We start from the raw sequence: 55853 nt of genomic DNA on the forward strand, positions 1-55853 counted from the left end.
CCCTCTACAACGACAAGGCGAACCGCCTCGTCCCTCATGCCCTGAGTGATCTGTTTTGCCATGGGTCTACCTCGATGCTCGAAATTGATCCTATCGAGTGTCCAAGTTCATTAGACCACCGCAACCCGTCCATGGGGGCTCGATGGCGCCATCCATGGCGCCAACGGTCCCGCTGGCCCATCCCGCCCCACCTCTGACAGTTGTCCGGTGACGGATCGAAGAGCATTGGGTTGTCGGGACGGAATTTGAAAGAGGGACGCGGCTTCGCCGCGTCCCTCTTTGGTTTTGGTTTTTGGGGTCTTTGTAGAGCCGAGCCCATGCTCGGCTGCTTGTTCCAACAGCAAGCCGAGCGTGGGCTCGGCTCTACAGATGCGCGAGCCAGCGCAGCGCGCGACCCGCTCTTGCCTTTGATTTTCTTCTTTCCATTCCGTGGCGGGCCACGCAGGAATCTGTCAGGCGCCGGGCGGGTGGGCTGCGCGGGGGTGTCCGCGGCATGGATGCCGCGGCCAAGCTTACAAGGACGTACTTGCAGCGTCCCCCGCGCAGCCCACCCGCCCGGCCAAGCCCATGAAGCCGGTCGACTAACAGTCGACCCTACCAAGATGTCGCCACGAGGGGCTCAGCCGTTGGCCGGAACCCCGCGACAAACCACCACACGTGCGCAATCCCAACGAACGTCGGACAATGGAGGCCTTGGCGGCCCGCCACGCCGCCCCTCCCGCTTTCCGCTGCAAGGAACTCCCCCATGGCCGCCCGCAAGTCCACCTCCCCCCTGATCGAAGTCCACGCCCGTCGTGGCCAGCCGCTGGGCATGTCCCCAGCCGTGTTCCTGCGTGACTTCTGGCAGAAACGCCCGCTGTTGATCCGCAACGCGTTCGCCGACTTCGAGACCCCGGTACAGCCGGAAGACCTGGCCGGCCTGGCCTGCGAAGAGGGCGTGCTGGCCCGCCTGATCGAGCACGACAAGGCCCAGGACAGCTGGCGCGTGCGCAGCGGCCCGTTCCAGGAAGACATCTTCCCCGCCCTGCCCGACCACGACTGGACCCTGCTGGTGCAGGACGTGGACAAGTGGGACAAGGACGTGCGCGCCCTGATCGAACACTTCAGCTTCCTGCCGCGCTGGCGCATGGACGATGTGATGATCAGCTTCGCCGCCACCGGTGGCTCGGTCGGCGCCCATGTCGACCAGTACGACGTGTTCCTGCTGCAGGCCCACGGCCACCGCCGCTGGCAGATCGATGCCAGCGAATCGATCAAGGGCAAGCGCCCGCCGCTGGGCTTCCGTCCCGACGTGGAGCTGAAGCTGCTGCAGGTGTTCAAGCCCACCCACGACTGGGTGCTGGCGCCGGGCGACATGCTGTACCTGCCGCCGAACGTGCCGCATCACGGCGTCGCCGAAGACCCCTGCCTGACGTTCTCGTTCGGCATGCGCGCGCCGTCCTCGGCCGAGCTGATCAGTGACTATCTGGACACGTTGATCGCCGATGCCGACGAGAACATCCGCTATGAGGATGCCGATCTGAAGGCACCGGCCGACCCGAACGAGATCGACACCGTGGCGATGGCGCGGGTGATCACCGCGCTCAACGCCATCCGCATGAATGACCCGGACAAGCTGGGTGACTGGTTCGGCCGCTTCATCACCACCTACCGCGCCGCCGGCGAGGTGATGGCCCACCAGGCCGCGCCACCGCAGGAAGAAGTGATCGAAACCCTGCAATCGGGCCTGCTGCTGCAGCGCCACCCGTGGGCGCGCCTAGCCTGGCGCCGGGCCAAGCGTGGCGCCAGCCTGTATGTCAGCGGCCAGGATTTCGCGCTGCCGATCAAGGACGCGCAGCGCCTGGCCGGCGCAGAGCAGCTCGACGCCGCCGCCTACCGCGGCCTGTCCGACAAGGGCCGTGCGGTGGTCCAGCAACTGCTGGTCGGCGGTGTGTTCCAGCTGATCGATCCGAACGAGGTGTATGCCGACGAGGAGGAAGAGGTGCTGGGTGAAGTGATCGAGGGCCGCGAGCAGGTCGAGGTCATCGACGCTGACGCCATGTCCGATGACGTTCATCTGGTGACCGTGCACGACGACGGCATCGAAGTGATCGTCAACTTCGACGACCACGACGAAGACGACAGCACCCCCAGCCGCGGCTGAACCATGAGCCCCCTCCGGGTCCAGCAGGTACGCCATGCCGAGGCCCACGTCGCCATCCACGACGTGCGCCAACGGGTGTTCGTGCAGGAACAGGGCATCGACGCCGCCCTCGAGCGCGATGCCCTCGACCCGGTTTGCGCCCACGTGCTTGCACTGGATGCCGACGGGCAGCCGGTCGGCACCGGGCGGCTGGCGCCGGACGGTCGCATCGGCCGCATGGCGGTGCTGGCTGCGTATCGCGGCCACGGCGTTGGCGAGGCCCTGCTTGAGGCGCTGGTTCATGCCGGGCGCCAGCTCGGCCTGGCCGAGCTGCACCTGCACGCGCAGCTGCCGGCCCGCGACTTCTACGCCCGCCAGGGCTTCCTGCCGGAAGGCCCGGAATTCGAAGAAGCCGGCATCGGCCACCAGCAGATGCGGCGCCGGCTGCAGACCACATCGGCCATCGACAGTCGCGCCGAAGCGGTGGCGATCACCACGGCGATCATCCACCGCGCCCGCCGTCGGCTGTGGCTGCACAGCCGACAGCTGCACCCCGGCCTGCTGGATGCACCACCGGTGCAGGCGGCCCTGCGCCGCTTCGTCACCGCCCGCCACGACAAGCAGTTGCGGGTGATCGTGCATGACGCGGCCGCCATCGCCAGCGCCGGCGCGCCGTTGCTGGCATTGTTCCAGCGCCTTCCCAGCGTGATCCAGTTCCGCGAGGTGGTCGATCCGATCGATCGCGCCCTGGCATCGGCCTGCCTGCTCAACGATGCAGGCGACTTCTACTTTCGTCTCATCGGTCATCGCCTCGACGGCGAATCGGCAATCGCGCTGCCGGCACGTTCGCAGCCGTTCGAGCAGCAATTGCAGCGTGTCTGGGACCGTTCGCGCGAATGCAGCGAATTGCGCGCACTCGGCATCTGACCGCGGCCGGTGCGCTCAACCTGTCTGGGACCGACACCAGGGGACGCCCGATGCCCTCGTCGCTGCCCCTTCGTGTCCGGATGGGGGTACAATTTGGCCGTTTGAACGCGCCCGTGCATGGCTATTCATCTTCGTGCCGGGTCCTTCTGAAGCCATACCCCACAAAGCGAATCAGCACCCTCCATCGTGGACAATCAACTGAAGCAGTTTGCGCAATCTTCGCAACTCGCCGGCGGCAACGCCTCCTATGTCGAGGACCTGTACGAGCAGTACCTGGTCTCCCCGGATAGTGTCGATCCCAAATGGAAAACCTACTTCGACGGCTTCAAGGGCCGCGAAGCGGGCGACATTCCGCACTCGGCCGTCATTTCCCACATCGCGGACGCGGCCAAGGATGCGCTGAAAGCAGGCACCGGCACCGGTGCAGGCGATGAGCGCGAGCGCAATGTCGGTCGCCTGATCACCGCCTACCGTTCGCGTGGTCATCTGGACGCCCGCCTGGACCCGCTGGGCCTGGCAGCTCCGGTCAACACCCCGGACCTCGGCCTGCCCTTCCACAACCTGTCCGATGGTGACCTCAACAGCGAGTTCAGCACCGGCGGCGTGGGTGGCCAGCCGCGCATGAAGCTGCGTGACCTGCTGGCGCGCCTGAAGGCGACCTACACCGGTTCGATCGGTGCGGAGTTCATGCACATCTCCGAGGTCGAGCAGCGCCAGTGGATCTACAAGAAGCTGGAACTGGCCGGTGGCAACTACCAGCTGGACGCTGACACCCAGCGCCGCACGCTGGAGCGCCTGACCGCCGCCGAGGGCCTCGAACGCTACCTGCACACCAAGTACGTCGGCCAGAAGCGCTTCTCGCTGGAAGGCGGCGACTCGCTGATCCCGATGATGGACACCATCATCCGCAGCGCCGGCAAGGATGGCGTCAAGGACGTGGTGGTGGGCATGGCCCACCGTGGCCGCCTGAACGTGCTGGTCAACACCCTCGGCAAGAACCCGCGCAAGCTGTTCGACGAATTCGAAGGCAAGTTCGAGCACGACGAGCACGCCTCGGCCGGCGACGTGAAGTACCACATGGGCTTCTCCGCCGACGTGGCCACCGAAGGTGGCCCGGTCCACCTGGCGCTGGCGTTCAACCCGTCGCACCTGGAAATCGCTGACCCGGTGGTTGCCGGCTCCGTGCGTTCGCGCCAGGAACGCCGCAAGGACACCGCGCGCAAGCAGGTGATGCCGATCCTGATCCACGGCGACGCGGCCTTCTCCGGCCAGGGCGTGGTCATGGAGCTGTTCCAGATGTCGCAGGCCCGCGGCTTCGCCGTTGGCGGCACCGTGCACATCGTGGTCAACAACCAGGTTGGCTTCACCACCTCCAATCCGCTGGATACGCGCTCCACGCGCTATGCCACCGACGTGGCGAAGATGATCGCTGCCCCGGTGCTGCACGTGAACGGCGATGATCCGGAAGCAGTGGTGTTCGCCGCGCAGCTGGCCTTCGAGTTCCGCCAGAAGTTCGCCAAGGACGTGGTCATCGACCTGATGTGCTACCGCCGTTGGGGCCACAACGAGGCCGACGAGCCGGCGATCACCCAGCCGCTGATGTACCAGGTGATCCGCAAGCACGCCACCACTCGCGAGATGTACGCCGAGCAGCTGGAAAAGGCGGGCGTGATCGCCGCCGGCGCCGGCAAGGCGATGGTCGATGCGTACCGCGAGAAGCTCGATGCCGGTGAAGTGACCACCGAGCTGGCCAAGGTCGAGAAGACCCCGCCGACCAGCCCGCTGTTCGTTGATTGGCCCAAGCTGCTGGAAGGCAAGCTGTCCGACCCGGTGTCGACGAAGGTCGACAAGGACAAGCTGGTCGCGCTGGCCAAGCTGATCAACACCGTGCCCGAAGAAGTGCAGCTGCACTCGCGCGTGTCCAAGGTGTACGACGACCGCCGCAAGATGGCTGCCGGCGAGATCCCGGGCGACTGGGGCTTTGCCGAGAACCTGGCTTACGCCACCCTGCTGGACGAAGGCAGTGCCCTGCGCCTGGTCGGCCAGGACGTCGGCCGCGGTACGTTCACCCACCGCCACGCGATCCTGCACGACCAGAAGACCGACAACTACTACCTGCCGCTGCGGCAGCTGGTGGATTCGCCGGAGAAGGCCACCATCATCGATTCGCTGCTCAGCGAAGAAGCCGTGATGGCCTACGAGTACGGTTTCTCGACCACCGATCCGAACACCCTGTGCATCTGGGAAGGCCAGTTCGGCGACTTCGCCAACGGCGCCCAGGTGGTGATCGATCAGTTCATCGCCGCCGGTGAAGCAAAGTGGGGCCGTATTTCCGGCCTGACCCTGCTGCTGCCGCACGGTTATGAAGGTCAGGGTCCGGAACACAGCTCGGCGCGCCTGGAGCGCTTCCTGCAGCTGTGCGCGCTGGAGAACATGCTGGTGGTGGTGCCGTCGACCCCGGCGCAGGCCTTCCACATGCTGCGTCGCCAGCAGCACCTGACCACCCGCAAGCCGCTGGTGGTGATGTCGCCCAAGTCGCTGCTGCGCCACAAGCTGGCCGTGTCGACCCTGGACGAGCTGGCCAATGGCGAGTTCCAGCACCTGATCGGCGATGCCAATGCAGATGCCAAGAAGGTCAAGCGCGTGGTGCTGTGCTCGGGCAAGGTCTACTACGACCTGCTGGAAGACCAGACCAAGCGTGGCCAGGACGACGTGGCGATCATCCGCGTGGAGCAGCTGTACCCGTTCCCGCGTGCGCTGCTGGCTGCCGAACTGAAGAAGTACGGCAAGGCCGCCGACGTGGTGTGGACGCAGGAAGAACCGCAGAACCAGGGCGCGTGGTACCAGATCCGCCACCACCTGCAGTTCTGCCTGGCCGATGGCCAGAGCCTGCACTACGCCGGTCGCGCACGTTCGGCTTCGCCGGCTGCCGGTCACATGGCTGACCACGTCCGCGAACAGCAGCAGCTGGTCGCCGATGCACTGGTCAACCCGTTCAACGACTCGTTCGCTGAATAACTCTCCCCCTATTTAGAAGACAAACCAGGAAGCTCCCGCATGGCCACCGAAGTCAAAGCCCCGGTACTGCCCGAATCCGTCGCCGACGGCACCATCGCCACCTGGCACAAGAAGGTGGGCGACGCCGTCAAGCGCGACGAAAACCTGCTTGACCTGGAAACCGACAAGGTCGTCCTGGAAGTGCCGTCGCCGGTCGATGGCGTGATCAAGGAAATCAAGTTCAAGGAAGGCGACACCGTCACTTCCAGCCAGGTCGTGGCGATCATCGAAGAAGGCGCCGTGGCCGCTGCCCCGGCACCGGCTGCCGAAGAGAAGAAGGCTGAAGCCGCCCCGGCCGCCGCTGCGCCGGCCCCGGCTGCCAAGTCGGCTGCCGACGCACTGCCGCCGGGCGCCCGTTTCAGCGCCATCACCGAAGGCGTGAATCCGGCCGACGTCGATGGCACCGGCCGTCGTGGCGCCGTCACCAAGGAAGACATCGTCAACTTCGCCCGCAACGGCGGCGCCGGCAAGGCCGGTGGCGCACGTCCGGAAGAACGCGTGCCGATGACCCGCATCCGCAAGCGCATCGCCGAGCGCCTGATGGAGTCGAAGAACTCCACCGCCATGCTGACCACCTTCAACGAAGTCGACCTGTCCAAGGTGTCGGCGGCGCGCAAGGAACTGCAGGACGAGTTCGTCAAGGCACACGGCATCAAGCTCGGCTTCATGAGCTTCTTCGTGAAGGCCGCCGCCAACGCACTGCAGCGCTTCCCGCTGGTCAATGCCTCGATCGACGGCGACGACATCATCTACCACGGCTACTCGGACATCTCGATCGCCGTGTCGACCGAGAAGGGCCTGGTCACGCCGGTGCTGCGCAACGTCGAGCGCATGTCGTTCGCCGACATCGAAAAGACCATCGCCGACTACGCCAAGAAGGCCCGTGACGGCAAGCTGAGCCTGGAAGAACTGCAGGGCGGCACCTTCACCGTGACCAACGGCGGCACCTTCGGTTCGCTGCTGTCGACCCCGATCATCAACCCGCCGCAGAGCGCCATCCTCGGCATGCACGCCATCAAGGAGCGCCCGATCGCCCAGAACGGCCAGGTCGTGATCGCGCCGATGATGTACCTGGCGCTGTCCTACGATCACCGCATCATCGACGGCAAGGACTCGGTGCAGTTCCTGGTGGACATCAAGAACCAGCTGGAAAACCCGGGCCGCATGCTGTTCGGCCTGTAAGAGACCTCCCGCCCCTCCGCGCCTGCGCGGAGGGGTTCTGGTAATGCAACAAGGACTATTTCAATGGCTGAACAATTCGACGTCGTCGTCATCGGTGCCGGCCCGGCCGGTTACCACGCTGCCATCCGCGCGGCACAGCTTGGCCTGAAGACCGCCTGCATCGACGCAGCGCTGGGCAAGGACGGCAAGCCGGCCCTGGGTGGCACCTGCCTGCGCGTGGGCTGCATCCCGTCCAAGGCGCTGCTGGATTCCTCGCGCCAGTTCTGGAACATGGGCCACATCTTTGGCGACCACGGCATCAGCTTCAAGGATGCCAAGATGGACGTCGAAGCGATGGTTGGCCGCAAGGACAAGATCGTCAAGCAGTTCACCGGCGGCATCGCCATGCTGTTCAAGGCCAACAAGGTCGCCGCCTATTACGGCTTCGGCGAACTGCAGCCGGGCAACGTGGTCAAGGTCACCCAGCATGACGGTTCGGTCGTCGAGCTGAAGGGCACCAACGTCATCATCGCCGCCGGTTCGGATTCGATCGAACTGCCGTTCGCCAAGTTCGACGGCGAGACCATCGTCGACAACGTCGGCGGCCTGGACTTCACCGAAGTGCCGGCACGCCTGGCCGTGATCGGCGCCGGCGTGATCGGCCTGGAACTGGGCAGCGTGTGGAAGCGCCTGGGTTCGGAAGTGACCATCCTGGAAGCGCTGCCGGACTTCCTGGCGGCGGCCGATACCGAAGTGGCCAAGACCGCCGCCAAGGAATTCAAGAAGCAGGGCCTGGACATCCGCCTGGGTGCCAAGGTCTCCAAGGCCGAAGTGACCGGCAAGGGCAAGAAGAAGGAAGTCGCCCTGACCTACACCGACGCCGAAGGCGAGAAGTCGCTGGTGGTGGACAAGCTGCTGGTGGCCGTCGGCCGTCGCGCCGCCACCAAGGGCCTGCTGGCCGAAGGTACCGGCGTCAAGATCAACGAGCGTGGCCAGATCGAAGTCGACGCGCACTGCCACACCGGCGTCAACGGCGTCTGGGCGGTGGGTGACTGCGTGCGCGGCCCGATGCTGGCACACAAGGGCTTCGAGGAAGGCATCGCGGTTGCCGAGCTGATCGCCGGCCTGCCGGGCCACGTCAACTTCGACACCATTCCGTGGGTCATCTACACCGAGCCGGAGCTGGCCTGGGTCGGCAAGACCGAGCAGCAGCTGAAGGCCGAGGGCATTCCGTACAAGGCCGGCAGCTTCCCGTTCGCCGCCAACGGCCGTGCCGTGGCGATGATCGAGCCGGCAGGCTTCGTGAAGGTTCTGGCCCACGCCGAAACCGATCGCATCCTGGGCATGCACCTGGTCGGCGCTAATGTGTCCGAGCTGGTGCACGAAGGCGTGCTGACCATGGAGTTCAGCGGTTCGGCCGACGACCTGGCGCGCATCTGCCACGCTCACCCGTCGCTGTCGGAAGTGGTGCACGACGCGGCAATGGCCGTGAGCAAGCGCGCGATCCACAAGACGAACTGATCCATCTGATGGTGCCGGCCGCTGGCCGGCATCCCCAGATGCTGAAAACCCCGCCTCGGCGGGGTTTTTTGTTGCACGATGACTGCGGAGCGAGGGCGGAGCCCATTGGCACTCGGCGCGTGGCAGGCAAGCGGTGTCACCCTCGCCCTCACACGGGCCTCGACCTCCAGTGCGGTAGGCTCACCCCTGAGGTCGCGTTGCATCGCCAAGCCACGGATGCGCGACAGGTGGTGCTCCCGCACCTGCTCGTGGGGCTGCTCAGACAGTGGAGATCTCCATGGAAAACGAACGAATCGAGACTCGCGGCGAAGATGGCAGAAGAGTGTTGGTGTTCAAGTTCTGGCCGCAGTTCGACGCAACGATTCTTCCCGGCACAGGCCTGGTCGAAGACGTGCCGAGGTATGCGCTGGCAAACGGCAATTCCGTAACCTTCAACGGCGTGGATTTCGAAATCGCCGCTACCGGCGAAGAGCTGGTCCGGTCGTTGGCCATCGGCCGACCGCCCTCGGGCTGAATCATGCGTCGTCCGGGTCCTGTCGTGTGCCGGGACTGCCTGCACCCATCGCGGGTCGCGCATCAATGCTGCGGCGGTGCAGTTTCCCGGTCCGTAGCGTCCGGCTTCGGCGGATCGTCACAGATACGGTGCTGGGCGATCACCTCACCCACCTTCCACTCCTTCACCACCCGGCAGCTTTCCTTCCCGGCATCCTTGTCGGTCGCCTTGGCTTCCGCTTTGACGGCAGGGTGCTGACGCTCAAGGTAGGCCGATGGCGGTTCCTTGGCCAAGGCCGGCGCCGCCATCAGCAGCGCCAGCGTCGCGATGGCAAGCGACCTCATGCTGTCACCCCGCTGCGGCCACCGCCCAGCAGGCGTGCGGGCAGCATGAACAGCGCGCGCAGGAACGCGAACAGTGCCGAGAAGGTGATGCCGACCAGGCGGAACGGCAGGCTCAGCAGCCATACGAACGGCCAGGCGATCAAGGCGAGGATCGCCAACGGCCAGCACAGCACGAACAGCAGGCACCACACACCGAGCGCGAACAAGGTCTTCATCACAGGCTCCCTCGGCGGCACCCCGCCGCCTGTCGTCACCTTGGCGCCCTGCCCCGGCCCGGGCAAACGGTTTGCGACGAAACCCGGCTGGGGGCGATGAAACCGATCCAGCGCCGTTGTAGCGCCGAGCCCATGCTCGGCTGTCGCGCGCAGCGCGGGTTTTCTGCAATCGCCGCGAAGAGCAGCCGAGCGTGGGCTCGGCTCTACAGTACCGGCACGGCCCCCGGGCGGCCGTGGCTCACCTGGAAGCGGGCGGCCGTGCGAACGTCCGCATCGCGCCGCAGCACGCTGTCGGCGAAGCGCAGTTCCGCGTGCACGGTCTGCCGGTTCAACTGCAGCTTCCACCAGCCACGCCGGTCGCCATCGAAATAACGGATGTGCGGATTCTGCGGAATCGACGGGCCGTAGTACGGGCCATACGGCGTGTCATCGCCACCGCTGCTGATTGCCGGGGCGATGAACTCGGTGGCGATCACCGGCGCGTCAGCGGCATCGAAATCCAGCTTCAGGTCATTGACGAACGTGGAGTGCCAGTCGCCCCCCAGTACGATGGCGTTGCCCTGCCCACCAGCCTGCATCGCCTGCAGCAGGCGCTTGCGGGCGGCCGGGTAGCCATCCCAGGCGTCGTTCCAGAAACGTTCGCGCGGCGTGCCGTGCTCCAACCGCAACTGCGCCATCAGCAGCTGCTGCACCACCACGTTCCAGCGCGTTCCCGCCGCAGCCGCCATCGACTGCGCGAACCAGGCCTCCTGCCCCACCCCGAGCATGCTCATGCGCGGGTCCAGCGCCGCCTCGCAGCGCGGCGACTCGCCGACGCCACAGGGACTGGCCGGACGGAACTGACGGCAATCCAGCAGCGTCAGCTGGGCCAGGTCGCCGTAGCGCAGGCGACGGTGCACGCGCAGGCCACCGTTGCCGGCCGGCGTGCTGCGCATCGGCAGGTGTTCGTAGAACGCGCGATACGCAGCGGCGCGGCGAACGATGAAGTCCTCGGTCGGTACGTCGCTCTTTTCCGGATGGATGCCGGAATAGTCGTTCTGCACTTCATGGTCGTCCCAGATCACCGCGAAGGCGTGTGCGGCGTGTGCGGCCTGCAGGTCCGGGTCGAGCTTGTACAGCGCGTACTGGTCGCGATAACGCTCCAGGCTGAGCGTTTCACCGCTGAAGCGCTGTGCATCCAGGGTGCCGCCACGCGCGTTCTGCAACGGGCTGTATTCGTACAGGTAGTCACCGGCATGCAGCACCAGATCGACATCGCTGCGGGCGATATCCGCCAGTACCGGATAGTAGCCGCTGTTCCAGGCCTGGCAGGTGCACAGCGCCAGCCGCAGCTGCTGCAGCTTCGCATCGGGCAGCGGCGCGGTGCGGAAATGCCCGATCGGACTCTCCTCGCCACCGTCGCAGGCGAATCGATAGTAGTAATCACGCCCCGGACGCAGGCCGGTCACTTCCACGTGCACCGAATGGGCCAGCTCCGGCACGGCCGCCGCCACGCCACGCTGCACCAGCCGACGCATCGCCGGGTCTTCGGCAATGAACCAGCGCACCGGGATCGCCCGCGACGGCATTCCACCGCCGTTGAGGGGGTCCGGTGCAAGCCGCGTCCACAGCACCGCGCCCTGCGGATCCGGATCACCCGCGGCGATGCCGAGGGTGAACGGATCGCGCCCCAGTCGCGGCCGCGGACCGGTGGCGGCTACGCCAGGCATCGCCGCCAGTGCGATCGCCGCTCCGGCCCCCTGCCAGGCCAGGCGCAGCAGACGACGGCGGGTTTCCGGATCGGCGATGTGCTTCATCAGAAGCGCACGGTTGCGGTGGCCATCACCTGCCGCGGCGCACCGACCTGCATGGTCGCCAGGCTGCGGGTGGGATCAGCGGCGTAGGTACCGTTGGTGTTGATGGTTGCCAGATACTGCTTGTCGGCCAGGTTGGTCAGGTTCAGCGCCAGGGTCAGGTTCTGCGCCGGGCCGAGCTTGCCCATGTCATAGGCCACCGACGCATTGATCAGCCAGTAGCTCGGCACGGAGACGTCATTGGTGTAGGTCACGTAGCGCTTGCCGACGTGGTTGGCGGCCAGGCGAAGGTCCCACGGACCCGGCGTCCACGCCAGGGTGCTGGCGAACATCCATTCCGGCGTGTCGACCGTCTTCTTGCCGCGGGTCGGCACCACGCCGTTGTTGACGTAGTCGTTGTCGTAGCTGCTGTCATTCCACGACAGCGCATTGGACCAGACCAGGTCCTGCATCGGCTTCAGCTGCAGGGTCGCCTCGGCACCGCGGCTGGTGACTGAACCCACGTTGGAATACAGCGCCGGGCACCCCAGGATGCCCACGCACTGGGCGATGGCCAGCAGGCGATTGTCGAACTTGACGTCGTAGACCGCGACCGAGGCTTCATAGCCTTGGCCGTAGCCACGCCAGCCCAGTTCGATGGTGCGCGACTGTTCCGGCTTCAGGTCCTTGGCGCTGGCATCGAACGCCACCTGCGGGACATTGAATGGACTGCCCACGCCCAGCGCATAGGCCGCGATGTTCTTCGCATACGAACCGAAGATTTCATTGCGCTCGTCCAGCTTGAAGTTGAAACCGGCCTGCGGCAGCAGCCCCTTCTTCGCGGTCAGGCTGCTGTTGCTGGCATAGCTGCCCAGTGGCGTGCGCACACTGGTGCGGGTGTTGGGCGACTTGGCGCCGACGTCGATGGTGAGGCGGTCATCGAACAGGCGGAAGCGGTCCTGCACGTAGAACTGGCGGGTGATGGTGGTGTAGCGCTGGTGCCACACGCGCTGGTCCGGATTGCGCAGGAAGAAGTCGTCGGTGATCGGCCCATCGATGTAGTAGAAGTTGCGCTGCACGCTGTGGCCGTTGTCTTCGTACCAGAGGCCCGCTTCCAGCTCATGGCCGGCCACATTCCAGGTGAACGCCGAGGTCACGCCGGTGCGGTCGATCGCATATTCGGTGGTGCGGATCGAGATCGGAATCTCGCGGCTGGTGCCCGGGTTGGACGGATTGGACGGGCTGAACCAGTGGCCCTGGCCGCGATTGCTGTGGTTGTAGACGTTGACCTTCAGGCGCATCGTCTCGTTGAGGCCGAAGTCACCGGCGATGCTGGAGACATCATCGTTGCGCAGCCCATGGCCCGAGTAGTACGCATCCCACGGGCTGTTGACGCCGCCGCTGTACTGGCCACGCGCAGCGGCCAGGGCACGGTTCCAGTCCGGTGCATAGTTGTCCCAGTTCCAGCCCAGCCGATCGATCATCTCCAGCGACAGGTCCTGGTAATCGGCTTCAACCCGGCGCGAGGCGTTGAACAGCGCGGTGATGCGGCTGTCGACGCCGAAGTTGTAGGTCGCCTTGCCGTTGAACTGCTTGAGTTCGTGCGAGCCCTTGCCCTTCCACTTGTCGCTCTCCGAGTACGCACCGGACAGGTAGGCGGCGAAGCCCTGGTGTTCGCCGGTTTCCAGGCGGGCATAGCTGCGGCGTGCGCTGTCACTGCCCAGGCTCTGCGCCAGCACGACACCGTATTCGGTGGAGGGATCGATCGAATAGAACTGGAACACGCCACCCAGGTTGCTGGTCGACGGCGTACCGAGCGCGCCGATGCCGGTGGAGACCTCGGCACCGCCCAGGTTCTCGCTGATCACCGCGCGGCTGATGTGCAGGCCGTTGCTGTTGCCATAACTCATGTTGCCCAGCGGGATGCCATCGAGCGTGTAGCCCAGGCGGTTCTGGTTGAAGCCGCGCAGGCTGATGCTGGTGGACCACTCGTAGGCACCGGTGGCATCGGCCGATTCGAAATGCACACCCGGCTTGCTGGCCAGGAGCTTCAGCGGGTTGGCGCCGGGTGGCAGCACCTTCATGTCCTCGGCCGTCACGCGCTGGACCTGGCGTGCCTCGCCGCGGCCGATCACCGAGACCGAATCCAGGGTGGTGGCCGACTGTGCGTCGACGGCAGGAGCGGTTTCAGCGGCGGCCAGCGAAGGCAGTGAGGCACAGACCAGCAGGGCCAGCAGATTGCGGCGAAGCGGAGCATGGCAAGACATGGGGATTCCTTGGGCGCGCTGGACGCCGAAGGGCGGCGTCAAAAGAGCAGCAGCGGCGGAATCGTAGAAGCGTTGCGTTACATGTCATTTACACGCCACGTTCGGATTTTTGGCGATCCGGACGGAGAACATGAGGTCGCGGGCCCGAACGAAAAGAGCCGAGCGTGGGCTTGGCTCTCCAGGGCGCGCCGGAATCGTCGGTTATTCGAACGAACCGACCGAATCGTGGGCCAGGTTGTCGAAACGGGTGTACTCGCCGAAGAACTTCAGCTTGCACGAGCCGGTGGGGCCACCACGGTGCTTGCCGATGATGATCTCGGCCAGCCCCTTGTCCGGCGAATTTTCCTTGTTGTAGTAATCGTCGCGGTAGATGAAGACGATCATGTCCGCATCCTGCTCGATTGCGCCCGATTCGCGAAGGTCGGCCATCACCGGGCGCTTGTCGGTACGCGTTTCCAGCGAGCGGTTGAGCTGGGACAGCGCGATGACCGGCACGTGCAGTTCCTTGGCCAGGCCTTTCAGCGAACGCGAGATCTCGGAGATTTCGGTCGCGCGGTTCTCGCTGTTGCCCGGCACGCTCATCAGCTGCAGGTAGTCGATCACGATCAGGCCCAGGTCGTGCTCGCGCTTGAGGCGGCGGCACTTGGAACGCAGGATCTCCGGCGACACGCCCGGCGTATCGTCGATGAAGATCTTGGTTTCCTTCAGCATCTTGATCGCACCGGTCACCCGGCTCCAGTCCTCGTCCTCCAGCTGGCCGGTACGCAGGCGCTGCGCGTTGATGCGGCCATTGGAGGAGATCAGGCGCATCGCCAGCTGCGATGCAGACATTTCCATCGAGAACACCGCTACGCCCTTCTTCGACTTGATCGCCGCGTACTCGGCGATGTTCAGGGCGAAGGTGGTCTTGCCCATCGCAGGACGTGCGGCAAGGATGATCAGGTCGGTCGGCTGCAGGCCGGCGGTCATCGCATCGAAATCGGTGTAGCCGGTCGGCAGGCCGGTGATGTTGCCGCCATTCTCGAAGCGGTTGCGCAGCTCTTCGAACGCGTCCTTCAACGCGCCGGGCATGGCCACGAAGTCGGTACGGCCGCGCGCGCCCTGTTCGGCAATGGCGAACACGCTCTTTTCCGCAGCGGACAGCAGCTCGCTGCTGTCGCGGCCCTCGGGCTGGAAACCGTCGTTGACGATATCGGTGCCGACCTGGATCAGCTGCCGCAGCACCGCCTTGTCGCGCACGATCTCGGCATAGGCCACGATGTTGGCCGCCGACGGCGTGGTGCTGGCCAGTTCGATCAGATAGGCGCCATCACCCACCAGCTCCATCTTGCCCTGCGATTCGAACCACTCGCCCAAGGTCACTGCATCGAACGGACGCTCGCGCTCGGACAGCTCGCGGATCGCCCGGTAGATCATCTGGTGGTCGCGGCGGTAGAAGTCACCCTCGGTCAGCTGGTCGTTGACCCGGTCGTAGGCGTCCGGTGCCAGCATCAGGCCACCCAGCACCGCCTGTTCGGCTTCCACCGAGTGCGGCGGCACGCGCAACTGGTCGATACGCGATTCATCGCGATCGCGATCGAAGCCATCGCCGCGCTCTCTGCGGTTGGAACGGAAGCCGGAACGGGCGGACATGCTGCGGTGTTTCCTGCAAAAGGGGCCAGACCAGTGTAGGCATGCGCCGACCCCGGCGGCCATGGACAAATCTGTGGATAAGCCGTGGAAGAACGGGGGATATCCGCCTGAGCCTGTCCAGACTGGCGCGGGGGCGTCGCATTGCCTGCGACGGGCGTCGTTGCGACGCCCGCAGCGGAGCATTATCGCAGATCAGTCAGCCAGGGTCGGAGTTCCTGCCTGCCCACTCAGCTGGAAGTGGGGTCAGAGCCCGTCGCTGCGCGCCAGGATCCGACCCCGGGCGTGGCTGGGGTCGGATCCCTCTGCGGGGCAGAGGGCTCTGACCCCGGAGGTCTCAATCGCCCTTGGCATGTACCGCGATCAGCGCCAGGAACCGGTCCACATAGCCCTGCAGGAATTTCTGCGTGCCCTCATTGTGGATCGTGCCGTCGGCATCGATCAGGCCATCCTTGAAGTGGATGAACGCCTCGGGCTGGCCAAGCACGTGCATGTCCAGGAAGGCCAGGCTGTTGCGCAGGTGCTGCTGGGCCACCGCCGTGCCGATCTGGCCGATGGAGGCGCCGATCACCGCCGCTGGCTTGCCCGCGAAGGCACTGTCGCCGTAGGGGCGCGAGCCGATGTCGATCGCATTCTTCAGCACGCCCGGCACGGAACGGTTGTACTCGGGGGTAACGAACAGCACGGCGTCTGCGGCGCGCACCTGGTCTTTCAGGCGCGTGCCCTGCGCCGGGTAGCTGGCGTCGAAGTCCTGGTCATAGAGCGGCAGGTCGCCGATCTGCACGTACTGGAAGCGCGCCTTGTCGCCGGCCAGCTTCTCCAGCGCGTGGGCCAGCTTACGGTTGCACGACTCTTTGCGAAGGCTGCCGACGAAAACGGCAATGGTGGGGACGGACATCAGGACATACTCCTCACGGTGCGGGAGAGCCAGCCTAGCGGCCGCGCCCTTCCCCACCGGTGAAGATCAGCCGCGCTGGACGCCTGCGCGCACCTGCCGCCAATGGTCCTGCCAAGCCTGGAACATCAGCACGTTCCACAGGTGCGTATGCCACTTGCGCTGGCCGCCCAGGAACTGCTGCCACAGCGGCTGCACGGCCGCGGCCGACAGCACGCCCTCGCGTTCCAACCGCGCCGGCTGCAGCAGTTCGTCCGCCCAGGGTTTCAGATCGCCCTTCAGCCAATCACTGACCGGCGCACCGAACCCACGCTTGGGCCGGTGCACCATCGACTGCGGCACATAACGCCCCAACACGCGCTTGAGCAGCACCTTGCTGGTCGATTCACTGCGCTTGAAGCCCAGCGGCAGCGACCAGGCGAATTCGGCCACGCGCCAGTCCAGCAAGGGCGCGCGCGCCTCAAGGCTGACCGCCATCGAGGTGCGGTCGACCTTGCACAGCAGGTCGTCGGGCAGATAGCTGACGAAGTCGGCCAGCATCATCGCGTCGGCCGGCGTGCCGGCACCATGCAGCGGATCGGCCAGATCGTAGAAGCTGCCCGCCTCGCGTGCACCGATCACCGCCGCCGCCGGGTCGCGCCAGCGCGAAATGCGGTTGCGATACACATCGCCGATGCCGCGCGCACCGGTTTCGGCCAGCAACGCGGCCAGCCCGCCGGTGCGCGATGCCTCGCCCTGCTGGTGCGCACGCGCGCCCATCCAGCGCCGCAGCGGCGCGGGCACCCGTCCCAGCATCTGCCAGTTGCGCAGCGCGCGTACATAGCGGGTATAGCCGAAGAACAGTTCATCGCCACCATCACCGGACAGCGCGACGGTCACGCCCTGCCGGGCGAGGCGGGCGACCAGCGCGGTCGGCACCTGCGAGGCATCGGCAAAGGGTTCATCGAACATCGCCGGCAGCTGCGGCACCACCGCCAGCGCATCAGCGCCGCTGACATACAGTTCGGTGTGATCGCAGCCAAGATGGGTGGCAAGTTCCCTGGCCAACGGTGCCTCGTCGTGGTGGGAGCCGCTGAAGCCGATGCTGAAGCTGTGCACCGGCTGCCCGCTCTGCGCCTGCATCAGCGCCGCCACCAGCGACGAATCGGTGCCGCCGGACAGGAACACGCCCACCGGCACGTCGGCGACCATGCGCAGCGCCACCGCATCCCGCAGCAGGTCATCCAGCTGCTCTTCGGCCTCCTCGATGCGGCCCTGGAACGGTGCGGCCAGTGCGGCCTGCATGCGCGCACGCGCATCCCAGTACGGGCGCTGTGCCTGCTCTGGGCGATGTGCGCTGGCCCCTGCCGCCACCGCCGCCGCATCCAGCCGCAGCACGCGGCCGGGCATCAGCTTGTAGCAGCGCTGGTGGATGCTGTGCGGCGCGGGGATGTAGTCCAGCCGCAGCAGCAGGGTCAGCGCATCGCGGTCGATATCGTTGTCGAAATCCGGGTGCTGCCACAGCGCTTTCAGCTCGGAGCCGAACACCAGCGCATCACCGGCCCAGCCGTAGTACAGCGGCTTCTTGCCGACCCGGTCGCGGGCCAGCCACAGGCACTGTTCCTGGCGGTCCCACAGGGCGATGGCGAACATGCCGTTGGCACGCTGCAGGGTGTCCTCGACGCCCCACTGCAGGATCGCGGCCAACAGCACCTCGGTATCGGAATGGCCACGGAATGTATGGCCCAGCGGCTCCAGTTCGGCGCGCAGGGCGGCAAAGTTGTAGACCTCGCCGTTGTAGGCCATCACATAGCGGCCGTCGGCCGAGGCCATCGGCTGGTGGCCGAGCGGTGAAAGATCAAGGATGCTCAGGCGCCGGTGGGCCAGGGCGATGCCCGCTGCGGCATCGACCCAGGTACCGCCGTCATCCGGCCCGCGATGGTGCAGCGCCTGGCCCATGGCCAGCGCCTGCGCCTGCAGGACCTCGGCCGGCGTCTGTGCCGCCGGCAACAACATACCCGCCAATCCACACATGCATCAGGGTTCCTGCGCCAGGTCGAGGGCGGCGCCAATCACCGCATTGTCGCTTGGAAGCCCGAACATTGCTGCCCCCGCCAGCGGCGTATAGGTATCGGCACCGCAGACCCGGCGCACCGGCAGGTGGCCATGGCCGGCCTCGACCAGCGCGGTGATCACGCCTTCGCCGACGCCCCCGCTCTGCCTGCCCTCGTCCAGCACCAGTACCCGTTGCGCGGTGGCGGCCTGGGCGCCGATGAAGGCGGCATTCAACGGCACCAGCCAGCGCAGGTCGACCACGCGCACCTGCCAGCCCAGCTGCTGCTCGATGGCGACCGCTGCGCGCAGCGCCATCGGCACCCCGTTGCCATAGGTGAAGATCACCAGATCGCTGGCGTCCGGCGCGTACACCCTGCCCTCGCCCAGCACCAGCGCCTGCCCGGGTGCGGGGTAGTCGAACAACCACTGGCCATCGCCGGCCGCGTGCAGATCCTTGGTCATGTACAGGGCGATCGGTTCCAGGAACACCGCTACCCGGCCGTCCACGCGGGCCAATGCCGCCAATGTGCGCAGCATCATCACCGCATCATCGCCACGCGACGGGCAACCCACCACCAGCCCCGGGATGTCACGCAGCGCCGTGATCGAATTGTCGTTGTGGAAATGACCGCCGAACCCCTTCTGGTAGCCCAGCCCGGCCACGCGCACCAGCATCGGGTTGCGGAACTGGTCATTGGAGAAGAACTGCAGCGAGCAGGCCTCGCCGCGCAGCTGGTCGATGGCGTTGTGCAGGTAGGCCAGGTACTGGATTTCCGGAATCGGCAACATGCCCATGTTGGCCAGACCCTGGGCCATGCCCAGGATCATGGTCTCGTCCAGCAGCGTGTTGAATACCCGGCGCGGGCCGAAGCGGCGCAGCAGGTCGCGCGTCACCGTGTAGACGCCGCCTTTCTGCGCGACGTCCTCGCCAAACAGCAGCGCCTGCGGATACTTGCCCAGCAGCTCCTGCAGCCCGTGGTTGATCTGGATCGCCAGGTGCCGCGGCGGTTGCCGCTCGGGCAACGCGTCGGCACCGCCGTACAGCGCCTGCCGGGCCTCGACGGGCGCCACGCGCTCGGCCTCGGCCTGTACCGCTGCCGGCGTATGGGGGGCCAACGGCGTGATCACTTCCTGCAATGTCTGCAGCTTCGGCCGCGAATCGGCATCGATGGCCGCGGCCATGCAGCGCGCGCGCAGGGTTTCATAGGCGGCTTCCACGCCCGCCGCATCCATCCAGCCCGATTCCAGCGCGATCTGCGCCGAGCGCAGCAGCGGGTCCTGCGCCTCGGCCGCGCACAGCTCCGCCAGCGCACGCCATTCCACCTCGAAGTCGGTACCGGCATGGCCCATCAACCGCGTGGTCCGCAGGTGCAGGAAGGTAGGCCGACGCATGCGCCGGCAATGTTCGACCGCCGCCTGCACCTGCGCGTGCCCGGCCGCCAGGTCCAGGCCATCGGCGAAGAAGTAGTCCAGGCCCGGTTGCCGGCTGAAACGCTCTGCGATCCATCCTTCAGGCGTTTTCACCGAAATGCCGAGACCGTTGTCCTCGCACACGAACAGGATCGGCACCGGCAGTTTCTGGTAGGCCGACCACATCGCGGTATTGAACGCAGTCTGCGCGGTGGCATGGTTGGCCGAGGCATCGCCGAAGGAGCACATCACGATGCTGTCGGCCGGAATCGGCAGCGGCTGGCTCAGGCGCCTGCCACTCTCGATCGCCAGCGCGGTACCCAATGCCTTGGGCAGGTGCGATGCGATGGTCGAGGTCTGCGGCAGCACCCACAGCGGCTTGCTGCCCCATACTTTGTGACGGCCGCCACTGGCCGGATCGTGGGCACTGGCGGCGAAGGACAGCGCGGCGTCGCGCACGGGGTCCATGCCGGGCACCAGCCGGGCACGTTCGGCCATGAAGGCGCCGGAACGGTAGTGCAGGAACGCGGGATCGGTGTGCCGGCAGGCGCGCGCAAGCAGCGCGTTGCCTTCGTGACCGGACGAGCCGATGGTGTAGAAGACCTTGTTCTGCACGCGCAGTACGCGCGCCATCAGGTCCAGCTGGCGACTGAGCAGCTGCGATTCGAACAGTTCGCCGAAGGCGGCGGCCGTCAGGGTGCTGCCCGGCAGGATCGGCGCATCCGGCGCCGGACGCGGTCGCGGCATGCCACGCCAGGCGCGCACGGCCTCGAGGAAATTGACGTCACAGACTTCGGCACGGTTGAGGCCGCGCATGCGTGCGGGAATGGGATCTGGAACCACAGCAAACATCGAACACCCTCCGTGCCGTTGTTGCGAACCGTGGCGCCAGGCCTGCGCGACCCTTTCCACCGGTCGAGCACGCCCGACGCCGCAGGGGAATCAACCCGGTGCGTTGAACCGCGCGCGCACCTCGGCGGTCACCGCAGGCATGGGCACGAAGCGAGGCTGCGCGCGCACCCGCTGCAACCAAGCCCGCACCTGCGGGAATGCATCCAGCGCGATGCCACCGTCGGCGGCGACATCGGAATAGGCGAACAGGGCGATATCGGCGATACCGTAGTCATCGCCGGTGAACCACTGCGCCTGCCGCAGATGCTGCTCCATCACCGCCAGCGCGCCGGCAGCGCGCTCCTGCAGGCGTGGCAGTTCAGCACGGCGTGGCGAGTCGGCCGGCGTCCAACCGCGGATGAAGCGTGCCACCGCCACGCACGGCTCATGCCTGTACTGCTCGAAGAACATCCAGCTCAATGCCTGCGCACGCTGCCAGCCGTCGGCGGGAAGATACGGCGTGCCCTCGGCCAGCCAGAACAGGATCGCATTGGATTCAGTCAGCACGCGGCCGTCGTCGCGCACGATCAACGGCACCTTGGCATTTGGATTGAGGGCGAGAAATTCCGCGGTATGGGTCTGGCCGTGGGCACTGTCCACCTCCACCCAGCGGTAGCGGCTGCCGAGCTGTTCCAGCAACAGGCGCACCTTGTGGCAATTGCCCGAGACCGACATGCCATGCACCGTCAACGGAATGCGCTCTTCCACCATTGCCTGCTCCAGGGAGGTCCCGGCCTGCAGCCGGCTGCCCGCAGTCTGGCAAGCAGCCCGGCGATTGCCAAGCGCGGGTGCAGCATGGCGGGCGATGCATCGTGTAGATGCCGAGCCCATGCTCGGCTGCTGCTGGCCAAATGCAGCCGGGCATGGGCTCGGCTCTACAACAGCGAACGGCGTTGTTGCCACTGCCCGCGCGATTGCCCCCAGATTTCCAACGGCTTGCCTTCGTACGGCGGTGGCAACTGCCCCATGCGCAGCAGCGTACTGCCGAGCTTGCGCGCCACGGCTTTCGAGTTCTCGTTGTCTTCGGCGATGGTGTGGATGACCTCGTCCCAACCCAGCGTATCGAACGCCCAGTCGATGGCTGCGATCGCCGCCTCCGGTGCGTAGCCCTTGCCCCAGCTGGCACGGCGGATGCTCCAGCCCACTTCGGTACCGGGCCAGTCCTGCGGCTGCCACGGTCCCATGCGACCGATCCATTCACCGCTGGATTTCTCGATCACGCTGAACATCGAGAAGCCGAACAGCTGCCATGCGCCGGCCAGGCTGCAGAAGCCGCGCCATGCCACCGACGGTGACTGCACGCCACCCAGCGTGCGCATCACCTCTTCGTCGGCACAGAACGCCAGATAAGGTGCGTAGTCCTGCCGCTGCGGTGGGCGCAGGATCAGGCGTTCGGTTTCGATGCGCAGGTCGAAGATGCTCATGCGGCCATGGTAGATCCACGCCACGCATGGATGAACCCCATCCCTGCAAAAAAAACAGGCCGGCGAAAGCCGGCCTGTTCGATGCTGCGTGGTAGCTGGGGATTACTGGCGGTTGGCCGTCGAATCCGCAGCGGCGGCGGTCTGGGTGACCAGCTGCCCATCCACCACTGGCAGGCGATCGCTGGCCGGCTTGTTGTCCATGCGCACGGTCTTCTCGGTGCCGTCGTAGCGATAGGTCACGTTGTAGCCCTTGACCACATCGCTGGTGCCCATGGCGATGCGGTTGCCCGGCTTGCTGCCCATGCGCATGGTGCCGGTGGTGCCGTCTTCATTGCGGTAGGTCACGTTGTAGCCGGTGACACGGCTCGACTCGGAAGTCGCCGTTTCGGTGTGGCACTGGCGCTCGGTGCGGTTGACCACGCGGCCACCCACATGGCGCTTGTCGACCTGGTTGCCGATGAAGCCACCGGCCACGGCACCGGCAGCAGTCGCCGCCTTCTTGCCGTTGCCGCCGCCCACCTGGTTGCCCAGCAGGCCGCCGACCACGGCACCAACCACGGTGCCACCGACGTTGCCATCACGCTCGGGCAGGCGTTCCTGCACCACCACGTCCTGACAGACCTCATGCGGGGTCTGCGTGGTCGACGTCTCGCGTACCGGATCGGTGCCGATCACGGTGGCGTAGGCCTTCTGCTTCTCGGTGATCGGATCGACCTTCAGCACATCGGCGTATTCCAGACCACGCGGCGCAGTGGCGTCCACCGCGTCGCCACGTGCGCCATCGTCGCTGGCATTGCCATCGACCAGGCGCGATTCACTCGGGTTTCCGGCGCTCAGCTGCTCAGGCGACTTGTCGCCACTCTTCATGAAGGCGGCGGTTGCGATACCACCGACCAGCAGCGCGCCCGCTGCGACCAGGACAGTTGTAGTTGTGCTTTTCATGACCTGCTCCTTGCGGACCGTCCGCAACGTTCTCAGGCCAGATTGCAGCATGCGGTGCCTGAACGGAATCTCCACATTTCCTGCTCACTGCCGTAACCCATTCAGCATCGGGAAATGCTGGGCCCGTGGTAGCGTTTGCACATTCCCCCAGGAGGACCCCGTGATGGCCAACCCGATGCTGCTGCCGGTCCTGCAATGGGCGCGCCGGCTGCGCTACCCCACCCTGTTCAAGCTGACCGCCGGCCTGTTCGCGCTGACCCTGTTCATCCCCGACCCGATTCCGTTCATCGACGAACTGATGCTGGGCCTGGGCACCCTGCTGCTGGCCAACTGGAAGAGCCGCAGCGCGACCACGCCACCACCGCTGGAGCAGCGTTGAACCTGCTGGCCGACAGCCACTGCCATCTGGATGCCAGCGAATTCGACGGTGACCGCGAGGCGGTCATCGACCGCGCACGCGCTGCCGGCGTGCAGTGGCAGGTGGTTCCAGCCGTCACTGCGGCCAGCTGGCCGAAGCTGCGCGAGGTCTGCCAGCAGGCGACGGGGCTCTACCCCGCCTATGGCCTGCACCCGATGTTCCTGGACCAGCACCGGCCTGAACACCTGCCGCAACTGCGTGCGTGGATCGAGCAGGAGCGACCCTGCGCGATCGGCGAATGCGGGCTGGATTTCTTCGTCGAGGGCCTGGATGCTGAGGCCCAGCAGGCGTATTTCCTCGGCCAGCTGAAGCTGGCGCGCGAGTTCGATCTGCCGGTGATCGTGCATGCCCGCCGTGCAGTGGATGCGGTGATCGCCGCGATCCGCCGCATCGGTGGCCTGCGCGGGGTGGTCCACAGCTTTTCCGGCAGCCCGGAACAGGCCGCGCAGCTGCACAAACTGGGATTCCTGCTCGGCCTGGGCGGACCACTGACCTACGAGCGCGCGCAGCGCCTGCAACGGCTTGTCCGCGAGATGCCAATGGAACAACTGCTCCTGGAGACCGATGCGCCGGACCAGCCCGACGCGGGGATCCGTGGCCAGCGCAACGAGCCGGCGCGGCTGGCGGTCATCGCCCGCCACATCGCCGCGCTGCGCGGAATGGACATTGAAGACGTGGCGCGGGCCACCACGGACAACGCGCGGCGGCTGTTCAGCCTGCCCGCCCCGTAACGGTAGTGCCGGCCGCTGGCCGGCAACCCCGAAACGTTTGAATCAGCGCAGATGCCGGCCAGCGGCCGGCACTACCCGATCACACCCCGGCCTCTGCCTCAACAGCTTCGGCCTTCACCTTCTTCGGCTCCAGCAGCATCTCCAGCGCCTTGCCCACGGCGGCAAATGCGAACGCGCCGGTGATGTGGGTGGCCGCGCCCAGGCCAGCGCCGCAATCCAGCTTCAGCGCCGCATCCGCGCCCAGGTTCGGCCGCAGGCCACAGACGCTGCCGTCGGCCTGCGGATACTTCACGTTCTCCAGCGAATACACCGCCGGCACGCCGAAATAGCGCTTGGCATTCTTCGGGAAGTTGAATTCGCTGCGCAGCTTCTTGCGGATCAGCGCCAGCATCGCGTCATGCTCGGTGCGCGAGACATCGCGGATGCGCACCAGGGTGGGATCGGTACGGCCGCCGGCCGCGCCGACGGTCAGCAGCGGCAGCTTGCGGCGGCGGCACCAGGCGATGGTTTCCACCTTCACCCGGAAGCTGTCGCAGGCATCGATCACCAGGTCGAAGCCACGGTCCAGCAGTTCGGCCATGTTGGCCGGGGTCAGGAACGCCTGCACGGCGTCGACCTCGATCTGCGGATTGATCGCCCGGCAGCGCTCGGCCATCGCCTCGGCCTTGTTGCGACCGTAATTGCCCTCCAGCGCCGGCAGCTGCCGGTTGGTGTTGGATACGCAGATGTCATCGGCATCGATCAGGGCCAGATGGCCAACCGCGGAGCGCGCCAACGCCTCCACCACCCACGAGCCCACGCCGCCCATGCCGACCACGGCGACACGGCTGCCCTGCAGGCGCTCGAGCGCGCCGACGCCATACAGCCGTTCGATGCCGGCGAAGCGTTGTTTGACCTGTTCGTTCATCGGGCTATTTTAGCGTGCAGATCCCCTGGGGACTGCACGCCGACACCGAACCCACCGTTGCACGCCCGGAGCGCCCGCCATGAGTGCCAGCCCACCCCGCCGCCCATCCGCCGCCTACCGCTATCTGTTCGTACTCGGCCTGGGCCTGCTGATCGGCCTGATTGCCACGGTGATGGTCGGCCGCGCCGTGCAGGCGCGCCGCGATCCATTCCCGGACAGCCTGATGCAGGTGATGCAGCGGCAGGCGGATCTGCTGCAGCAGGCACAGCAGCAGAACCGCTGCAGCCTGGCCGACAGCGTCCCGCGCCTGCAGGTGCTGCGCCTGCTGTCCAACGACCTGGACCTCGCCTTCCCCGGATTGAAGGACAGCCGGCAGTTCCAGCAGCACGCCAGCCAGTACCGGGCCGACCTCAATGCGGCATTGGCCAGCCCTCCCACCGACTGCACCGCCTTGGCGCAGCAGCTGCAGGCACTGCAGAACGATTGTCGGGCCTGTCATCAGGATTTCCGCTGATTCATCTTCGAGAGGGCGAAGGCTGATGTGGTTGGCGCCTTGTTCACGTTGGAAAGAGGAGGATTCGCTCACCCTGCTGCATGACGCAGTACCACCCAACGCACCCGCCTTCACGGCCAGGAGACGCCCCATGAAGATCCAGCTCATCGCCGCCAGTGTCATCGCAACCCTCGCCCTGGCCGGCTGTGCCACCTCGCCGGGCTATGGCGGCGGTGGTTACAACAACGGTTACAACAACGGCGGCTACGGCAACAACTCCGGTTACAACCAGGGCCGTTGCGCCGACTGCGGCATCGTCACCCGCATCAGTGCCGTGCAGTCGGGTCGTACCGCGCCTTCCGCCACCGGCGCGATCCTCGGCGGCATCGTCGGCGCGGTTGCCGGCCATGAGATCTCCGACCACACCGGCGGCAGCCGCGGCAACAAGAACATCGCCGCTGCAGCCGGCGCCGTGGGTGGCGCACTGGCGGGCAACCAGATCCAGAAGAACGTCACCAGCGATACGTATGACATCAGCGTGCGCATGGATGACGGCCGCACCATCGTGGTCAACCAGCGTGACCTCGGCGGCATCCGCGAAAACACCTATGTCCGCGTGGTCAACGGCAAGGTCATCCTGCGCTGAACCGCAGCGGGCCCCGGCCGATCAGAACCGGAGCAACAAAAAAAGGCCCGCTTGCGCGGGCCTTTTTCATGCCGGCAAGCGGCAGGAATTACGCCGGCTGGACCTTGTCAGCCTGCAGGCCCTTCTGGCCCTGCACGACTTCAAAGCTCACAGCCTGGCCTTCCTTGAGGCTCTTGAAGCCCTGGGTCTCGATGGCACGGAAGTGCACGAACACGTCCTCGCCATTCTGCCGGCTGATGAAGCCGAAGCCCTTGGCATCATTGAACCACTTCACGGTACCGTTCTCGCGATCAGCCATCTCACTAACTCCCTTTGACTCTCTACTTGTTGTTGGATACGCCTGTTGGGCGGCTGACAAGCAAGGGGGAAGCGAGGTGCATCGATGCAGCGGATCGGAACGATCTTGCTTCATCAGGCCACGATCCACGGTGACCTTGCCAAGCTCAGCGACTGCAACTTAACCCGACCAAAACGAAAAAGCAACTGGCAAAAACCTTTCACTGTCAACCCCAAAAACACAACCATACTGGACAGCATGGACCTCTCATTCATCTTGTATCTGCTAGCGGTCATTTTTGTCCTGATCGGCATCGCAGGCATCGTCCTGCCGGCCCTGCCGGGCATCCCGCTGGTCTTCGTCGGATTGATACTTGCTGCGTGGGCAGACGGCTTCGTCCATGTCGGCTGGCCCACCCTGCTGGTCCTCGGCGTATTGACCGCGCTGTCGCTGCTGGTCGACGTGCTGGCAACCGTAGTCGGCGCCAAGCGCGTGGGTGCCAGCCGCAAGGCGCTCTGGGGCACCTTCATCGGCAGCATCGTCGGCCTGTTCTTCATGCCGATCGGCTTGTTCGCCGGGCCCCTGCTCGGTGCGCTGCTGGGCGAGTACTGGCATACCCGCGAGCTCGGCCGCTCGACCAAGGTCGGGCTGGCCACGTGGCTCGGCATCCTGCTGGGCCTGGCGCTGAAGCTGGCGCTGGTGATCGCAATGCTGGGCCTGTTCGCCTTCGCCTGGTTCCTGTGAGGCAGGTGGCCTTCACGCAGCGCGCACGCATACGCCGGGCATAAACCCGTGGGGCTGGCCGTCACCGCGGGCAGCCGCCACACTGTGCCTCTTTCCGCATTCATTCCGAAGGGCCTGCTGCAATGACCCTGTCTCCGTTGCTTCCCCGCCTTGCACCGCTGGCGCTGGCCTTGGCCAGCGCGCCAGTGGCCGCCCAGGAATTCGCGCCCAGTGCCGAGGCTTCGCCGGCCGCCTGCGCGGCCATCACCACCGATGCTGCACGTCTGGCCTGCTACGACCGCCAGTTCGGGCGCACGCCGCAGGCCACCGCCGAAGCTGATGCGGCCGCCGAAGCTGCCGCACAGGCGCGTCGCGAGCAGCGCAACACCACGCGGGTAAGCCAGGGCGAGGAAAAACTGCGCGAACGTGTCAGCGATCTGTTCCGTTCCGAAGCGCCCGACAGTGCACTTGCCAACGCTGGCCGTGGTTCGCTGCTGGACAGCCGTTGGGAACTGGCCGAGGACTCCAAGCTGGGGCCGTTCCAGCTGCGCGCGTACAAGCCCGTGTACCTGCTGCCCGCCTTCTGGACCAGCGATCGCAACACCATGCCGCACTCGCCGAACCCGGCCAACAGCGTGACCACCCCGCAGGTGCTGGACAGCGCCGAGCTGAAGTTCCAGATCAGCTTCAAGACCAAGATCGTAGAGAACCTGTTCGGCGACAACGGCGACATCTGGGCAGGCTATACCCAGAGTTCGCGCTGGCAGGCCTACAACGGCGAGGACTCGCGCCCGTTCCGCGAGACCAACTACGAGCCGGAAGTGATGATGGTGTTCCGCAACGGTTACTCGATCGGTGGCTGGCGTGGCCGGATGACCGGCATCAGCCTCAACCACCAGTCCAACGGCCGTGCTGATCCGCTGTCGCGCAGCTGGAACCGGGTGATGCTCAATGTCGGCCTGGACCGCGAGAACTGGGCACTGGTGCTGCGCCCGTGGTACCGCATTCCCGAGACCCGCAGCGACGACAACAACCCGGACATCGAGGACTACATGGGCCGCGGCGACGCGACCCTGACCTGGAACCACAAGGGTCACGAGGTCTCGTTGATGGCGCGTCATTCGCTGCGCACCGGTGACCGCTCGCACGGCGCCCTGCAGCTGGACTACGGCTTCCCGATCAGCAACCTGCTGCGCGGCCATGTGCAGATCTTCGACGGCTATGGCGAGAGCCTGATCGACTACAACCACAAGGCAACCTATGTCGGCGTGGGCGTGTCCCTGCTGGAGTGGTTCTGATGGAGGTGACGATCTGGCACAACCCTGCGTGCAGCAACTCGCGCGGGGCGCTCAAGCTGATCCGCGACGCCGGTTTCGAACCGGTGGTGATCGAGTATCTGGGCAGCCCGCCCGACGTAGCCACGCTGCGTCAGGTGCTGGCCGAATCCGGCCTGGCAGCGGCCGAGCTTGTGCGCAGCAAGGAACCCGAGTTCGCCGCCCTGGGTCTGCAGGGAAGCAACGACGACGCCCTGCTCGCGGCCATGTCCACCCACCCACGGCTGATCAATCGTCCGGTGGTACGCAGCGACAAGGGCACCCGCCTGTGCCGGCCACCGGAAACGGTGCTGGAGATCCTGTAACCCGCTCCGCTTTGGTAGAGCCGAGCCAGGCTCGGCTCTACAGAACGGGTTACCGCCAGTCGGTGATGCCTTCGCGGCGATAGACCTCGGCGAACGCCGGGCGCGCCTTCAGGCGATCTGCATACGCCTTCAACACCGGCCAGTGGTCGCTGGGCGTGGGCATGTTGCGTGACCAGCGCATCAGCATCACCAGCATGAAATCGACCACGCTCGGCGCATCGCCGAGCAGGTAGGGACCGCCGCTCTGCAGGTGCGTGGCAACGTGCTGCCACGCCGATTCGAGCTGCTGCCGTGCCATCGCACGCACCGCCTCGATGCACTCGCCACCCGCCGCTTCATGCGCGTAGAACCAGGCGCGGTACGCCGGCTGCACGGTGTTGGCACACCAGAACATCCAGCGATAGGCTTCGCCTCGTGCGGGTGCGCCGACGGCAGGCAACAGCGCCGCCTGCGGATGACGGTCTGCCAGATACAGCGCGATCGCGGCCGCCTCGGTCAGCACCTGGCCGTCGATCAACAGGGTCGGCACTCTGCCTGCCGGATTGAGCGCCAGATAGTCGGCTGATTTGTGCTCGCGCGTGTCGAAATCGAGCAGCACCAGTTCGTGCTCGATGCCGAGCTCGATCAGCAGCCAGTGCACCACCAGCGAGGCGGTGCTGGTGGAACCATACAAGGTGGTGCGCATATGACCGGTCCTGTGCGGGGAACGGATGATTATGCGCGCTGTCGCCGGCGTGGTCAGCCGCAGCTGCTCATGCAGGTATCACGACGCTCACCGCAGCCCATCATCGGCGCCCGCAGCGTGCAGTCATGCGCCTTCAATTCGCAGGAACGGCGCAGTTCCGGATGTTCGATGTCCTTGCAGCGCTTGTCCGGCGTCGGCGCCACCTGCTGCTCGCAACTGGACTGGCGGCTGCCGATCCCCGCGCCTTCGGCCATGCAGCTGCGATAGCTGGCCTGGCACTGCATCTGGCACTGGGCACCGGCGCTGAAGCCGCCCCCACCGTCATACGACGAAGACGATGTACTGCATCCGGCAAGCACCAGCAGGCCGACAAAGCAAAGGCTGCGCAACAGGTTCACAGGACACTCCTTGTTCAATAGACCGGAAGACTGCTGGAAGAAGGGGTTGGCTCACCGATCCGCCGCAATTCACAGCGCATCTGATTGGCGCATGGACAGCGTCCTTTCGCTGACATCGCCCATACCCTAGCAAAGCCGCGCGGGTGCAGGAGTTAAACGAAAAAACGGCGCCACAAGGGCGCCGTTCTGCAATCGGGCAGGCGTGGACGATGCCGCGCCGATCACTCCACCACGACAGGAATCTTGCCGATACGGGCCTGCCATTCGCGGGGGCCGGTCTTGTGCACCGACTCGCCGGTGGAATCGACGGCCACGGTCACCGGCATGTCTTCCACGGTGAACTCGTAGATCGCTTCCATGCCCAGGTCGGCGAAGCCGACGACCTTGGCCGCCTTGATCGCCTTGGACACCAGGTAAGCGGAACCACCGACGGCCATCAGGTAGGCCGACTTGTGCTTCTTGATCGCTTCAATCGCAGCCGGGCCGCGCTCGGCCTTGCCGACCATGCCCAGCAGGCCGGTTTCGCTCAGCACCTGTTCGGTGAACTTGTCCATGCGGGTGGCGGTGGTCGGGCCGGCCGGGCCCACCACTTCGTCGCGCACCGGATCGACCGGACCGACGTAGTAGATGAAGCGCCCCTTGAGATCGACCGGCAGTTCCTCGCCCTTGTTGAGCATGTCGACCATGCGCTTGTGCGCGGCGTCGCGGCCGGTCAGCAGCTTGCCGTTGAGCAGCAGGGTCTGGCCCGGCTTCCAGCTGGCCACGTCTTCCGGAGTGATCGTGTCCAGGTCCACGCGGGTGCCCTTGGACGCGTCGTAGGTCAGCTTCGGCCAGTCTTCCAGCGACGGCGGGTCCAGCATCACCGGGCCGCTGCCGTCCAGGGTGAAGTGCGCGTGGCGGGTGGCGGCGCAGTTCGGAATCATCGCCACCGGCAGGTTGGCCGCGTGGGTCGGGTAGTCGTTGATCTTGATGTCCAGCACCGTGGTCAGGCCACCCAGGCCCTGCGCGCCGATGCCCAGCGCGTTGACCTTCTCGTACAGCTCCAGGCGCAGCTCTTCGATCCGGTTGGACGCACCGCGGGCCTGCAGCTCGGTGATGTCGATCGGCTCCATCAGCGCTTCCTTGGCCAGCAGCATCGCCTTCTCGGCGGTGCCACCGATGCCGATGCCGAGCATGCCCGGCGGGCACCAGCCCGCGCCCATGGTCGGCACGGTCTTCAGCACCCAGTCGACGATCGAGTCGGACGGGTTGAGCATGGCGAACTTGGTCTTGGCTTCCGAACCACCGCCCTTGGCGGCGACGATCACCTCGACGGTGTTGCCCGGCACCACCTTGACGTTGACCACGCCCGGGGTGTTGTCCTTGGTGTTGATGCGCTTGCCGGCCGGATCGGCCAGCACCGAGGCGCGCAGCTTGTTGTCCGGGTACAGGTACGCGCGACGGATGCCCTCGTTGGCCATGTCTTCCACGCCCATGGTGGCGTCATCCCAGCGCACGTCCATGCCGATTTCCAGGAACACGGTGACGATGCCGGTGTCCTGGCAGATCGGCCGGTGGCCCTCGGCGCACATCCGCGAGTTGATCAGGATCTGCGCAATGGCCTCCTTCGCTGCCGGCGACTCCTCGCGCTCGTAGGCGGCGGCAAGGTTCTTGATGTAGTCGACCGGGTGGTAGTACGAGATGTACTGCAGCGCGTCGGCGACAGACTGGATGAGGTCTTCCTGCTTGATCGATGTCACGGATTGCTCGCTTGCTGAAGGCTGGCGGGGGTAATCCGCCCATTTTACCCCCTCCCTCGGCCGCGGGGTGGCAGTGCCGACGGCCGCCCGGCAAGATCTGAGCCCTGCCCTCTGTCACGCCCACGCCTGCCCCGGCGTCCTTGCCCATATGAACGCCGAAACCGCCTTCCATACCCACCGCCCGCGCCTGATGGCGCTGGCCTACCGCCTGCTGGGCAGCCGCACCGACGCCGAAGACGTGGTGCAGGACGCCTGGCTGCGCTGGTCCGGCGCCGATACCGCGGCCATCGTCGACCCCGAGGCCTGGCTGGTGACCACCACCACCCGCCTGGGCCTGGACCGGCTGCGCGCGGCCAAGCGCGAGCGCGCGCACTACGTGGGCCCGTGGCTGGCTGAACCTCTGGCGATCACCCTCGAACCCGACCCAGCGCCGGGCCCTGCCCAGCTGCATGCGTTGGCCGACGATGTATCGGTGGCCTTCCTGACCCTGCTCGAACAGCTCGGCCCGGAAGAGCGCGCCGCGTTCCTGCTGAAGGAAGCCTTCGACCACGATTACCGCGAGATCGCCGATCTGATCGGCCACAGCGAGGCCAACTGCCGCCAGCTGGTGCACCGGGCCCGGCAGCGCCTGCAGGCCGGGCGGCCGCGCTTCAATGCCGACGCCAGCCAGCACCGGCAGCTGCTGGCGCGTTTCATGGACGCCTCCCAGCGCGGTGACAGCGAAGCGATCCAGGCGCTGCTGCATGCCAATGCGCTGCTGGTCTCCGATGGCGGTGGCGTGGTTACCGCGGCGGTGCGTCCGCTGCTGGGTGCCGAGCGCATCGGCCGCCTGTTCTGGGCCATCGCCCGCCGCGGCGCGGCGCATCCGGCACAGCTCGGCTACGTCAACGGCGAGCCGGCGATCCTGCGCTTCGAAGGCGGCCACCTGCACTCGATCACCACCATCGAGGTGGTCGATGGCCGCATCGCCAATCTCTACAGCGTGCTGAATCCGGAAAAGCTGCCTGCGGTTGTCACGCGCGCCGACACTGCGGCGTCCTTGTAACGAAAGGCGGCCATGGTGGTCGCCGTGGAGCTGAAGATGTCCAACCACGCCTCTCCCCGCGTTCCTTACACCCGCCTCGCCGCCGAAGCCTTCAAGGGTCTGCTGGCCACCAGCAAGGCGGTGCATGACAGTTCGATCGATCCGACCCTGATGGAACTGGTGTTCCTGCGCGTCTCGCAGCTCAACGGCTGCGGTTACTGCATGGACATGCATGCCACCACGTTGCGCAAGGGCGGCGTCGAACCGCGCAAGCTGGATACGCTGCCGGCCTGGCACGAGAGCCGCTTCTTCGACGAACGCGAACGCGCGGCGCTGGGCTGGGCCGAGGCGCTGACCCGGTTGACCGACGGCGCACCGTCGCAGGCGGCGTTCGATGCGCTGGCGCCGCACTTCGATGAGAAGGGCATCAGCGACCTGAGCATGGGGATCGCGGTGATCAATGCCTGGAACCGGCTGGGCGCCGGGCTGCTGCCGCCGCTGCCGTAAAAGGGGGCCAGCCGGGTGGGTCAGGTTCCTGCAGCTGTCGGTAGGTGTCGACCTTGGTCGACACGGTAGATCCACGCCATGCGTGGATGGAGGTGGGTCGGATCCCTTCGCACTGCGAAGGGCTCTGACCCGATGTGGGTCGCTGGGGTCAGAGCCCTTTGCCGCGCAAAGGGATCTGACCCCGGTGTCGGCCACACGGCTGCCCTGACCCCATCTGCACGTATCAGGCGCGCACAATGGCGGCATGCCTGCTTCCCCCATTGCCGGCGCTGCCGGCGCCAAGAAACCCAGCCTGCGTCAACGCTTCAAGGCGATGCGCAACCTGCCGCCGTTCCTGCGCCAGGTGTGGCAGACCAGCCGCGCCCTGACCATCGCCAGCCTTGGCCTGCGCCTGATCCGTGCGTTGCTGCCGGTGGCGATGCTGTACGTCGGCAAATTGATCATCGATACCGCGCTGCACCTCAGCCAGCACGACGCGGGCTTCCCGCCGCTGGGTGAGGCGCTGTCCAGTGGGCTGCTCAATCCGCTGCTCGGCCTGCTGGCGCTGGAACTGGGCCTGGCGATCGCCTCGGACCTGCTCGGCCGTCTGGTCAGCTACGCCGATGCCCTGCTGTCGGAACTGTTCGCCAACGCCACCAGCGTGCGCCTGATGGAACACGCGGCCACCCTCGACCTGGAGGACTTCGAGGACCCGGACCTGCAGGACAAGCTGGACCGTGCGCGGCGCCAGACCATGGGCCGGATGAACCTGATGAGCCAGCTGTTCGGCCAAGTGCAGGATGCGATCACCGTCGCCAGCCTGGCGGTCGGCCTGCTGGTCTATGCACCGTGGCTGATCCTGCTGCTGGCGCTGGCGCTGGTGCCGGCCTTCATCGGCGAATCGCACTTCAATGCGGCTGGCTACAGTCTCAACTTCCTGTGGACGCCGGAACGCCGCCAGCTGGACTACCTGCGCCAGCTCGGCGCCAGCGTGGAAACGGCCAAGGAAGTAAAGATCTTCAACCTGCACCGGTTCCTGGTCGACCGTTACCGCAGCTTGTCGGCGGCACTGTTCCTGGCCAACCGCGCGCTCGCCCGGCGGCGTGCGTTCTGGGGCACGCTGCTGGCCGCGCTGGGCACGCTGGGCTACTACACCGCGTATGCCTATATCGCCTGGCGCACGGTGCGCGGCGATTTTTCGATCGGTGACCTGACCTTCCTCGCCGGCAGCTTCCTGCGCCTGCGCCAGTTGCTGGAAGGCCTGCTGATCGGCTTCTCGCAGGTGGCCAGCCAGGCGTTGTATCTGGACGACCTGTATTCGTTTTTCCAGATCGAACCGGAAATCCACTCGCGCAAGGACGCGGTGCGCGTGCCGCAGCCGATCCGCGAAGGCTTCGTGTTCGAAGACGTGGGCTTCCGCTACCCCGATGCCGAGCAGTGGGCCGTGCGTCACCTCGATTTCCAGCTGCACGCGGGCGAAGTGCTGGCACTGGTCGGTGAGAACGGTGCAGGCAAGACCACACTGGTCAAGCTGCTGGCACGCCTGTACGAACCGGACGAAGGCCGCATCCTGCTGGATGGCCGCGACCTGCGCGACTACGACCTGGATGACCTGCGCGCCAATCTCGGCGTGATCTTCCAGGACTTCGTGCGTTACAACCTCAGTGCCGGCGAGAACATCGGTGTCGGCCAGGTGGAAGCGATGGACGACCGCGCGCGGATCACCGACGCCGCCCGCCGAGGCATGGCCGAAGAAGTGATCGCGGCCCTGCCCGGTGGCTACGACCAGCAGATCGGCCGCCGCTTCAAGCAGGGCGTGGACCTGTCCGGTGGCCAGTGGCAGAAGATCGCCATCGCCCGCGCGTGGATGCGCGATGCACAGGTGATGATCCTGGATGAACCCACTGCGGCGCTGGACGCCCGTGCCGAGTTCGAGGTGTTCCAGCGGTTCAGGGAGTTGGCGGATAATCGCACTGCCGTGCTGATTTCCCATCGGTTCTCGTCGGTGCGAATGGCCGACCGCATCCTGGTGCTGGCTGACGGCCGCATCGAGGCCAGCGGCACCCACGCGCAGCTGATGGCGCAGGGCGGCCGCTATGCCGAACTGTTCGAACTGCAGGCGGCAGGTTACCGCTGAGAACGCCTCTCGTTCCGCCTAATGAGAACCTGTCTCATTTGAGATAGAATTGTCCCGACGACTTCCGATAGATACGCCCATGTCCTCCGCTTTCGGCGCCGAAACGGTGCTTGAGGTCCGCCACTGGACCGACGCCTACTTCAGCTTCACCCTCACCCGTGACAGCGGTTTCCGCTTCGAGAACGGCCAGTTCGTGATGATCGGCCTTGAGACCGACGCGCGGCCGCTGCTGCGCGCCTATTCCATCGCCAGCGCCAACTGGGAAGAGCAGCTGGAGTTCTTCAGCATCAAGGTGCAGGACGGCCCGCTGACCTCGCGCCTGCAGCACATCAAGCCGGGCGACAAGGTGCTGGTCGGCAAGAAGCCCACCGGCACCCTGCTGATCAGCGACCTGCACCCCGGCAAGCACCTGTATCTGCTGGGCACCGGCACCGGCCTGGCGCCGTGGCTGTCGGTGATCAAGGACCCGGAGACCTACGAGCGCTTCGACAAGGTGATCCTGTGCCACGGCGTGCGCTACGAAAAGGACCTGGCCTACCGCGACTACTTCGAAAAGGAACTGCGCGAGCATGAGTTCCTGGGCGAGATGATCGGCGACAAGCTGCTGTACTACCCAGCCGTCACCCGCGAGCCGTTCGCCAACCAGGGCCGCCTGACCCAGCTGATGGAAAGCGGCGAAATGCAGCGCACCCTGGGCCTGCCGGAGCTGAGCCCGGAAAACGACCGCGCGATGATCTGCGGCAGCCCGCAGATGCTGGCCGACCTGCGCACCGTGCTGGACAGCCGCGGCTTCCAGACCTCGCCGCGCATCGGTACGCCCGGCCACTACGTGTTCGAGCGCGCGTTCGTCGAGAAATAAGCCGGGCTGTTGTAGAGCCGAGCTCACGCTCGGCTGCTCTGCCGGCCGACCATGGCAGGTACGCACGCTGCGCGCGTAAGCCGAGCGTGGGCTCGGCTCTACAGAGAGCGGCTACAGCAGCGCCTCGATGCCGCCGCGCAGCTGCTCCGGCGTGGTGGTCGGCGCATAGCGATCCACCACCTGCCCTTTGCGATCGACCAGGAACTTGCTGAAGTTCCACTTGATGCGGGCGATGCCCAACAGCCCGCGCTTCTCGTGCGACAGCCACGCCCACAGCGGGTCTGCCCCCTCGCCGTTGACCTCGATCTTCTGCGACAGCGGGAAGCTGACCGGGTAATCGATCGAACAGAACTGGCGGATCTGCGCGGCATCGCCCGGCTCCTGCGCGCCGAACTGGTTGCAGGGAAAGCCGATCACAACCAGGCCGCGATCACGGTAGTCCTGCCACAGCTGCTCAAGCCCGGTGTACTGCGGGGTGAAGCCACAGCGACTGGCCACGTTGACCAGCAGCAGCGGACGGCCCTGGTACTGCGCCAGCGCCTGCGGCTGCCCGTCGAGGTCGCGGAAGCTGAAATCGTAGGCGGTGGTCATGGCAACGGGCCTGGGGGCGGTGTTCTCCATGGTACCCGGGCAGCCACCCATGGAGTGGCGCTACTGCTCGACGGCGTTGCCAACATGCCTTTTGACACAAGTGCAGGCGCGTCGGGCCGGGTTACCCTCGGGCCCTTGTTTGCCTTACCGGAGTATCGACCTTGACCACCCGCCTTGCCCTTGCCGTGGCCATGACCCTCGGCCTTGCCCTGCCCGCCTATTCGGCCAGCGCCGCCACCCCGGCCGCTGCCAACGCCCAGCAGGCCAATCCGTTCTTCGCCGACAGCCCGCTGCCGCTGCATTTCCCGCAGTTCGACAAGATCAAGGACAGCGACTTCGCGCCGGCCTTCGACGCCGGCATGGCGCAGCAGCTGAAGGAAGTGGAAGCGATCGCCAACACCAAGGCCAAGCCGACCTTCGACAACACCATCATCGCCCTGGAAAAGAGCGGTGACACCCTGGACCGCGCGACCACCGTGTTCTTCAGCCTGGTCGGCGCCGATACCAACGACACCCGCAAGAAGCTGCAGGCCGACTATTCGGCCAAGTTCGCCGCGCACAGCGATGCGATCGCGCTGAACGGCAAGCTGTTCGCGCGCATCCAGGCGCTGTATGACAGCCGCACCACCCTGGGCCTGGACGCTGAAGGCGTGCGCCTGGTCGAGAAGTACTACGACAACTACGTGCGCGCCGGCGCCAAGCTGTCCGAGGCCGACAAGACCAAGCTGAAGGAAATGAACGCCGAGCTGGCCAACCTGGGCACCAAGTTCAGCCAGAACGTGCAGTCGGAAGTGAATGCTTCGGCGATCACCGTCAACGACGTCAAGGAACTGGACGGCCTGTCCAAGGAGCAGATCGCTGCCGCCGCAGAAGCCGCCAAGGCCCGCGGCCTGGACGGCAAGTACGTGATCACCCTGCTCAACACCACCGGCCAGCCGCCGCTGACCAACCTGGCCAACCGCGCCCTGCGCCAGAAGATCTACGAAGCCTCCACCACCCGCGGCAGCCGCGGCGGTGAGTTCGACAACACCGCGCTGGTCGCGCGCATCATGCAGCTGCGTGCCGACAAGGCCAAGCTGATGGGCTTCCCGAACTTCGCCGCCTACAACCTGACCAACCAGACCGCCAAGACCCCCGAAGCGGTCAACGCGATGCTGGGCAAGCTGGCCCCGGCCGCAGTGGCCAACGCCAAGCGCGAAGCCGCCGACCTGCAGGCGATGATCGACCAGGAACAGAAGGCCGCCGGCAAGCCCACCTTCAAGCTGGAACCGTGGGACTGGGCGTTCTACAGCGAGAAGGTGCGCCAGGCCAAGTACAACTTCGACGAGTCGCAGCTGAAGCCGTACTTCGAGATGAAGAACGTGCTGGAAAACGGCGTGTTCTACGCCGCCAACCAGGAATTCGGTCTGACCTTCAAGCAGCGCACCGACCTGCCGGTCTACCACGATGACGTGACCGTCTACGACGTGTTCGATGCCGACGGCAGCCAGCTGGCGATCTTCATCTTCGACCCGTACGCACGCGCCTCCAAGCGCGGTGGTGCATGGATGAACTCGTACGTCTCGCAGTCCAAGCTGACCGGCTTCAAGCCGGTGGTGGCCAACCACCTGAACATTCCCAAGCCGCCGGCCGGCCAGCCGACCCTGCTGACCTGGGATGAGGTGAGCACCACCTTCCACGAGTTCGGCCACGCCCTGCACGGCATGTTCTCGAACGTGAAGTACCCGTACTTCTCGGGCACTGCGGTGCCGCGTGACTTCGTCGAGTTCCCCTCGCAGGTCAACGAGATGTGGGCCGACAACCCGGCCATCCTGAAGAACTACGCCAAGCACTACCAGAACGGTTCGGCGATGCCGCAGGCGCTGCTGGACAAGGTGCTGGCCGCGGCCAAGTTCAACCAGGGCTTTGCCACCACCGAGTATCTCGGTGCCGCCATGCTCGACCAGCGCTGGCACCAGATCGGCCCGGACCAGGTGCCGGCCGCCAAGGACGTGATGGCCTTCGAGCGCGCCGCGCTGGAGAAGGACGGCATCTACTACGCGCCGGTTCCGCCGCGCTACAAGACCCCGTACTTCAGCCACATCATGGGCGGCTACTCGGCCGGCTACTACGCCTACATCTGGTCGGAAGTGCTGGACGCCAACACCCAGAAGTGGTTCCGCGACAACGGTGGCCTGAGCCGCAAGAACGGCGACCATTTCCGCGCGACCCTGCTGTCCAAGGGCGGCAGCGTGGATGCGATGCAGCTGTTCCGCGATTTCGCCGGCCACGAGCCGCAGATCGAACCGCTGCTGGAAAAGCGTGGCCTGACCGGCACCGGCAACTGATCGCCGGCACCACAGCGTGAAATGAGAACCGCCCGGGAGACCGGGCGGTTTTTTTATGGATGGGTCAGAGCCCATTTCTACGAACCGGGATCTGACCCCGGGGTCGGATCCCTTTCCATCGGAAAGGGCTCTGACCCCATCCACGCATGGCGTGGATCTACTGGAATGCGACCTCACCGCGGCGCAACGTATCCCCCCGGTACTCCTTGTGGCGACAACACCAGCTGCCACAGCTGCGCATGCCGGCAGCGGAAGCTGGCCATCGATCCGGCCAGATAGAAGCGCCACATGCGCCGGAAATGCTCGTCATAACGTGCGTCCAGCCGCGGCCATGCCGCTTCCACGTTGCGACGCCACGCCTGCAGCGTCAGGTCGTAGTCGGTACCGAAGTTGTGCCAGTCCTCCAGCACGAAGCGCCCTTCGAACGCCCGGCTGATCTGCACCGCCGACGGCAGCATCGAATTGGGAAAGATGTAGCGGGCGATCCACGGATCGGTGCGGTGACGCGAAATGTTGCTGCCGATGGTATGCAACAGCAGCAGTCCCCGCGGCGAGAGACAGCGCCGGGCCACGTCGAAAAAGCTGCGGTAGTTCTTGTCGCCCACGTGTTCGAACATGCCGATCGAAAAGATCGCATCGAAAGGTTCATCAAGTTCGCGATAGTCCTGCAACCGGATCTCGATCGGCAGGCCAGCGCACAGCCTGCGGGCGAAGTCGGCCTGCTCCTGCGAGATGGTGATGCCCACGCCACTGACACCGTATCGTTCGGCGGCGAACTTCAGCGCCTCGCCCCAACCGCAGCCGATGTCGAGCACGCGTTGCCCGGGACGCAGCCCCAGCTTGCGGCACACCAGGTCCAGCTTGGCTTCCTGCGCGCCATCCAGATCGTCGGCATTGCGCCAGTAACCACAGCTGTAGACCAGGCGCTGGCCGAGCATCGCCTGGTAAAGGTCATTGCCAAGGTCATAGTGGCGGCGGCCGACTTCGTAGCTGCCCGCCCCGGACTGCAGGTTGAACAGGCGCGCCTTCAAGGCGTCGGCCACCTCGCGCCAGCCGTGCACCCGTTCGTCCAGGTGCGCCTGCATCAGGTGGTACAGGAACTCGTCGAGGACGTTGGCATCCCACCAGCCGTCCATGTAGCTCTCGCCCAGGCCGAGTGAGCCGTGCGCGATGACCCGCGCGAAGAAGCGCGGGTCATGCACCTGGATATCCTGCGGCCGGGTTCCATCGATCTGGACCCCGGCCTCGTGGAGCAGGCCGGTGACCCGCTCCTGCAACCCTGTATCCACGTCACCTCCTCGTCTACGGTTACCCGCGCGCGAACAGCTCCACGTAGTCCTTGGCCACGTGTGGCAACAACACCGAGGCCGGCACATCGGCGGTCTGGGTGCCGTCCGAGTATGGACCCACCTGGTAGGGCGGGAACACGAAGCGCAGCGCGGTGATCTGTCCCTTGTCGTCGGTCAGCGGCTGGAACTGGCTGAAGTTGTCGGCCTGCGGACCGGTGCCGTCGGCGATCATCCGCGAGGCATTGCGCAGCGATTCCTGCAGCTGCGACGGGTCCATGTCCTCGCCGCTGAGGCGGGTGGCCACACGCTCGCGCAGCTGGTCGGCGACGAAATCGCTGATCGCTTTCCATCCCTTGGCATCGGCCACCAGCTTCTCGGCGCTCAGCATCTGCTGCTGCGCCGGCAGCCACACGAAACGAGCAACCAGCGGTTCGCCATGGGCGCCGCCGGTGTAGCGGCTGCCGTCGGCACTGACCACCACCAGCTGCGGCGTCTCCAGCAGCTTCTCGAAGCTCAGCGACAGCTCATAGGGCATGGTCGGCTTGTCGTTGCCCAGCCCGTCCAGCGCCTGCTGCAGATCGCTGCGGGCGGAGGTGGCATAGGCCTGCAGCGCGCGTGCCAGGCCCGGATAACGATCGATGCCCGCCGGGTAGCTGATGCCGACCACTTCACGCTCGTTGTTCTCGATCACATCGCGCAGATCCAACGGCGCTTCCGCTGCGGGGGCCTCGGCGGTGCCAGTGGCTTCAGCCGCAGGTGCGGCGTCGGTGGCCGGTGCCGCCTCGTTCTCGCGCTGGCAACCGGCCAGCAACAGCACGCCCATAGCGCCGGCCAGCACGCTGGCGTGCAGTGGCCGGTTGTTTCCAATCTTCATCGGGATCCCCTGTTCATGTTCATACATCATCGCCTGCCCTGGCTGAAGCGTGGCCCGCTGGATTCAGCCCACAAGCAGATCGTGATACTCCTCGTGCCGCTGCAGGAAGGCCTCGGCATAAGCACATGCCGGCACCACCTTGTACTTCTGCTCCCGGGCGAAACGCAGTGCGACCCGGGTCAGCTCACCGGCAATGCCACGGCCGGCGATCGGCTCGGGCACTTCGGTATGGGTGATGACCATCCGCCTGCGCTTGATCTGGTACTCCAACAGTGCCACCTGCCCACGCACACGGGCGGTGAACCGGTGGTTGACCTGATCGTGTTCGACCTCGTAAGCCAGACCGGGGGGCGTGACCGAAGCCATGGGACTGTCTCCTGCGGCGACTGCGTGGATGGTGCGCAGGCGGGCGCCATGATCGCGTGAAGCCTGAACAGGGCAGGTCTGCGCCTGCTGCGTCAGTTGTTGCCCTCAAGCTTCAGGCCAACCGGCCGCTAACCCCTCTGCAGGGGTGCGCCAGCCTGGCATGCCCCTTGCGACAGTTGACCCAGCGATCTGCCGTGGAGGCCCGTGATGCACCCCAGCGATTCCCAATCCGATACCGATCACGCCCTGCTGGAGGGCCTGCTGCAACTGGCCGTGGAGGGACAGACCGAAGACCAGGCGTTCCAGAGCATCGGCGAGGAAGTGTTCTCCCGCCTGCTCGATACCTACGGTCAGCAGACCCGGGCCTGACCCGGAGCGGGACCGCAGCCCCGGGGGTCGGATCCAGTGGATCCGACCCCGGCCACCCTCAGCCGCCGCCGAGGCGGAAGGTCGGGTTGGACAGTTCGCGCAGGAAGTGACTGAAGATGCTCGGCTGCATGGCCAGCATGAAGATCACGCCGAACGCGGCACCGGCCAGGTGCGCGCTGTGGTTGATGCGATCGCCACCGCGCTTGTCCATCCAGATGCTGTAGCCGACGTAGAACGCGGCATAGACGATCGCCGGCGCCGGGATGAAGAACACCAGGATGATCGACCACGGCTTGATCAGGATGAAGGCGAACAGCACCGCCGACACCGCCCCGGACGCACCGAGGCTGAGGTAGTTCGGGTTCTTCTGGTTCTTCAGGTAGCTGGGCAGGATCGAGACCAGCAACGCACCGACGTAGAACGCCGGATAGACCAGGTAGCTGCCGGTCAGCTGCACCATCACGCTCTCGATGAACCCCCCGAAGAAGAACAGGGTGATCATGTTGAAGATCAGGTGCGACCAGTCGGCATGGATGAAGCCGTAGGTGATCAGGCGGTCGTACTGGCGGTGGCGATCCACCGCCGGCGGCCACAGGATCAGGCGGTCGGCCAGCTTGCGGTTGTTGAACGCCATCCACGACAGGATGGCGGTGATGGCGATCAACAGCAGATTGACGGGGGTCATGTCAGGCTCAGGCGGTGCGGTAGTTGTCGACCATACGATAGCGTCGTGCATACCAACCAAAGGCCAACGCCGCGATGAAGGCGAAGCCGGCGAAGAAGAACATCAGGAATGCCGCCTCGCTCAACCCGGTCCCCGCGATCTGGTGGGTCACCGTCTCGTTGCGTACGGCCGCATTGGACAGCAGCACCCACAGGTTGCCGATGGTGGTGGTCAGGTTCCAGAAGCTCATCACCACGCCCTTCATCGCCTGCGGGGCCTGGCTGTAGGCGAACTCCAGGCCGGTGGCCGAGACCAGCACCTCACCGAAGGTCAGCAGCGCGTACGGCAGCATCTGCCAGAAGATCGACATCGCATTGCCACCATCCATCACCACCTGGATGCCACCCACCACGATCCAGGCCAGGCCGCTGAAAGCGATGCCGGCGGTCATCCGGCGCAGCGCGGTGGGCTCGAAACCGAAGCGGCGCAGGGCCGGGTACAGCACCAGGTTGTTGAACGGAATCAGGATCATCACCAGCAACGGGTTCAGCGCCTGCATCTGCGAGGCGGTGAACCAGCTCGGCATCTGCATCTGCTGGCCCTGCAGCACCCAGGTCGAAGCTTTCTGGTCGAACAGCGAGAAGAACGGCGTGGTCAGGGCGAAGATCACCAGCACGCGCAGCACCGAGCGCACGCCTTCCACGGCTTCGGCCGGATGCTGGCCGCGCGCGCGGTCCAGCTGCAGCCAGGTGCCACCACCGATGCCTGCCAGGATCGAGACCAGCGCCAGGCACAGGCAGATCACGATGCCGAGCGAGCCGACCAGGCCGAACGAGGCCACCGCCAGCACCAGGCCGAGCACGGCGATCACCAGGCCCGGACGGCCTTGGCCGGCCACCCGCGTGGTCAGCGCGGTGCGCACCACATTGGCGAACGAATGCGGGTCCTTGGGCGGCAACGGCACCAGCACGTAGCGCTTGCGGCCCAGCCAGAACACGAAGGTGGCGATGAACATCAGGATGCCCGGAATACCGAACGCCCACTGCGGGCCCCAGTTCTTCAGCACCAGCGGGATCAGCAGCGAGGCGAACAACGAGCCGAAATTGATGATCCAGTAGAAGGCGTCGAAGACGATCTTGGCCAGGTGCTTGTTGCTCTGGTCGAACTGGTCGCCCATGAACGAGGCCACCAGCGGCTTGATGCCACCGGCACCCAGCGCGATCAGGCCCAGGCCGAGGAAGAAGCCCTCACGGCTGCCCTCGAACAACGCAAGGCACAGATGGCCCGTGCAGTAGACCAGGCTGAACCACAGGATGGTACGGTACTTGCCGAAGAACTTGTCGGCCAGCCAGCCACCGAGCAGCGGGAAGAAATACACGCCGATCATGAAGCTGTGCATGATGTCCTTGGCTTCACCGGCACGGCCTTCCGCAGTGAGTTCCTGCAGCAGCAGCGAGGTGATCAGGAACTGCACCAGGATGTTGCGCATCCCGTAGAAACTGAACCGCTCGCAGGCCTCATTGCCGATGATGTACGGGATCTGGCGCGGCATCTTTCCCTGGCCGGCGATGGGGGCGACTGCGTCGTGGCTCATCCTGTAAGGCATTCCTGCAAAACGAAAGGCGCAAGAGTACCGGAACCTATGCGTGCGAAGCACGCTGCAGGGCTGCATGACAGCCGCGCCAAAGCATGGCAGGCACATGCAGCCCTGCCGGAAGTCACGGAACCTGCACGGCAAAAGCGTAAACTTATCGTTATGCGCCCCCTGCCCTTCGCCCGCATCCTGCCCAGCTGCCTTGCCCTCATGCTGGCCGTGCCTGCGCTGGCCCGGCCACAGGCGCCGCCGGCCGCAGGCCTGGGCACAGAGGTGCGGCAATTGACCGTCGCCGCGCTGGAACTGCCCAGCCGTGACGAAGGCCAATGGAAACAGCGCCGCGAACAGGTGCTGCAGCTGCTGACCGATCTGCAGCCGGATGTGATTTCGGTGCAGCAGGTCCTGCAGCAGCAGGGGCGCAACCCGGCCTGCTGGTTGGCCAGCCGGCTGCGCTACAGCTGCGATTTCGTCACCGCCGACCCGCCGAGCCAGCCGGTCCGACACGGCAACGCGATGCTCAGCCGGCTGCCGGTCAGCGAGGATGGGGTCACCCTGCTGCACCCGCCGGGCACCTTCAGCGCCGCCGGCATGATGCGCCTGCGCTTGGGCGACAACGACGTCAACGTCTACGTCGCGCGCCTGCGGCCTGAACCCGACGAAGCCAACGCCCGGCAACACCAGACCAGCGACCTGATGACCTGGATCGGCGCCACGGCCGAGGGCATGCCGAGCCTGATCGCCGGAGATTTCTCCGCCAGTACCGTCGAGCTGGTGCGCAGCACGCCCGGCTTCCAGCCGGCCCGGCGCAATCCTGGCGCACCGGCGGCCAGCGGCGGCGGTGCCAGTGGCCATGGGCTGGATGTCCTGTTCCAGGTCAAGCACTTCGGTGGCATCCGCCAACAGGCGATCCTGCTGCCCGCCGATGGCGACCTGCCCGGCCTGCGCCTGGGCGTGATGGCAACGCTGCGGCTGCAGGACGTTCCCGCCACCACCGAATAGGCGCGCCGCTGCGCTCGCCGGGCACGGCCCGGCGCCGCCGCCGTTTCCGGTAGCGCCGGGCCATGCCCGGCGGGTGCGGTCGCAGACAAACAAAAAGGCCGGGGTCTCCCCCGGCCTTTCTGCGTTCACACAGGCACTGCGATCAGGCGATCGCTTCCTGGTAACGACGCTCGACTTCATTCCAGTCGATGACGTTGAAGAACGCGCCGATGTATTCCGGACGGCGGTTCTGGTACTTCAGGTAGTACGCGTGTTCCCACACGTCCAGGCCGAGGATGGGGGTGTTGCCTTCCATCAGCGGGCTGTCCTGGTTGCCGCTGCTTTCGACCACGACCTTCTTGTCCGGGGTCACGCTCAGCCACGCCCAGCCGCTGCCGAAACGGGTCAGCGCGGCCTTGGTGAAGGCATCCTTGAACTTGTCGAAACCGCCCAGGTCCTTGTCGATCGCCTTGGCCACATCACCGACCGGATTGCCGCCGGCGTTCGGGGCCATCACGGTCCAGAACAGCGAGTGGTTGGCGTGGCCGCCACCGTTGTTGCGCACCGGGCCCTGCAGGTTCTCCGGCAGCGACTTCAGCTTCTTCACCAGTTCTTCGACCGGCAGGTCGGCGTACTCGGTGCCTTCCAGCGCAGCGTTGACGTTGTTGATGTAGGTCTGGTGATGCTTGGTGTGATGGATTTCCATCGTCGCCGCATCGATATGCGGTTCCAGCGCGTCGTAGGCGTAGGGCAGCTTGGGCAGGGTGTAGGCCATGATGCATCTCCTGATAGCGAGGGCACCCGACGGCATCGTCGGGCGGTGCGCGGTGAATGATGGGGACAGACCGCAAGATTACCAAGGGGGATGTAAAGGAAATTGCGTCCTGCAGGTGAGCATGCCGGCAATTGTTACCCGGCGGTGACGCAGCGCTCGCCCTCATGCAGGGTGCAGCGCGCAGGCGCTACAGTGGGCGTACCACCCTCGCCGCTCCCACCCATGCGCAACCCCCGGCTGTTGATCACCGCCATCGCCCTGCTGCTGCTCGGCCTGGTCGTCAATCATTTCATGCAGCGGCCACCGCCGCCGCAGTTCGCGCCTGACCTGCAGAGCACGCCGGCCACCAGTGCACCTGCGGTGCGCAGCCGCGGCAGCGACAGCGGCCTGCCCGCCTTCCTGCCGGCCGAAGCCCGCCAGACCATCGCACTGATCCAGCGCGGCGGCCCGTTCCCGCATCGCCAGGATGGCAGCACCTTCGGCAACCGCGAACAACGACTGCCACAGCGTCCGCGCGGCTACTACCGCGAGTACACCGTCGACACGCCCGGCGCAGGCAACCGCGGTGCGCGGCGCATCGTCACCGGTGGCAACCCGCCCGATGCCTGGTACTACACCGATGACCACTACGCGTCGTTCCGCAGCTTCACCGTCCCGGCCTCAGGAGAACGTCCATGAGCCACGATGATTTCGGCCTCGGCCTGCATGACATCAACAATGCCGGCGTCTACGCGATCGACACCTCGGATATCAGCGCACTGTCGGCAGCGATGCGCGATGCCGACCTGAAGGTGATCCGGATCGATCTGGATGGGGTGAGCGACAAGCGCACCCTGCTGGCGCGGCTGGCCGCCCAGCTTGATTTCCCTGCCGGCTTCGGTGGCAACTGGGATGCACTGGCCGACAATCTGCGCGACCTGCAATGGCTACCGGCCAACGGGTACGCGCTGTTCCTGGCCGATGTCGATGCCCTGCGCGCAGGAGCCGGCAAGGAGTTCGACACACTGCTGGACATCCTTGATGAAGCGAGCCGTGACTGGGTGGGCCGCGACGTCCCGTTCTGGGTATTCCTGTCGCAGAGCGCGTGACCTGGTAGAGGCCGACCCTGGTCGGCCTGCACGTGAAGCGCATGGATCATCCACGCATGGCGTGGACCTACCCGGCGCAGCTGGATGCACCGTAGATCCACGCCATGCGTGGATGCGACGCCCTACCGGCTGCCGTTATCTTCCTGCAGCTCTTTCTTGAACGGGATATCCGGCGGCGGACGCGCCACGGCGGGCTGGTCCTGCATGTTCGGATCGGTGAGGCCGCAGCCGCCACCGGCCTGCAGGATCGAGATCACGCAGGAAATCTTCGTGCTGGTGCCCGGCAACGGAATCTCCATCGCCTTGACGCCCTTGCGCACCCATTCGGCCAGCAGCGATTCCTGCGGCACCCAGTATTTGTCGAACGAGGTGGGCGTGTAGTCGTACGGCGGCCGCTTCAGCCATTTGCCGGACTCGGCGATGCGTTCCTTGCTCCAGCCGTCGTTGGCTCCACCAGGTGCGCCACGCTCGGCCTTGCCGGCCCCATCCTGGCCGGTCACGCGCACGCTGCCGTCAGCATTGAACAGACCATCCCCCTTGCCGGCGCTGGCCTGCGAGGCGCCCTGATTGGCGCCTTCGCGATTGCGGCTGGAGGCACCCCAGTCGTCACCGCGCGCAGGTGTCGCCCAGTTGCCCGGGGTCGGCGCCGGGCGTGCGCCCGCCTGCGCGGGGGCAGTACTGATCGCCGCAGGACGCGCCGCGCTGGCGCTGTTCTGGGCTGCGCTGCCTGCGGGTGCCGGCGTAGGCGTGGTCGCACTGCCGGCCGAGGTCGAGGCTGCCGGTAGCGGCGCGGCTGCAACCTCCCGTTCGCGCACCTGCACCTCGCGCCCGGCAGGCGCACGCACGGTGGGTTCGCGCCCTGCGACGGCGGCCATGCGCACCTGCGGATCGGCGATGGCCTGCACTTCGCGTTCGCGCACCTGCACCTCACGCTGCGGCACGCGCACCTGGATGTCGGCGGTACGCATCGGCTGCGAGGCCACCGGCGCTTCGACCGTGGCGATTTCGCGTTCCTGCACCTGCACGTCGCGCACGCGCGGCGCCTGCACCGCTACGTCGGGCGAGCGCACCGGCATTGGTGTCGGCGCAGCCTGTACCGGCTGCACGCTGCGCTCGCGTACGGTCGGGACGGTGTCTCGCGGAACGATATTGACCTCGGTCCGCGGCGGCGCCATCGGCGGCACCACGAAATCGGTGGTCGCCTGCGCCACTTCGGTGGCCTGCACCGGTGAGGGCGGTGGTGCGGCCGCCGGCGCCGGCTCGACCTCGGCCGGCGGAGGCACGCTGGCCGTCGGTGCGGTGGCAGCGGCGGCGGAAGACGGCGCAGGTGGCGACGCCGGTTGCGGGCGTGGTGCAGTTGCGCCCCCCGCGTCCTGGCCTGCGGCTATGGCACCGGCGGCTGCAGCAGCAGCCGCCTCGGCTCCGGCCTGGTCGCCGCCGCCTTCCTGCGCAGCACGGCCGACGAATTCAATCTGTACGCGCTCGCCCTCGCTGCCCTGCTCGTCCGGCGAAGACGTGCGGATCACCGCTACCCACAGCAGCAACAGGAAGAACAACAGATGCAGCAGCGCGCTGAGCAGCGCCGAGGTCCAGCGCATCCAGCGCTGGTCGCGAGGCGCCGGATCCCAGTCCTGCCAGAACAGGCGGCGCAGGGACGCCCATGGTCCCAATGCGGGCAATCGTCCCGGAGACCCGGGCAGCGGTCGCGGCAGCAGCACCGCGATCACTTCGCGCGCGTGCAACGGACGTGGCAGCGGCGTCAGCGTCCGCAGCCAGATCGCCCAGCCGTACGGCAGGCCGGTGTTCTTCTCGAGGATGGGTGGTCGCTGCTGGCGCGCCAGCAGCAGGTCGATGAGTTGCTCGGCTCTGGGCAGAGGCACGCGGTGGCGATCAGGCGGCGTTGCCGCGCGGAATATACGGGGCGTGGCCGCTGTCGTGATCGGTAGCGTCACGCACCGCGGTCACGCCGGGCACACGGCCCATCAGGGTCTTCTCGATGCCCTGCTTGAGGGTGACGTCGGCCATGCCGCAGCCCTGGCAGCCACCGCCGAAGCGCAGCAGCACCACGCCGTCAGCCGAGACTTCCTGCACGGCCACCTTGCCGCCATGCGAGGCAAGTTGTGGATTGACTTCGTTCTCCACCACCCAATGCACGCGCTCCACCAGCGAGGCCGCATCGCCGGGCGCTTCGCCCTTGATCCGCGGCGCCTTGATGGTCAACTGCTGGGTGCCGGCCGTGCCGGGCACGATGTCGATCTCAGCGCCGTCGAGCCAGCCGACGCTGGTGGCGTCGACATAGAGAGTGAAGCCATCACAGTCCACCGCCCACTCGTCGCCGAGCAGGTCAGTCGGCTCGGCGAACTCCAGCCGGGCGTCGGCACGCGGGGTTCCGGGTTCGACCGCACTCAAGCGCACGCCCATGCCGGGCACGCCCTCGCGTTCGATCAGCTTGCGGAAATGGGTCTGGGCAGTGTCGGAGATCTGGATCATCAGGCTATTCTAGCCAAGTAAGCGTCAGCCGCTCATTCGTTTTATACACCGGCCGGCGCATTGTTCAGTCAACACGAGGTGGAGGAACCCATGGCCGACCTGATTCCGCTGGCGCAGGCCCATTGCGTGCCGCGCAAAGGCAGCGACCACAAGCTGGGCGAGGCCCGTCTGGCCGAACTGCTGCCGCAGGTTCCCGGCTGGGAGCTGGCCGAGGCCGGCCAGGCGCTGGTGCGCACGTTCCGCTTCAAGGATTACTACGCCACCATGGCCTTCGTGAACGCGTTGGCCTGGATCGCCCACGGCGAGGACCATCACCCGGACCTCGGCGTTCACTACGATCGTGCCGTCGTCCGCTACTCCACCCACGACGTGGGCGGCCTGAGCGAGAACGACTTCATCTGCGCAGCGAAGACTTCGGCCCTGACGGAGCAACTGAAATGAACGTGCGATTGCTGAGCCTGTCCCTGCTTGCCGTGACCAGCCTGGCCGGCTGCGGCACCTCCGAGCCGCCGGCAGCGCCGGCTGCGGCCCCCACCGAAGTGGCGGCGGTGAAGACCCCGCCGCCGCAGTACCCGCTGGAACTGGCCTGCACCGGCGTGGGCGGCACCAGCACCTTCAAGGTGGTGATCGGCACCGACGGCAAACCCAGCGAGGTCACCCTGCTGACCGGCGCGGGCAACCCGCAGCTGGACGATCTGGCCAAGACCGCCGTGCAGGGCTGGCAGTTCAAGGCCGCTACCCGCAATGGCGAGGCCGTGCCGGCCACGATCCAGGTGCCGGTCAGCTTCAACCCGCCGCAGCCGAAGCCGGACCAGTGCTTCGCCATCGAAGAAAGCCTGCGCCGCGGCGGCTGACCGCCTGTCGCCGACGAGGCCAGCCGACGCCCGCCTCGCCTTTGCCGCCCCGGCCCGTGCCGGGGCGATTGCTTGATGACAAGGAACGCGTCGGTACATGCTGCAGATTCCCCCCGAAAACATCTGGATCGCGCTGGCGGTCACCCTCGCTGCGGGCCTTGCCACCGCCATCGGCAGCCTGCTGGTGCTGTTCTCGCGTCGGCCCAACCCGCGCCTGCTGGCCTTCGGCCTGGCCTTTGCCGGCGGTGCGATGGTGTATGTCTCGCTGTCGGAGATCCTCAACAAATCCATCGCCTCGTTCGCGCTGGCCTATGGTGAGCGCACCGGCTTCACCTACGGCACCCTCGCCTTCCTGCTGGGTGTAGTGGTGATCGTGTTGATCGATCACTTCATCCCCAACCCGCATGACAGCCTGGACAAACAGGACCCGGCCTTCCGCGAGAACAGCCGCGAATACCTGAAGCGGGTGGCCCTGCTGACTTCGGTGGCGATCACCGCGCACAACTTTCCGGAGGGGCTGGCGACGTTCTTCGCGACGCTGGAGAGCCCGTCGGTGGGCATGCCGCTGGCCTTCGCCATTGCCATCCACAACATTCCCGAGGGCATCGCGATTGCGGTGCCGGTGTACTTCGCCACGCAGAACAAGTTCTACGCGTTCGCCGCCAGCCTGCTGTCAGGCCTGGCCGAGCCGGTCGGCGCCGCGATCGGCTATGTGCTGCTGTCCGGCTCGCTGTCCCATGCCACGTTCGGCTGGGTGTTCGGCCTGATTGCCGGGGTGATGGTGTTCCTGGCGCTGGACGAGCTGCTGCCGGCGGCCAAGCGCTACGCCAAGGGCCACGAAACCGTCTACGGTCTGGTGGCGGGCATGGGCACGCTGGCGATCAGCCTGGTGCTGTTCAAGTGGTGAAGGGTTTCCGGCCAACGGGCTGAGCCCCCTCGCGGCTGACGGAGCGGGATTCTGCGGCTGGGCCGGGCGAGGTGGGTTTGCGGGGGACGCCGTAAACCCATCCATGGGGGCTTGGGCGCGCCATCCATGGCGCTTACACCCCCGCAAACCCACCTCGCCCGGCCTCGGACAGGCTACGTGCGTGCCAGCCGCGCAATGAAAGAATGAAAAGCGAAGCCAGCGCTGCGCGCGTGAGTCGAGCGTGGCTCGACTCTACAAAGGCTGCGTGCGGCCATGGGTCTACGCTGCGGCTGTCGGGTCCGCCTTGCAGCGAGCCGAGCACCGCAGGTCCGGCGAGGGCGAAGAGGCTCGGATGTCTGAGCGCAGCGAGTTCCGCGCCGCCCCTCGGCGGAGCGAGGAGCACAGGGTACCGGCGCGCAGCGCCGGCTCGCGGATGGCGGCGTGTTTCTTTGGTTACTTTGGTTACTTTCTTTGCACGAGCAAAGAAAGTGACAAGCCCACTCATCGCGGGGGAACCACGGCACCGACCAGGCCCCCGGCGCCGCCGAACTGCCGTCAGCGGAGTCTGTCCAGCGCCTCGACCAGCTCATCCGCCAGCGGCGCACTCAGCACATACGGGCTCTTGCCGTCGTCCAGCGCGAACTCCAGCGACGCGGCATGCAGGAACAGGCGCTTCAGCCCGATCTGCTCACGAAGCCGCTTGTTGACCGCAGGATCGCCGTATTTGTCGTCTCCGGCCACCGGATGACCCAAGTGCTGGGCATGCACGCGGATCTGGTGGGTGCGGCCGGTTTCGATCCGCACTTCGCAGTAGGAATGGCCGCCCTTGCGCTCCAGCACCCGGAAGTGGCTGATGGATTCCTTGCCGATCGCATTGACCTGCACATGACGCTCGCCACCTTGGCGCAGGCCCACGTGCAACGGCGCATCGACCGTCATCACACCGTCCGGCATGCGCCCGGCCAGCAGGGTCAGGTAGCGCTTGCGGATGCCGGCGCCGTGGTCTTCACGCAGCAGCGCCTGCAGCTCGCTCAGCGCCGAACGCTTCTTGGCCACGATCAACAGGCCCGAGGTATCACGGTCCAGCCGGTGGACCAGCTCCAGGGTCTGCCCGGGGCGCAGGGCACGCAGGGTCTCGATGGCGCCGAAGCTGATACCGCTGCCGCCGTGGCTGGCGACGCCGGTCGGCTTGTTCAGCGCCAGCAGGCGGGCGTCTTCGAAGACGATGGCCTGCTCCAGCCGACGCATGAACGCCTCGGGCGGACCCGCCTTGTCTCCTTCTTCAGTGAGACGAACCGGCGGAATCCGCACTTCGTCGCCGGCCTCCAACTTGCGCTCGGCCTTGGCGCGGCCGCCATTGACGCGCACCTGACCGCTGCGGACCAGCTTGTAGACCAGGCTGCGCGGGGCACCCTTGAGCTGGCCGAGCAGGAAATTGTCCAGGCGCTGGCCGGCGCGGTCGGCCGGAACGGTGATCATGCGCACGGAAGGCTTGTCGCCGGCCGGCTTGGTGGGGTCTTGTGCAGTCATCAGCCTGTTTATTCTGTTACACTCGGGGGGCGAGATAAGGGATTGATTTCGTTGGAAGTTACTCAGGGCCAGAAGCCCAGCTTCCGACGAATCCGGCACAGTGCGCGACCACCGCCCGCGGGGCGGCCATGTTAGCGGCTCACCGGCGTTCCCGGCCATCGCCGATTGCCTGACACGCAGTCGCGCTGAACATGTCCCGTGCGGCGCTCCAGCCTGGCTGACAGCTGCCTCCGGCCCTGCAACACCCAAAACCAGAAAATTGAAGCGCTCCCGCGGCCTGCCGTGGTGTCGTAGCGCTGGAAACCCAAGCCGCCCTCCCCGCGCTTGCGCGAATGGGCGGCGAGCCGTGTCCAGAGGCGAAACTCCATGGCGTTCCGCGCGGTAGCCGCTTGCGAGGAACGCAACAATGAAGCGAATGCTGATCAACGCCACGCAGGCTGAAGAGCTGCGTGTTGCCATCGTGGATGGCCAGTCGTTGTATGACATCGACATCGAGCAGCCGTCCAAGGAACAGAAGAAGTCCAACATCTACAAGGGCCGGATCTTCCGCATCGAGCCCTCGCTGGAAGCGGCCTTCGTTGAATACGGTGGCGGCCGCCACGGCTTCCTGCCGCTGAAGGAAATCTCCCGCGATTACTTCCAGGCCGGTGTCGACCACAACAAGGCCGGCATCCGCGAGCTGCTGAGGGAAGGCCAGGAAATCGTCGTCCAGGTCGACAAGGAAGAACGTGGCAACAAGGGCGCTGCCCTGACCACGTTCATCTCCCTGGCCGGCCGCTACATGGTGCTGATGCCGAATTCGCCCAGCGCCGGCGGTGTCTCCCGTCGCATCGAGGGTGAAGACCGGGCCGCCCTGAAGGACGCTCTGGACAAGCTGAACATCCCCGACGAAATGGGCGTCATCATCCGTACCGCCGGCGTCGGCCGCGATGCGGAAGAGCTGCAGTGGGATCTGGACTACCTGCTGAACGTATGGCGCGCCATCGCCGAAGCCGCCCTGAGCAAGCCGGCCCCGTTCCTGATCTACCAGGAATCGCGCCTGATCGTGCGCGCCCTGCGTGACTACCTGCGCGCCGACATCGGCGAGATCCTGGTGGACACCGAGGAGATGTACGAGCACGCCAGGGAGTTCATGCAGCAGGTGATGCCGCAGACCCTGCGCAAGCTCAAGCATTACAAGGACGACATCCCGCTGTTCAACCGCTTCCAGATCGAATCGCAGATCGAAGGCGCCTACGAGCGCAACGTGCGCCTGCCGTCGGGTGGCTCGATCGTGGTCGACCAGACCGAAGCGCTGACGGCCGTCGACGTCAACTCCTCGCGCGCCACCAAGGGCAGCGACATCGAGGACACCGCGTTCCAGACCAACCTGGAAGCGGCCGAAGAAGTGGCCCGCCAGCTGCGCCTGCGTGACCTGGGTGGCCTGGTGGTGATCGACTTCATCGACATGGCCTCCAACAAGCACCAGCGCGAGGTCGAAAACCGCCTGGCCAACGCGCTGAAGTACGACCGTGCACGCGTGCAGGTTGGCCGCATCTCGCGCTTCGGCCTGCTGGAAATGAGCCGCCAGCGCCTGCGCCCGAGCCTGGGCGAATCCAGCCAGATCGTCTGCCCGCGTTGCGACGGCCATGGCCGCATGCGCAGCGTCGAGTCGCTGTCGCTGTCGATCATCCGCGTCGCTGAAGAGCATGCGATGAAGGAGAACACCGGGCAGGTGCTGGTACAGGCCCCGGTGGAGATCGCCAATTACCTGCTGAACGAAAAGCGCGGCGCGCTGGGCGAAATCGAGAAGCGCCATGAGGCACCGATCGTGATCGTCGCCGACGAGCAGCTGCACACCCCGCATTACACCGTCACCCGCCTGCGCGACAACGAACTGGGCGAGGAAAGCGGCAAGCCGAGCTACCAGCGCGGCACCCCGCGCAAGCTGCCGGTGCACGCACTGACCAAGGGCCAGCTGAACATCCCGCCGCCGATGGTGACCCAGGTCAAGCACAACTCGCCCGCCCCGGTGCGCGAGGAAGTGGAGCCGGTCGCTGCACCGGCACCGGCACCGGTGGCCGCAGCGGCCCCGGCGGCGGCGGCCAGCGGTGGCGTGGTTGGTTGGCTGAAGCGCATCTTTGGCGGCGAGCCCGCTCCCGCTCCTGCACCGGCACCGGCCGCGCGCCAGCAGCAGGATGGCGGCCGCCGCGACCGCAACAAGGATCGCAACAAGGACCGCAAGGACCGTCGCGAGGACAGCCGTGGCAACGGCGGCAATGGCAATGCGCAGCAGCAGAAGGACGGCGGCAACCGCAAGGACCGCGGTGAGCAGCGCAAGGATGGCCGCAACGGCGGCAACCAGTCCAATGGCAATGGCCAGCAGCAGCCGCAGCAGCAGGGCAAGCCGAAGGATGCCCAGCAGCCGCAGCAGCAGAACAAGCCGCGCAACGAACAGGGCCAGGGTCAGGGCCAGCAGCAGCCGAAACTGAAGCAGCCTAAGCAGCCGCGCCAGCAGGACGGTGACAAGCCGGCCGAGAAGCCGCAGCGCGCCGCTGCCGAGGCCCCGGCCGACGTCGTGACCGCAGCAGCTGCCGTGACTGCCACGACCGCGGCTGTGGCCACGGTTGCAGTGCAGGAAGAGAAGGCACCGGCACCGGCTGTCGTTGCCGAAAACGTGGTCGGCGCTGTCGCGTCCGCAGATGCCGTCGCGTCGACCGATGCCGAGGTCGTGGTTGCGACCGGGGCTGTCGAAGACGCAACGACCGATGCAGCAGGCGATCAGACCGGCGAAGGCGCAACCCGCCGTCGTCGCGGCCGTCGCGGTGGTCGTCGTCGTCGTCGTGGTGGTGCCGAGAACGCCGCAGGCGGTGACGCGCTGGGTGATGATCTGGACGACGGCGATGATGCCG

The 55853-nt window shown here is 66.2% G+C and carries 52 protein-coding genes (1 of these 52 running past the window's edge); 26 read left to right on the forward strand and 26 right to left on the reverse strand.

Going from position 1 to position 55853, the window contains the following annotated elements; genetic code table 11:
* Positions 1 to 745: 745 nt before the first annotated feature.
* The 6 genes from MRBLST15_RS07595 (at position 746) to MRBLST15_RS07620 (ending at position 9302) form a co-directional block, all read left to right on the forward strand.
* Positions 746 to 2143, forward strand: coding sequence for a JmjC domain-containing protein (locus MRBLST15_RS07595; protein ID WP_367785613.1), 1398 nt, complete (start codon positions 746 to 748; stop codon positions 2141 to 2143).
* Positions 2144 to 2146: 3 nt separating this feature from the next.
* A complete protein-coding gene (locus tag MRBLST15_RS07600) occupies positions 2147 to 3049 on the forward strand; it encodes a GNAT family N-acetyltransferase (protein WP_367785614.1) in 903 nt (300 codons plus the stop codon).
* A 186-nt stretch (positions 3050 to 3235) separates the two neighbouring features.
* A complete protein-coding gene (locus MRBLST15_RS07605; RefSeq protein ID WP_265952248.1) occupies positions 3236 to 6067 on the forward strand; it encodes a 2-oxoglutarate dehydrogenase E1 component in 2832 nt (943 codons plus the stop codon).
* 39 nt (positions 6068 to 6106) lie between these two features.
* Positions 6107 to 7288 (forward strand): dihydrolipoyllysine-residue succinyltransferase, encoded by a 1182-nt coding sequence (gene sucB, locus MRBLST15_RS07610; RefSeq protein WP_367785615.1) that lies wholly within the window; start codon positions 6107 to 6109, stop codon positions 7286 to 7288.
* A 63-nt stretch (positions 7289 to 7351) separates the two neighbouring features.
* Complete coding sequence (lpdA, locus tag MRBLST15_RS07615; RefSeq protein WP_367785616.1) at positions 7352 to 8788, forward strand: dihydrolipoyl dehydrogenase; 1437 nt, start codon at positions 7352 to 7354, stop codon at positions 8786 to 8788.
* Positions 8789 to 9065: 277 nt separating this feature from the next.
* Positions 9066 to 9302, forward strand: a complete 237-nt coding sequence (locus MRBLST15_RS07620; RefSeq protein WP_265952250.1) for a hypothetical protein — start codon at positions 9066 to 9068, stop codon at positions 9300 to 9302.
* A 62-nt stretch (positions 9303 to 9364) separates the two neighbouring features.
* Here the strand turns inward: MRBLST15_RS07620 and MRBLST15_RS07625 are convergent, their stop codons facing one another.
* The 11 genes from MRBLST15_RS07625 to MRBLST15_RS07675 all read right to left on the reverse strand — a co-directional run bounded on the left by MRBLST15_RS07625 (position 9365) and on the right by MRBLST15_RS07675 (position 23104).
* Positions 9365 to 9625 carry a hypothetical protein gene (locus MRBLST15_RS07625; protein ID WP_367785617.1) on the reverse strand — a complete coding sequence of 87 codons (261 nt, stop codon included), beginning with the start codon at positions 9623 to 9625 and terminating at the stop codon, positions 9365 to 9367.
* Positions 9622 to 9840: a hypothetical protein gene (locus MRBLST15_RS07630; RefSeq protein ID WP_251475500.1), complete on the reverse strand. Its 219-nt coding sequence runs from the start codon at positions 9838 to 9840 to the stop codon at positions 9622 to 9624. The genes MRBLST15_RS07625 and MRBLST15_RS07630 overlap by 4 nt, the downstream gene beginning before the upstream one ends.
* A gap of 203 nt (positions 9841 to 10043) precedes the next feature.
* Positions 10044 to 11636, reverse strand: a complete 1593-nt coding sequence (locus MRBLST15_RS07635; RefSeq protein ID WP_367785618.1) for an alkaline phosphatase D family protein — start codon at positions 11634 to 11636, stop codon at positions 10044 to 10046.
* The gene (locus MRBLST15_RS07640) at positions 11636 to 13879 is read right to left on the reverse strand and encodes a TonB-dependent receptor (protein WP_265952254.1); all 2244 of its coding nucleotides are present in this window, start codon (positions 13877 to 13879) and stop codon (positions 11636 to 11638) included. The genes MRBLST15_RS07635 and MRBLST15_RS07640 overlap by 1 nt, the downstream gene beginning before the upstream one ends.
* A 201-nt stretch (positions 13880 to 14080) precedes the next feature.
* Positions 14081 to 15511: a replicative DNA helicase gene (locus MRBLST15_RS07645; protein ID WP_099821134.1), complete on the reverse strand. Its 1431-nt coding sequence runs from the start codon at positions 15509 to 15511 to the stop codon at positions 14081 to 14083.
* Positions 15512 to 15845: 334 nt separating this feature from the next.
* A complete protein-coding gene (locus tag MRBLST15_RS07650; protein WP_099821135.1) occupies positions 15846 to 16406 on the reverse strand; it encodes an NADPH-dependent FMN reductase in 561 nt (186 codons plus the stop codon).
* 66 nt (positions 16407 to 16472) lie between these two features.
* Positions 16473 to 18416 carry an asparagine synthase (glutamine-hydrolyzing) gene (asnB, locus tag MRBLST15_RS07655; protein WP_367785619.1) on the reverse strand — a complete coding sequence of 648 codons (1944 nt, stop codon included), beginning with the start codon at positions 18414 to 18416 and terminating at the stop codon, positions 16473 to 16475.
* 3 nt (positions 18417 to 18419) lie between these two features.
* Positions 18420 to 20699, reverse strand: a complete 2280-nt coding sequence (locus MRBLST15_RS07660) for a thiamine pyrophosphate-dependent enzyme (protein WP_367785620.1) — start codon at positions 20697 to 20699, stop codon at positions 18420 to 18422.
* Between the two features lie 90 nt (positions 20700 to 20789).
* Entirely contained in the window at positions 20790 to 21449 is a 660-nt protein-coding gene (locus MRBLST15_RS07665) for a glutathione S-transferase family protein (RefSeq protein ID WP_367785621.1), read from the reverse strand.
* Positions 21450 to 21613: 164 nt separating this feature from the next.
* On the reverse strand, positions 21614 to 22162 hold the full coding sequence (locus MRBLST15_RS07670) for a GNAT family N-acetyltransferase (RefSeq protein ID WP_265952258.1): 549 nt from the start codon (positions 22160 to 22162) through the stop codon (positions 21614 to 21616).
* Positions 22163 to 22264: 102 nt separating this feature from the next.
* The gene (locus MRBLST15_RS07675) at positions 22265 to 23104 is read right to left on the reverse strand and encodes a glycine zipper 2TM domain-containing protein (protein ID WP_312704202.1); all 840 of its coding nucleotides are present in this window, start codon (positions 23102 to 23104) and stop codon (positions 22265 to 22267) included.
* 163 nt (positions 23105 to 23267) lie between these two features.
* Between MRBLST15_RS07675 and MRBLST15_RS07680 the strand changes: the two genes are divergently transcribed.
* Together MRBLST15_RS07680 and MRBLST15_RS07685 are read left to right on the forward strand one after the other, a co-directional pair.
* On the forward strand, positions 23268 to 23483 hold the full coding sequence (locus tag MRBLST15_RS07680; RefSeq protein ID WP_180166435.1) for a DUF6116 family protein: 216 nt from the start codon (positions 23268 to 23270) through the stop codon (positions 23481 to 23483).
* Positions 23480 to 24253, forward strand: coding sequence for a TatD family hydrolase (locus MRBLST15_RS07685; RefSeq protein WP_312704201.1), 774 nt, complete (start codon positions 23480 to 23482; stop codon positions 24251 to 24253). The genes MRBLST15_RS07680 and MRBLST15_RS07685 overlap by 4 nt, the downstream gene beginning before the upstream one ends.
* A 79-nt stretch (positions 24254 to 24332) precedes the next feature.
* Here MRBLST15_RS07685 and MRBLST15_RS07690 read toward each other — a convergent pair whose 3' ends face one another.
* Positions 24333 to 25160, reverse strand: a complete 828-nt coding sequence (locus MRBLST15_RS07690; RefSeq protein WP_089236156.1) for a tRNA threonylcarbamoyladenosine dehydratase — start codon at positions 25158 to 25160, stop codon at positions 24333 to 24335.
* 79 nt (positions 25161 to 25239) lie between these two features.
* Between MRBLST15_RS07690 and MRBLST15_RS07695 the strand changes: the two genes are divergently transcribed.
* A complete protein-coding gene (locus MRBLST15_RS07695; protein WP_367785622.1) occupies positions 25240 to 25674 on the forward strand; it encodes a hypothetical protein in 435 nt (144 codons plus the stop codon).
* A 130-nt stretch (positions 25675 to 25804) separates the two neighbouring features.
* Positions 25805 to 26299 (forward strand): glycine zipper 2TM domain-containing protein, encoded by a 495-nt coding sequence (locus MRBLST15_RS07700; protein WP_367785623.1) that lies wholly within the window; start codon positions 25805 to 25807, stop codon positions 26297 to 26299.
* 88 nt (positions 26300 to 26387) lie between these two features.
* On the opposite strand, the gene MRBLST15_RS07705 is transcribed toward MRBLST15_RS07700, so the two are convergent.
* Positions 26388 to 26597: a cold-shock protein gene (locus tag MRBLST15_RS07705; RefSeq protein ID WP_025876765.1), complete on the reverse strand. Its 210-nt coding sequence runs from the start codon at positions 26595 to 26597 to the stop codon at positions 26388 to 26390.
* 237 nt (positions 26598 to 26834) lie between these two features.
* On the opposite strand from MRBLST15_RS07705, the gene MRBLST15_RS07710 reads away from it, so the two are divergent.
* The 3 genes from MRBLST15_RS07710 to arsC all read left to right on the forward strand — a co-directional run bounded on the left by MRBLST15_RS07710 (position 26835) and on the right by arsC (position 28938).
* Positions 26835 to 27320, forward strand: a complete 486-nt coding sequence (locus MRBLST15_RS07710; RefSeq protein ID WP_367785833.1) for a DUF456 domain-containing protein — start codon at positions 26835 to 26837, stop codon at positions 27318 to 27320.
* Between the two features lie 122 nt (positions 27321 to 27442).
* On the forward strand, positions 27443 to 28597 hold the full coding sequence (locus tag MRBLST15_RS07715) for a phospholipase A (protein WP_367785624.1): 1155 nt from the start codon (positions 27443 to 27445) through the stop codon (positions 28595 to 28597).
* The gene (arsC, locus tag MRBLST15_RS07720; protein ID WP_312704198.1) at positions 28597 to 28938 is read left to right on the forward strand and encodes an arsenate reductase (glutaredoxin); all 342 of its coding nucleotides are present in this window, start codon (positions 28597 to 28599) and stop codon (positions 28936 to 28938) included. The genes MRBLST15_RS07715 and arsC overlap by 1 nt, the downstream gene beginning before the upstream one ends.
* A gap of 49 nt (positions 28939 to 28987) precedes the next feature.
* Here the strand turns inward: arsC and MRBLST15_RS07725 are convergent, their stop codons facing one another.
* The 3 genes from MRBLST15_RS07725 to MRBLST15_RS07735 form a co-directional block, all read right to left on the reverse strand.
* On the reverse strand, positions 28988 to 29623 hold the full coding sequence (locus tag MRBLST15_RS07725) for a glutathione S-transferase family protein (RefSeq protein WP_265952266.1): 636 nt from the start codon (positions 29621 to 29623) through the stop codon (positions 28988 to 28990).
* A gap of 53 nt (positions 29624 to 29676) precedes the next feature.
* Positions 29677 to 30021: a hypothetical protein gene (locus MRBLST15_RS07730; protein WP_367785625.1), complete on the reverse strand. Its 345-nt coding sequence runs from the start codon at positions 30019 to 30021 to the stop codon at positions 29677 to 29679.
* Positions 30022 to 30242: 221 nt separating this feature from the next.
* Positions 30243 to 31760 carry a fumarate hydratase gene (locus MRBLST15_RS07735; protein ID WP_165377608.1) on the reverse strand — a complete coding sequence of 506 codons (1518 nt, stop codon included), beginning with the start codon at positions 31758 to 31760 and terminating at the stop codon, positions 30243 to 30245.
* A 148-nt stretch (positions 31761 to 31908) separates the two neighbouring features.
* Here MRBLST15_RS07735 and MRBLST15_RS07740 point away from each other — a divergent pair, with 148 nt between their 5' ends.
* The 4 genes from MRBLST15_RS07740 to MRBLST15_RS07755 all read left to right on the forward strand — a co-directional run bounded on the left by MRBLST15_RS07740 (position 31909) and on the right by MRBLST15_RS07755 (position 36266).
* The gene (locus tag MRBLST15_RS07740) at positions 31909 to 32805 is read left to right on the forward strand and encodes an RNA polymerase sigma-70 factor (RefSeq protein WP_367785626.1); all 897 of its coding nucleotides are present in this window, start codon (positions 31909 to 31911) and stop codon (positions 32803 to 32805) included.
* 36 nt (positions 32806 to 32841) lie between these two features.
* Complete coding sequence (locus MRBLST15_RS07745) at positions 32842 to 33291, forward strand: carboxymuconolactone decarboxylase family protein (protein WP_367785834.1); 450 nt, start codon at positions 32842 to 32844, stop codon at positions 33289 to 33291.
* A gap of 244 nt (positions 33292 to 33535) precedes the next feature.
* Positions 33536 to 35407: an ABC transporter ATP-binding protein gene (locus tag MRBLST15_RS07750; RefSeq protein WP_312704194.1), complete on the forward strand. Its 1872-nt coding sequence runs from the start codon at positions 33536 to 33538 to the stop codon at positions 35405 to 35407.
* Positions 35408 to 35486: 79 nt separating this feature from the next.
* The gene (locus tag MRBLST15_RS07755; RefSeq protein WP_100460516.1) at positions 35487 to 36266 is read left to right on the forward strand and encodes a ferredoxin--NADP reductase; all 780 of its coding nucleotides are present in this window, start codon (positions 35487 to 35489) and stop codon (positions 36264 to 36266) included.
* A 111-nt stretch (positions 36267 to 36377) separates the two neighbouring features.
* Here MRBLST15_RS07755 and MRBLST15_RS07760 read toward each other — a convergent pair whose 3' ends face one another.
* Positions 36378 to 36857, reverse strand: a complete 480-nt coding sequence (locus MRBLST15_RS07760; protein ID WP_100460518.1) for a glutathione peroxidase — start codon at positions 36855 to 36857, stop codon at positions 36378 to 36380.
* A gap of 161 nt (positions 36858 to 37018) precedes the next feature.
* Here MRBLST15_RS07760 and MRBLST15_RS07765 point away from each other — a divergent pair, with 161 nt between their 5' ends.
* Positions 37019 to 39184, forward strand: coding sequence for a M3 family metallopeptidase (locus tag MRBLST15_RS07765; protein ID WP_312704192.1), 2166 nt, complete (start codon positions 37019 to 37021; stop codon positions 39182 to 39184).
* Between the two features lie 173 nt (positions 39185 to 39357).
* On the opposite strand, the gene cfa is transcribed toward MRBLST15_RS07765, so the two are convergent.
* The 3 genes from cfa to MRBLST15_RS07780 are packed head-to-tail and all read right to left on the reverse strand — an operon-like array spanning position 39358 to position 41713.
* Positions 39358 to 40473, reverse strand: a complete 1116-nt coding sequence (gene cfa, locus MRBLST15_RS07770; RefSeq protein WP_367785627.1) for a cyclopropane fatty acyl phospholipid synthase — start codon at positions 40471 to 40473, stop codon at positions 39358 to 39360.
* A 19-nt stretch (positions 40474 to 40492) separates the two neighbouring features.
* Positions 40493 to 41374: a DUF3298 and DUF4163 domain-containing protein gene (locus tag MRBLST15_RS07775; protein ID WP_367785628.1), complete on the reverse strand. Its 882-nt coding sequence runs from the start codon at positions 41372 to 41374 to the stop codon at positions 40493 to 40495.
* 36 nt (positions 41375 to 41410) lie between these two features.
* On the reverse strand, positions 41411 to 41713 hold the full coding sequence (locus tag MRBLST15_RS07780) for a GNAT family N-acetyltransferase (RefSeq protein WP_025876743.1): 303 nt from the start codon (positions 41711 to 41713) through the stop codon (positions 41411 to 41413).
* A gap of 207 nt (positions 41714 to 41920) precedes the next feature.
* On the opposite strand from MRBLST15_RS07780, the gene MRBLST15_RS07785 reads away from it, so the two are divergent.
* The gene (locus tag MRBLST15_RS07785; protein ID WP_162887673.1) at positions 41921 to 42082 is read left to right on the forward strand and encodes a hypothetical protein; all 162 of its coding nucleotides are present in this window, start codon (positions 41921 to 41923) and stop codon (positions 42080 to 42082) included.
* 58 nt (positions 42083 to 42140) lie between these two features.
* Here MRBLST15_RS07785 and MRBLST15_RS07790 read toward each other — a convergent pair whose 3' ends face one another.
* Positions 42141 to 42767, reverse strand: a complete 627-nt coding sequence (locus tag MRBLST15_RS07790) for a rhomboid family intramembrane serine protease (RefSeq protein ID WP_025876742.1) — start codon at positions 42765 to 42767, stop codon at positions 42141 to 42143.
* A gap of 7 nt (positions 42768 to 42774) precedes the next feature.
* Positions 42775 to 44340: an oligopeptide:H+ symporter gene (locus tag MRBLST15_RS07795; RefSeq protein ID WP_367785629.1), complete on the reverse strand. Its 1566-nt coding sequence runs from the start codon at positions 44338 to 44340 to the stop codon at positions 42775 to 42777.
* 162 nt (positions 44341 to 44502) lie between these two features.
* On the opposite strand from MRBLST15_RS07795, the gene MRBLST15_RS07800 reads away from it, so the two are divergent.
* Entirely contained in the window at positions 44503 to 45339 is an 837-nt protein-coding gene (locus MRBLST15_RS07800) for an endonuclease/exonuclease/phosphatase family protein (protein WP_312704189.1), read from the forward strand.
* Positions 45340 to 45481: 142 nt separating this feature from the next.
* On the opposite strand, the gene MRBLST15_RS07805 is transcribed toward MRBLST15_RS07800, so the two are convergent.
* Positions 45482 to 46093: a superoxide dismutase gene (locus MRBLST15_RS07805; protein WP_089236174.1), complete on the reverse strand. Its 612-nt coding sequence runs from the start codon at positions 46091 to 46093 to the stop codon at positions 45482 to 45484.
* Positions 46094 to 46315: 222 nt separating this feature from the next.
* On the opposite strand from MRBLST15_RS07805, the gene MRBLST15_RS07810 reads away from it, so the two are divergent.
* Together MRBLST15_RS07810 and MRBLST15_RS07815 are read left to right on the forward strand one after the other, a co-directional pair.
* Positions 46316 to 46771 carry a ribonuclease domain-containing protein gene (locus MRBLST15_RS07810; RefSeq protein WP_367785630.1) on the forward strand — a complete coding sequence of 152 codons (456 nt, stop codon included), beginning with the start codon at positions 46316 to 46318 and terminating at the stop codon, positions 46769 to 46771.
* Positions 46768 to 47181: a barstar family protein gene (locus tag MRBLST15_RS07815; protein ID WP_099821159.1), complete on the forward strand. Its 414-nt coding sequence runs from the start codon at positions 46768 to 46770 to the stop codon at positions 47179 to 47181. Before MRBLST15_RS07810 ends, MRBLST15_RS07815 begins: the two co-directional genes overlap by 4 nt.
* Before the next feature lie 122 nt (positions 47182 to 47303).
* On the opposite strand, the gene MRBLST15_RS07820 is transcribed toward MRBLST15_RS07815, so the two are convergent.
* Together MRBLST15_RS07820 and MRBLST15_RS07825 are read right to left on the reverse strand one after the other, a co-directional pair.
* Entirely contained in the window at positions 47304 to 49061 is a 1758-nt protein-coding gene (locus tag MRBLST15_RS07820; RefSeq protein WP_367785631.1) for a hypothetical protein, read from the reverse strand.
* Between the two features lie 10 nt (positions 49062 to 49071).
* Positions 49072 to 49671: an NfuA family Fe-S biogenesis protein gene (locus tag MRBLST15_RS07825; RefSeq protein WP_165377620.1), complete on the reverse strand. Its 600-nt coding sequence runs from the start codon at positions 49669 to 49671 to the stop codon at positions 49072 to 49074.
* Between the two features lie 90 nt (positions 49672 to 49761).
* Here MRBLST15_RS07825 and MRBLST15_RS07830 point away from each other — a divergent pair, with 90 nt between their 5' ends.
* The 3 genes from MRBLST15_RS07830 (at position 49762) to zupT (ending at position 51432) form a co-directional block, all read left to right on the forward strand.
* Positions 49762 to 50112: a 4a-hydroxytetrahydrobiopterin dehydratase gene (locus tag MRBLST15_RS07830; protein ID WP_089236179.1), complete on the forward strand. Its 351-nt coding sequence runs from the start codon at positions 49762 to 49764 to the stop codon at positions 50110 to 50112.
* Positions 50109 to 50525, forward strand: a complete 417-nt coding sequence (locus MRBLST15_RS07835) for an energy transducer TonB (protein WP_312705987.1) — start codon at positions 50109 to 50111, stop codon at positions 50523 to 50525. The genes MRBLST15_RS07830 and MRBLST15_RS07835 overlap by 4 nt, the downstream gene beginning before the upstream one ends.
* Positions 50526 to 50622: 97 nt before the next feature.
* Positions 50623 to 51432, forward strand: a complete 810-nt coding sequence (gene zupT / locus MRBLST15_RS07840; RefSeq protein ID WP_025876721.1) for a zinc transporter ZupT — start codon at positions 50623 to 50625, stop codon at positions 51430 to 51432.
* A gap of 555 nt (positions 51433 to 51987) precedes the next feature.
* On the opposite strand, the gene MRBLST15_RS07845 is transcribed toward zupT, so the two are convergent.
* Positions 51988 to 52962, reverse strand: coding sequence for an RluA family pseudouridine synthase (locus MRBLST15_RS07845; RefSeq protein WP_180166414.1), 975 nt, complete (start codon positions 52960 to 52962; stop codon positions 51988 to 51990).
* Between the two features lie 406 nt (positions 52963 to 53368).
* Between MRBLST15_RS07845 and MRBLST15_RS07850 the strand changes: the two genes are divergently transcribed.
* Positions 53369 to 55853, forward strand: the 5' portion of a protein-coding gene (locus MRBLST15_RS07850; protein ID WP_312705985.1) for an Rne/Rng family ribonuclease. 752 nt of this gene lie beyond the right edge of the window; 2485 of the gene's 3237 nt are visible here — the first part of the coding sequence; the start codon lies at positions 53369 to 53371; its stop codon lies off the right edge, out of view.

The sequence above is a fragment of the Stenotrophomonas sp. LST15-1-1.1 genome (assembly GCF_040815575.1).
Classification (GTDB): Bacteria; Pseudomonadota; Gammaproteobacteria; order Xanthomonadales; family Xanthomonadaceae; genus Stenotrophomonas; species Stenotrophomonas lactitubi_B.

What these genes read in the sequence shown, in the direction of transcription:
- MRBLST15_RS07595 (WP_367785613.1), top strand. Translation starts at nt 746, where the DNA reads ATGGCCGCCCGCAAGTCCACCTCCCCCCTGATCGAAGTCCACGCCCGT.
- MRBLST15_RS07600 (WP_367785614.1), top strand. Translation starts at nt 2,147, where the DNA reads ATGAGCCCCCTCCGGGTCCAGCAGGTACGCCATGCCGAGGCCCACGTC.
- sucB (WP_367785615.1), top strand. Translation starts at nt 6,107, where the DNA reads ATGGCCACCGAAGTCAAAGCCCCGGTACTGCCCGAATCCGTCGCCGAC.
- lpdA (WP_367785616.1), top strand. Translation starts at nt 7,352, where the DNA reads ATGGCTGAACAATTCGACGTCGTCGTCATCGGTGCCGGCCCGGCCGGT.
- MRBLST15_RS07620 (WP_265952250.1), top strand. Translation starts at nt 9,066, where the DNA reads ATGGAAAACGAACGAATCGAGACTCGCGGCGAAGATGGCAGAAGAGTG.
- MRBLST15_RS07625 (WP_367785617.1), bottom strand. Translation starts at nt 9,625, where the DNA reads ATGAGGTCGCTTGCCATCGCGACGCTGGCGCTGCTGATGGCGGCGCCG.
- MRBLST15_RS07630 (WP_251475500.1), bottom strand. Translation starts at nt 9,840, where the DNA reads ATGAAGACCTTGTTCGCGCTCGGTGTGTGGTGCCTGCTGTTCGTGCTG.
- MRBLST15_RS07635 (WP_367785618.1), bottom strand. Translation starts at nt 11,636, where the DNA reads ATGAAGCACATCGCCGATCCGGAAACCCGCCGTCGTCTGCTGCGCCTG.
- MRBLST15_RS07640 (WP_265952254.1), bottom strand. Translation starts at nt 13,879, where the DNA reads ATGTCTTGCCATGCTCCGCTTCGCCGCAATCTGCTGGCCCTGCTGGTC.
- MRBLST15_RS07645 (WP_099821134.1), bottom strand. Translation starts at nt 15,511, where the DNA reads ATGTCCGCCCGTTCCGGCTTCCGTTCCAACCGCAGAGAGCGCGGCGAT.
- MRBLST15_RS07650 (WP_099821135.1), bottom strand. Translation starts at nt 16,406, where the DNA reads ATGTCCGTCCCCACCATTGCCGTTTTCGTCGGCAGCCTTCGCAAAGAG.
- asnB (WP_367785619.1), bottom strand. Translation starts at nt 18,416, where the DNA reads ATGTGTGGATTGGCGGGTATGTTGTTGCCGGCGGCACAGACGCCGGCC.
- MRBLST15_RS07660 (WP_367785620.1), bottom strand. Translation starts at nt 20,699, where the DNA reads ATGTTTGCTGTGGTTCCAGATCCCATTCCCGCACGCATGCGCGGCCTC.
- MRBLST15_RS07665 (WP_367785621.1), bottom strand. Translation starts at nt 21,449, where the DNA reads ATGGTGGAAGAGCGCATTCCGTTGACGGTGCATGGCATGTCGGTCTCG.
- MRBLST15_RS07670 (WP_265952258.1), bottom strand. Translation starts at nt 22,162, where the DNA reads ATGAGCATCTTCGACCTGCGCATCGAAACCGAACGCCTGATCCTGCGC.
- MRBLST15_RS07675 (WP_312704202.1), bottom strand. Translation starts at nt 23,104, where the DNA reads ATGAAAAGCACAACTACAACTGTCCTGGTCGCAGCGGGCGCGCTGCTG.
- MRBLST15_RS07680 (WP_180166435.1), top strand. Translation starts at nt 23,268, where the DNA reads ATGGCCAACCCGATGCTGCTGCCGGTCCTGCAATGGGCGCGCCGGCTG.
- MRBLST15_RS07690 (WP_089236156.1), bottom strand. Translation starts at nt 25,160, where the DNA reads ATGAACGAACAGGTCAAACAACGCTTCGCCGGCATCGAACGGCTGTAT.
- MRBLST15_RS07695 (WP_367785622.1), top strand. Translation starts at nt 25,240, where the DNA reads ATGAGTGCCAGCCCACCCCGCCGCCCATCCGCCGCCTACCGCTATCTG.
- MRBLST15_RS07700 (WP_367785623.1), top strand. Translation starts at nt 25,805, where the DNA reads ATGAAGATCCAGCTCATCGCCGCCAGTGTCATCGCAACCCTCGCCCTG.
- MRBLST15_RS07705 (WP_025876765.1), bottom strand. Translation starts at nt 26,597, where the DNA reads ATGGCTGATCGCGAGAACGGTACCGTGAAGTGGTTCAATGATGCCAAG.
- MRBLST15_RS07710 (WP_367785833.1), top strand. Translation starts at nt 26,835, where the DNA reads ATGGACCTCTCATTCATCTTGTATCTGCTAGCGGTCATTTTTGTCCTG.
- MRBLST15_RS07715 (WP_367785624.1), top strand. Translation starts at nt 27,443, where the DNA reads ATGACCCTGTCTCCGTTGCTTCCCCGCCTTGCACCGCTGGCGCTGGCC.
- arsC (WP_312704198.1), top strand. Translation starts at nt 28,597, where the DNA reads ATGGAGGTGACGATCTGGCACAACCCTGCGTGCAGCAACTCGCGCGGG.
- MRBLST15_RS07725 (WP_265952266.1), bottom strand. Translation starts at nt 29,623, where the DNA reads ATGCGCACCACCTTGTATGGTTCCACCAGCACCGCCTCGCTGGTGGTG.
- MRBLST15_RS07740 (WP_367785626.1), top strand. Translation starts at nt 31,909, where the DNA reads ATGAACGCCGAAACCGCCTTCCATACCCACCGCCCGCGCCTGATGGCG.
- MRBLST15_RS07745 (WP_367785834.1), top strand. Translation starts at nt 32,842, where the DNA reads ATGTCCAACCACGCCTCTCCCCGCGTTCCTTACACCCGCCTCGCCGCC.
- MRBLST15_RS07750 (WP_312704194.1), top strand. Translation starts at nt 33,536, where the DNA reads ATGCCTGCTTCCCCCATTGCCGGCGCTGCCGGCGCCAAGAAACCCAGC.
- MRBLST15_RS07755 (WP_100460516.1), top strand. Translation starts at nt 35,487, where the DNA reads ATGTCCTCCGCTTTCGGCGCCGAAACGGTGCTTGAGGTCCGCCACTGG.
- MRBLST15_RS07760 (WP_100460518.1), bottom strand. Translation starts at nt 36,857, where the DNA reads ATGACCACCGCCTACGATTTCAGCTTCCGCGACCTCGACGGGCAGCCG.
- MRBLST15_RS07775 (WP_367785628.1), bottom strand. Translation starts at nt 41,374, where the DNA reads ATGTATGAACATGAACAGGGGATCCCGATGAAGATTGGAAACAACCGG.
- MRBLST15_RS07780 (WP_025876743.1), bottom strand. Translation starts at nt 41,713, where the DNA reads ATGGCTTCGGTCACGCCCCCCGGTCTGGCTTACGAGGTCGAACACGAT.
- MRBLST15_RS07785 (WP_162887673.1), top strand. Translation starts at nt 41,921, where the DNA reads ATGCACCCCAGCGATTCCCAATCCGATACCGATCACGCCCTGCTGGAG.
- MRBLST15_RS07790 (WP_025876742.1), bottom strand. Translation starts at nt 42,767, where the DNA reads ATGACCCCCGTCAATCTGCTGTTGATCGCCATCACCGCCATCCTGTCG.
- MRBLST15_RS07795 (WP_367785629.1), bottom strand. Translation starts at nt 44,340, where the DNA reads ATGAGCCACGACGCAGTCGCCCCCATCGCCGGCCAGGGAAAGATGCCG.
- MRBLST15_RS07800 (WP_312704189.1), top strand. Translation starts at nt 44,503, where the DNA reads ATGCGCCCCCTGCCCTTCGCCCGCATCCTGCCCAGCTGCCTTGCCCTC.
- MRBLST15_RS07805 (WP_089236174.1), bottom strand. Translation starts at nt 46,093, where the DNA reads ATGGCCTACACCCTGCCCAAGCTGCCCTACGCCTACGACGCGCTGGAA.
- MRBLST15_RS07810 (WP_367785630.1), top strand. Translation starts at nt 46,316, where the DNA reads ATGCGCAACCCCCGGCTGTTGATCACCGCCATCGCCCTGCTGCTGCTC.
- MRBLST15_RS07815 (WP_099821159.1), top strand. Translation starts at nt 46,768, where the DNA reads ATGAGCCACGATGATTTCGGCCTCGGCCTGCATGACATCAACAATGCC.
- MRBLST15_RS07825 (WP_165377620.1), bottom strand. Translation starts at nt 49,671, where the DNA reads ATGATCCAGATCTCCGACACTGCCCAGACCCATTTCCGCAAGCTGATC.
- MRBLST15_RS07830 (WP_089236179.1), top strand. Translation starts at nt 49,762, where the DNA reads ATGGCCGACCTGATTCCGCTGGCGCAGGCCCATTGCGTGCCGCGCAAA.
- MRBLST15_RS07835 (WP_312705987.1), top strand. Translation starts at nt 50,109, where the DNA reads ATGAACGTGCGATTGCTGAGCCTGTCCCTGCTTGCCGTGACCAGCCTG.
- zupT (WP_025876721.1), top strand. Translation starts at nt 50,623, where the DNA reads ATGCTGCAGATTCCCCCCGAAAACATCTGGATCGCGCTGGCGGTCACC.
- MRBLST15_RS07845 (WP_180166414.1), bottom strand. Translation starts at nt 52,962, where the DNA reads ATGACTGCACAAGACCCCACCAAGCCGGCCGGCGACAAGCCTTCCGTG.